This window comes from Mycolicibacter sinensis (assembly GCF_001667945.1).
GTDB lineage: Bacteria > Actinomycetota > Actinomycetes > Mycobacteriales > Mycobacteriaceae > Mycobacterium > Mycobacterium sinense_B.
Map to the genome: position 1 here is coordinate 1 of NZ_LZJK01000063.1, position 57,349 is coordinate 57,349.

Annotated in this window: 54 protein-coding genes and 1 pseudogene (1 of these 55 cut by a window edge); 22 read left to right on the plus strand and 33 right to left on the minus strand. The window is 69.3% G+C overall.

Annotated elements, in window-relative coordinates:
- The first annotated feature begins 147 nt into the window (after positions 1-147).
- The 3 genes from A5694_RS08305 to A5694_RS08315 are packed head-to-tail and all read left to right on the plus strand — an operon-like array spanning position 148 to position 1,734.
- A complete protein-coding gene (locus A5694_RS08305; RefSeq protein WP_064921364.1) occupies positions 148-855 on the plus strand; it encodes a DUF1326 domain-containing protein in 708 nt (235 codons plus the stop codon).
- Between the two features lie 39 nt (positions 856-894).
- Positions 895-1,227 carry a hypothetical protein gene (locus tag A5694_RS23630; RefSeq protein ID WP_131809549.1) on the plus strand — a complete coding sequence of 111 codons (333 nt, stop codon included), beginning with the start codon at positions 895-897 and terminating at the stop codon, positions 1,225-1,227.
- 24 nt (positions 1,228-1,251) lie between these two features.
- Positions 1,252-1,734: a hypothetical protein gene (locus A5694_RS08315; RefSeq protein WP_064921366.1), complete on the plus strand. Its 483-nt coding sequence runs from the start codon at positions 1,252-1,254 to the stop codon at positions 1,732-1,734.
- Between the two features lie 9 nt (positions 1,735-1,743).
- On the opposite strand, the gene A5694_RS08320 is transcribed toward A5694_RS08315, so the two are convergent.
- Together A5694_RS08320 and A5694_RS08325 are read right to left on the minus strand one after the other, a co-directional pair.
- Positions 1,744-2,391: a nitroreductase family protein gene (locus A5694_RS08320; protein WP_064921367.1), complete on the minus strand. Its 648-nt coding sequence runs from the start codon at positions 2,389-2,391 to the stop codon at positions 1,744-1,746.
- 21 nt (positions 2,392-2,412) lie between these two features.
- The gene (locus tag A5694_RS08325) at positions 2,413-5,712 is read right to left on the minus strand and encodes an error-prone DNA polymerase (RefSeq protein ID WP_064921412.1); all 3,300 of its coding nucleotides are present in this window, start codon (positions 5,710-5,712) and stop codon (positions 2,413-2,415) included.
- Positions 5,713-5,825: 113 nt separating this feature from the next.
- Between A5694_RS08325 and A5694_RS08330 the strand changes: the two genes are divergently transcribed.
- Both A5694_RS08330 and A5694_RS08335 read left to right on the plus strand, forming a co-directional pair.
- The gene (locus A5694_RS08330; RefSeq protein WP_064921368.1) at positions 5,826-6,257 is read left to right on the plus strand and encodes an MmpS family transport accessory protein; all 432 of its coding nucleotides are present in this window, start codon (positions 5,826-5,828) and stop codon (positions 6,255-6,257) included.
- Positions 6,254-9,160, plus strand: coding sequence for an RND family transporter (locus A5694_RS08335; RefSeq protein ID WP_064921369.1), 2,907 nt, complete (start codon positions 6,254-6,256; stop codon positions 9,158-9,160). The genes A5694_RS08330 and A5694_RS08335 overlap by 4 nt, the downstream gene beginning before the upstream one ends.
- Positions 9,161-9,169: 9 nt before the next feature.
- On the opposite strand, the gene A5694_RS08340 is transcribed toward A5694_RS08335, so the two are convergent.
- The gene (locus tag A5694_RS08340; protein ID WP_064921370.1) at positions 9,170-10,030 is read right to left on the minus strand and encodes a universal stress protein; all 861 of its coding nucleotides are present in this window, start codon (positions 10,028-10,030) and stop codon (positions 9,170-9,172) included.
- Positions 10,031-10,106: 76 nt separating this feature from the next.
- Between A5694_RS08340 and otsB the strand changes: the two genes are divergently transcribed.
- A complete protein-coding gene (otsB, locus tag A5694_RS08345; RefSeq protein WP_165604340.1) occupies positions 10,107-11,186 on the plus strand; it encodes a trehalose-phosphatase in 1,080 nt (359 codons plus the stop codon).
- A 70-nt stretch (positions 11,187-11,256) separates the two neighbouring features.
- Here otsB and A5694_RS08350 read toward each other — a convergent pair whose 3' ends face one another.
- Positions 11,257-12,126 (minus strand): MaoC/PaaZ C-terminal domain-containing protein, encoded by an 870-nt coding sequence (locus A5694_RS08350; protein WP_064921372.1) that lies wholly within the window; start codon positions 12,124-12,126, stop codon positions 11,257-11,259.
- Positions 12,127-12,218: 92 nt separating this feature from the next.
- On the opposite strand from A5694_RS08350, the gene A5694_RS08355 reads away from it, so the two are divergent.
- From A5694_RS08355 to A5694_RS08365, 3 genes are read left to right on the plus strand one after another with little or no spacing between them, the layout of a single operon-like run.
- Positions 12,219-12,935, plus strand: coding sequence for a histidine phosphatase family protein (locus A5694_RS08355; protein WP_428844266.1), 717 nt, complete (start codon positions 12,219-12,221; stop codon positions 12,933-12,935).
- 54 nt (positions 12,936-12,989) lie between these two features.
- Positions 12,990-15,017 (plus strand): SDR family oxidoreductase, encoded by a 2,028-nt coding sequence (locus tag A5694_RS08360; RefSeq protein ID WP_064921413.1) that lies wholly within the window; start codon positions 12,990-12,992, stop codon positions 15,015-15,017.
- Positions 15,018-15,027: 10 nt separating this feature from the next.
- Positions 15,028-15,999, plus strand: coding sequence for a nucleoside hydrolase (locus tag A5694_RS08365; RefSeq protein WP_064921374.1), 972 nt, complete (start codon positions 15,028-15,030; stop codon positions 15,997-15,999).
- Here the strand turns inward: A5694_RS08365 and A5694_RS08370 are convergent.
- From A5694_RS08370 to guaA, 4 genes are all read right to left on the minus strand, one after another.
- Positions 15,990-17,588: a DNA polymerase Y family protein gene (locus A5694_RS08370; protein WP_109535639.1), complete on the minus strand. Its 1,599-nt coding sequence runs from the start codon at positions 17,586-17,588 to the stop codon at positions 15,990-15,992. The genes A5694_RS08365 and A5694_RS08370 overlap by 10 nt on opposite strands.
- Complete coding sequence (locus A5694_RS08375; protein ID WP_064921414.1) at positions 17,588-18,295, minus strand: hypothetical protein; 708 nt, start codon at positions 18,293-18,295, stop codon at positions 17,588-17,590. Before A5694_RS08375 ends, A5694_RS08370 begins: the two co-directional genes overlap by 1 nt.
- 176 nt (positions 18,296-18,471) lie before the next feature.
- The gene (locus A5694_RS08380; RefSeq protein WP_064921376.1) at positions 18,472-19,389 is read right to left on the minus strand and encodes an NAD-dependent epimerase/dehydratase family protein; all 918 of its coding nucleotides are present in this window, start codon (positions 19,387-19,389) and stop codon (positions 18,472-18,474) included.
- Positions 19,390-19,542: 153 nt separating this feature from the next.
- Positions 19,543-21,096 (minus strand): glutamine-hydrolyzing GMP synthase, encoded by a 1,554-nt coding sequence (guaA, locus tag A5694_RS08385; protein WP_064921377.1) that lies wholly within the window; start codon positions 21,094-21,096, stop codon positions 19,543-19,545.
- Between the two features lie 91 nt (positions 21,097-21,187).
- On the opposite strand from guaA, the gene A5694_RS08390 reads away from it, so the two are divergent.
- Together A5694_RS08390 and A5694_RS08395 are read left to right on the plus strand one after the other, a co-directional pair.
- Entirely contained in the window at positions 21,188-21,925 is a 738-nt protein-coding gene (locus tag A5694_RS08390) for a beta-phosphoglucomutase family hydrolase (RefSeq protein WP_109535640.1), read from the plus strand.
- 10 nt (positions 21,926-21,935) lie between these two features.
- A complete protein-coding gene (locus A5694_RS08395; RefSeq protein WP_064921378.1) occupies positions 21,936-24,296 on the plus strand; it encodes a glycoside hydrolase family 65 protein in 2,361 nt (786 codons plus the stop codon).
- A 4-nt stretch (positions 24,297-24,300) separates the two neighbouring features.
- Here the strand turns inward: A5694_RS08395 and A5694_RS08400 are convergent, their stop codons facing one another.
- The 3 genes from A5694_RS08400 to guaB all read right to left on the minus strand — a co-directional run bounded on the left by A5694_RS08400 (position 24,301) and on the right by guaB (position 28,875).
- Complete coding sequence (locus A5694_RS08400; RefSeq protein ID WP_064921379.1) at positions 24,301-26,034, minus strand: GMC oxidoreductase; 1,734 nt, start codon at positions 26,032-26,034, stop codon at positions 24,301-24,303.
- 59 nt (positions 26,035-26,093) lie between these two features.
- On the minus strand, positions 26,094-27,224 hold the full coding sequence (locus A5694_RS08405; protein WP_185746648.1) for a GuaB3 family IMP dehydrogenase-related protein: 1,131 nt from the start codon (positions 27,222-27,224) through the stop codon (positions 26,094-26,096).
- 67 nt (positions 27,225-27,291) lie between these two features.
- Positions 27,292-28,875 (minus strand): IMP dehydrogenase, encoded by a 1,584-nt coding sequence (gene guaB, locus A5694_RS08410; RefSeq protein WP_109535641.1) that lies wholly within the window; start codon positions 28,873-28,875, stop codon positions 27,292-27,294.
- A gap of 148 nt (positions 28,876-29,023) precedes the next feature.
- Between guaB and A5694_RS08415 the strand changes: the two genes are divergently transcribed.
- Complete coding sequence (locus A5694_RS08415) at positions 29,024-29,428, plus strand: DUF5319 domain-containing protein (protein ID WP_064921417.1); 405 nt, start codon at positions 29,024-29,026, stop codon at positions 29,426-29,428.
- Here the strand turns inward: A5694_RS08415 and A5694_RS08420 are convergent, their stop codons facing one another.
- Positions 29,429-30,241, minus strand: a complete 813-nt coding sequence (locus tag A5694_RS08420) for a hypothetical protein (protein WP_064921381.1) — start codon at positions 30,239-30,241, stop codon at positions 29,429-29,431.
- A 241-nt stretch (positions 30,242-30,482) separates the two neighbouring features.
- Here A5694_RS08420 and A5694_RS08425 point away from each other — a divergent pair, with 241 nt between their 5' ends.
- The 4 genes from A5694_RS08425 (at position 30,483) to A5694_RS08440 (ending at position 32,630) form a co-directional block, all read left to right on the plus strand.
- Positions 30,483-30,773, plus strand: coding sequence for a WhiB family transcriptional regulator (locus A5694_RS08425; RefSeq protein WP_064921382.1), 291 nt, complete (start codon positions 30,483-30,485; stop codon positions 30,771-30,773).
- 119 nt (positions 30,774-30,892) lie between these two features.
- On the plus strand, positions 30,893-31,138 hold the full coding sequence (locus tag A5694_RS08430) for a hypothetical protein (RefSeq protein WP_064921383.1): 246 nt from the start codon (positions 30,893-30,895) through the stop codon (positions 31,136-31,138).
- A gap of 81 nt (positions 31,139-31,219) precedes the next feature.
- Positions 31,220-31,531 (plus strand): DUF732 domain-containing protein, encoded by a 312-nt coding sequence (locus A5694_RS08435; RefSeq protein WP_064921418.1) that lies wholly within the window; start codon positions 31,220-31,222, stop codon positions 31,529-31,531.
- 199 nt (positions 31,532-31,730) lie between these two features.
- Positions 31,731-32,630 carry a PE-PPE domain-containing protein gene (locus tag A5694_RS08440; RefSeq protein WP_234786457.1) on the plus strand — a complete coding sequence of 300 codons (900 nt, stop codon included), beginning with the start codon at positions 31,731-31,733 and terminating at the stop codon, positions 32,628-32,630.
- Here the strand turns inward: A5694_RS08440 and A5694_RS08445 are convergent.
- Together A5694_RS08445 and A5694_RS08450 are read right to left on the minus strand one after the other, a co-directional pair.
- Entirely contained in the window at positions 32,614-33,501 is an 888-nt protein-coding gene (locus A5694_RS08445; protein WP_064921385.1) for an NAD(P)-dependent oxidoreductase, read from the minus strand. The two genes, A5694_RS08440 and A5694_RS08445, sit on opposite strands and share 17 nt — an antisense overlap.
- On the minus strand, positions 33,498-33,872 hold the full coding sequence (locus A5694_RS08450) for a carboxymuconolactone decarboxylase family protein (RefSeq protein WP_064921386.1): 375 nt from the start codon (positions 33,870-33,872) through the stop codon (positions 33,498-33,500). The genes A5694_RS08445 and A5694_RS08450 overlap by 4 nt, the downstream gene beginning before the upstream one ends.
- A gap of 115 nt (positions 33,873-33,987) precedes the next feature.
- On the opposite strand from A5694_RS08450, the gene A5694_RS08455 reads away from it, so the two are divergent.
- The gene (locus tag A5694_RS08455) at positions 33,988-34,986 is read left to right on the plus strand and encodes a PE-PPE domain-containing protein (protein WP_234786456.1); all 999 of its coding nucleotides are present in this window, start codon (positions 33,988-33,990) and stop codon (positions 34,984-34,986) included.
- 48 nt (positions 34,987-35,034) lie between these two features.
- On the opposite strand, the gene A5694_RS08460 is transcribed toward A5694_RS08455, so the two are convergent.
- The 15 genes and pseudogenes from A5694_RS08460 to A5694_RS08525 form a co-directional block, all read right to left on the minus strand.
- A complete protein-coding gene (locus tag A5694_RS08460) occupies positions 35,035-35,316 on the minus strand; it encodes a hypothetical protein (protein ID WP_064921420.1) in 282 nt (93 codons plus the stop codon).
- Between the two features lie 8 nt (positions 35,317-35,324).
- On the minus strand, positions 35,325-35,624 hold the full coding sequence (locus tag A5694_RS08465; protein WP_064921387.1) for a GlsB/YeaQ/YmgE family stress response membrane protein: 300 nt from the start codon (positions 35,622-35,624) through the stop codon (positions 35,325-35,327).
- Between the two features lie 188 nt (positions 35,625-35,812).
- Positions 35,813-37,432 carry a chaperonin GroEL gene (groL, locus tag A5694_RS08470; protein WP_064921388.1) on the minus strand — a complete coding sequence of 540 codons (1,620 nt, stop codon included), beginning with the start codon at positions 37,430-37,432 and terminating at the stop codon, positions 35,813-35,815.
- A gap of 101 nt (positions 37,433-37,533) precedes the next feature.
- Entirely contained in the window at positions 37,534-37,836 is a 303-nt protein-coding gene (groES, locus tag A5694_RS08475; RefSeq protein ID WP_019736720.1) for a co-chaperone GroES, read from the minus strand.
- Positions 37,837-38,038: 202 nt separating this feature from the next.
- The gene (gene tsaD, locus A5694_RS08480; RefSeq protein WP_064921389.1) at positions 38,039-39,070 is read right to left on the minus strand and encodes a tRNA (adenosine(37)-N6)-threonylcarbamoyltransferase complex transferase subunit TsaD; all 1,032 of its coding nucleotides are present in this window, start codon (positions 39,068-39,070) and stop codon (positions 38,039-38,041) included.
- Entirely contained in the window at positions 39,067-39,498 is a 432-nt protein-coding gene (gene rimI, locus A5694_RS24520) for a ribosomal protein S18-alanine N-acetyltransferase (RefSeq protein WP_234786551.1), read from the minus strand. Before rimI ends, tsaD begins: the two co-directional genes overlap by 4 nt.
- 21 nt (positions 39,499-39,519) lie before the next feature.
- Positions 39,520-40,143, minus strand: a pseudogene (gene tsaB / locus A5694_RS24525) (tRNA (adenosine(37)-N6)-threonylcarbamoyltransferase complex dimerization subunit type 1 TsaB); the annotation flags it as partial.
- On the minus strand, positions 40,140-40,595 hold the full coding sequence (gene tsaE / locus A5694_RS08490; RefSeq protein WP_064921390.1) for a tRNA (adenosine(37)-N6)-threonylcarbamoyltransferase complex ATPase subunit type 1 TsaE: 456 nt from the start codon (positions 40,593-40,595) through the stop codon (positions 40,140-40,142). The gene tsaE and the pseudogene tsaB, both read right to left, overlap by 4 nt.
- Positions 40,588-41,694 (minus strand): alpha/beta fold hydrolase, encoded by a 1,107-nt coding sequence (locus A5694_RS08495; protein WP_064921391.1) that lies wholly within the window; start codon positions 41,692-41,694, stop codon positions 40,588-40,590. The genes tsaE and A5694_RS08495 overlap by 8 nt, the downstream gene beginning before the upstream one ends.
- Entirely contained in the window at positions 41,684-42,838 is a 1,155-nt protein-coding gene (alr, locus tag A5694_RS08500) for an alanine racemase (RefSeq protein ID WP_064921392.1), read from the minus strand. The genes A5694_RS08495 and alr overlap by 11 nt, the downstream gene beginning before the upstream one ends.
- Positions 42,839-42,929: 91 nt before the next feature.
- Positions 42,930-44,315, minus strand: coding sequence for a glutamate decarboxylase (locus A5694_RS08505; protein ID WP_064921393.1), 1,386 nt, complete (start codon positions 44,313-44,315; stop codon positions 42,930-42,932).
- Between the two features lie 8 nt (positions 44,316-44,323).
- On the minus strand, positions 44,324-45,796 hold the full coding sequence (locus A5694_RS08510; RefSeq protein ID WP_064921394.1) for a bifunctional ADP-dependent NAD(P)H-hydrate dehydratase/NAD(P)H-hydrate epimerase: 1,473 nt from the start codon (positions 45,794-45,796) through the stop codon (positions 44,324-44,326).
- 6 nt (positions 45,797-45,802) lie between these two features.
- Positions 45,803-46,198 (minus strand): type II toxin-antitoxin system VapC family toxin, encoded by a 396-nt coding sequence (locus A5694_RS08515; RefSeq protein WP_064921395.1) that lies wholly within the window; start codon positions 46,196-46,198, stop codon positions 45,803-45,805.
- Positions 46,195-46,548: a type II toxin-antitoxin system Phd/YefM family antitoxin gene (locus A5694_RS08520; RefSeq protein ID WP_064921396.1), complete on the minus strand. Its 354-nt coding sequence runs from the start codon at positions 46,546-46,548 to the stop codon at positions 46,195-46,197. The genes A5694_RS08515 and A5694_RS08520 overlap by 4 nt, the downstream gene beginning before the upstream one ends.
- Positions 46,549-46,591: 43 nt before the next feature.
- Positions 46,592-47,197 carry a rhomboid-like protein gene (locus A5694_RS08525; protein ID WP_234786387.1) on the minus strand — a complete coding sequence of 202 codons (606 nt, stop codon included), beginning with the start codon at positions 47,195-47,197 and terminating at the stop codon, positions 46,592-46,594.
- 113 nt (positions 47,198-47,310) lie between these two features.
- Between A5694_RS08525 and A5694_RS08530 the strand changes: the two genes are divergently transcribed.
- The 4 genes from A5694_RS08530 (at position 47,311) to A5694_RS08545 (ending at position 51,964) form a co-directional block, all read left to right on the plus strand.
- The gene (locus A5694_RS08530; protein ID WP_234786386.1) at positions 47,311-48,198 is read left to right on the plus strand and encodes a sensor domain-containing protein; all 888 of its coding nucleotides are present in this window, start codon (positions 47,311-47,313) and stop codon (positions 48,196-48,198) included.
- A 310-nt stretch (positions 48,199-48,508) separates the two neighbouring features.
- A complete protein-coding gene (locus A5694_RS08535) occupies positions 48,509-49,207 on the plus strand; it encodes a sensor domain-containing protein (RefSeq protein ID WP_234786385.1) in 699 nt (232 codons plus the stop codon).
- Between the two features lie 97 nt (positions 49,208-49,304).
- Entirely contained in the window at positions 49,305-51,230 is a 1,926-nt protein-coding gene (locus A5694_RS08540) for a flavin-containing monooxygenase (RefSeq protein ID WP_064921422.1), read from the plus strand.
- Positions 51,227-51,964 (plus strand): SDR family NAD(P)-dependent oxidoreductase, encoded by a 738-nt coding sequence (locus tag A5694_RS08545; protein WP_064921400.1) that lies wholly within the window; start codon positions 51,227-51,229, stop codon positions 51,962-51,964. Before A5694_RS08540 ends, A5694_RS08545 begins: the two co-directional genes overlap by 4 nt.
- Here the strand turns inward: A5694_RS08545 and A5694_RS08550 are convergent.
- From A5694_RS08550 to glmS, 3 genes are all read right to left on the minus strand, one after another.
- Positions 51,945-52,787 carry a DUF4436 domain-containing protein gene (locus A5694_RS08550; protein ID WP_043335614.1) on the minus strand — a complete coding sequence of 281 codons (843 nt, stop codon included), beginning with the start codon at positions 52,785-52,787 and terminating at the stop codon, positions 51,945-51,947. The two genes, A5694_RS08545 and A5694_RS08550, sit on opposite strands and share 20 nt — an antisense overlap.
- A 207-nt stretch (positions 52,788-52,994) precedes the next feature.
- Positions 52,995-53,555 carry a hypothetical protein gene (locus A5694_RS08555; RefSeq protein WP_234786384.1) on the minus strand — a complete coding sequence of 187 codons (561 nt, stop codon included), beginning with the start codon at positions 53,553-53,555 and terminating at the stop codon, positions 52,995-52,997.
- A gap of 11 nt (positions 53,556-53,566) precedes the next feature.
- Positions 53,567-55,435, minus strand: coding sequence for a glutamine--fructose-6-phosphate transaminase (isomerizing) (glmS, locus tag A5694_RS08560; RefSeq protein WP_064921401.1), 1,869 nt, complete (start codon positions 55,433-55,435; stop codon positions 53,567-53,569).
- Positions 55,436-55,576: 141 nt separating this feature from the next.
- On the opposite strand from glmS, the gene A5694_RS08565 reads away from it, so the two are divergent.
- Positions 55,577-56,416, plus strand: coding sequence for a dienelactone hydrolase family protein (locus A5694_RS08565; RefSeq protein WP_064921402.1), 840 nt, complete (start codon positions 55,577-55,579; stop codon positions 56,414-56,416).
- Positions 56,417-56,486: 70 nt separating this feature from the next.
- Here the strand turns inward: A5694_RS08565 and A5694_RS24015 are convergent, their stop codons facing one another.
- On the minus strand, positions 56,487-57,349 hold the final stretch of the coding sequence (locus A5694_RS24015) for a PGRS repeat-containing protein (RefSeq protein ID WP_064921403.1). Its footprint extends 2,341 nt past the window's final position; 863 of the gene's 3,204 nt are visible here — the last part of the coding sequence; the start codon falls outside the window, past its right edge; its stop codon occupies positions 56,487-56,489.

Here is a 57,349-nt window from a genome sequence, read left to right on the forward strand (position 1 = left end):
GACCGGCCGCGTTGCTCGACACCTCCCTGACTCTCGGTGCCGCGCAGGGCAATCGGCGGGCTAGGCCGCTTGCCGTCACCCGAGGCAACCGTGTACCGTCCGTATATACCCCTACCCCGTATGGGTAGAAAAGAAGGAGAGGCTCTGATGGCTACATCGACGGCAGCGGACTGGCACCTGCGAGGCGAGTGGTTCGACGTGTGCAGCTGCAAGCTGCCCTGCCCGTGCACGTTCGCCCAGCAACCCACCCACGGTGACTGCTTGTTCACCCTGGTTTGGCAGATCCACGACGGGCACTACGGCGACACCGGCCTTGCCGGTCTGGGCGTGGTCGCGCTCGGCGAATTCGCCGGCAACATGTGGGTCGACGATCCCGACGCCACGATGAAATTGATGTTCTACGTCGACGCCAAGGCCGACACGGATCAGCGGTACGCCCTCGAGCGCATCTTCACCGGGAAAGAAGGCGGTTGGCCGGCTGCATTCGGCAGCCTCATCGGCAGGCTGGACCGGATCGAGTACGCGCCCATCACTTTCGACGCGGCCCAGGATCTGGCCTACTGGCGTGCGGAGATTCCCGGAATGGTCGACGTGCGCGTCGAGGCGCTCACCGGCCCGACGGCGGACCCGAACCGGCGAGTCACCACCGTGAACGCACCGGGCGCGGAGATCGGCCCCGGCCAGGTGGCGACGTGGGGCGTGGTCAAACGCGACCACGCCGAGGGTTTCGACTTCTCCCACGAATACCGCGGCGGCTCGAGCAAACACTTCCCGTTCGACTGGCGGCCGGACACCGATCACCTCGAGGCCGGCCCGGACGTCGGCAGCCACTCGCAGTGCCAGTGCAACGCCTGATCTCGCTACATATCTCACCACCACCGAAAGGAATGTCTGATGGAAATCTCCCGCAAGCGCAGGGTCGCCGGCACCTTGGCCTTCACCGGTATCGCGGTGGCGATCTTCTTCGCCGGCGCCTGGGCGGGATCGTCCGGGATGCTCCCCCTCGGGCCGACTCCGGCCTTGGCGTCCCACGGTACGAACATGCCGCCGGACCATGCGCCGGGCTCGGATGACTCGTGCTGCGACATGCCGATGCCGGCCGGCGAGATGGGCCCGGGCATGCACAAGCACGGTGGGATGGGCGCCGGCAAGATGCGACCGGGCAGGCCCATGGAACCGCACAAGCCCATGCCGAAGTCGGATAAAACGTGCTGCGACAAGTCATGATCTGCGACCCGGAGCAGAATCCTCATGCTTGAGACCATCAATGGCCTGCCGGCGCATCCCCTGCTGGCGCACCTGGTCGCGGTCCTGGTGCCGGTGACCGCGCTGCTGGCGGTACTTGTCGTGCTCTGGCCGGCCGCACGTCGACGCATCGGTGGCGCCACGGCGTTCGTCGCCGCGGGCACACTGCTGGCGATCCCGCTGGCCACGACCGCCGGCAGCTGGCTGCAGCACCGGGTGATGGGTAGCGCGATCCTGCGCCATCACGCCGCGTTGGGCGGCCAGCTCGTCGTGTGGTCGGCGCTGCTCACCATCGCCATGATCTGCTGGTGGGCGCTGCACACCCCGCTTTTCGCAGCAGAAGTGGGCATGCTGTCGCCCATGGTCCGTCGCATCGGTGTCGGCCTCACCGGGGCCGGCACACTGCTGTGCGCGGCCACGTCGACCTGGCTGGTGGTCCGCATCGGTCATACCGGCGCTGAGGCGATGTGGGGCGGGATGGCCTGCTGAGGGCAGGTGTCACCACGTGTCGAAGTGCGCCACCTGCTCGGCCGGCAGCCGCTTGGCCGGCTTGAAGTCGGTGCCCTTGGTGTAGGCGATCGGGAACAGCCCGCCCTGGCTGTACTCCTCGTAGGGGATGCCGAGCACCTCGGCGGTCTGCTTCTCGCCGTCTTCGAGCAGGTGCAACGTCGTCCAGCAGGAGCCCAACCCGCGGGAGCGCAACGCCAGGCAGTAGCTCCACGCGGCCGGGAACAGTGACGCCCAGAAGGACGCGCTGAGACCCAGCGGCGCCTTCTCCGGCCGCCCTTCCAGACACGGGATCATCAGCACCGGCGCGTCCTGCATGTGTTCGGCCAGGTATTTGGCCGAGGCGCTGACGAACTGCATCCGCTCACCGCGCACGTCGCCGTCGCCGTAGTCGGGCTTCATCCGGTCCAGGTAGGGCTCGGCGTTGGCGCGGTAGATGTCGGCGATCGCCTGCTTCTTGACCGGGTCGGTGACGAACATCCACTGCCAGCCCTGGGCGTTGGAACCGGTCGGCGCCTGCAGGGCGATCTCGAGGCACTCCATGAGCACCTCGCGGGGAACCGGCTTGTCGAGGTCGAGTCGCTTGCGAACCGATCGGGTGGTGGTCAGGACTTCGTCTGCGGACAAGTTGAGGTTCATGCCAGGAGGTTACCGCCGGTGCTACCGGAAGTCCCGGGAGCGCGAGCCCACCACCAGCTCGAGGGCGCCCAGCCGCTCGGCCAGCACGGTGACCGCCCCGCTGGCGTTCTGCACCCGCCCACGGATCAGCAGTGCCGTCGCGGTCTGCGCCAACCGGCGATGCCGCGTCCACACCCCCGGCGTGCACAGTACGTTGACCATCCCGGTCTCGTCCTCGAGGTTGACGAACGTCACCCCGCGGGCGGTCGACGGCCGCTGCCGGTGGGTGACCGCCCCGGCCACCAGCACCCGGGTGCCGTCGGGGACGGCGGTGAGCTGCCCGGCCGGAATGACCCCGGCCGCATCGAGATCGGCGCGCAGGAACTGGGTTGGGAAGCTGTCCGGGGACACCCCGGTGGCCCACACGTCGGCGGCGGACAACTCGATCTCGCTCATCCCGGGCAGCGCCGGAGTCTGCGTCGCCACCCCCACCCCGGGCAGCCGGTCCGGCCGCTGGGTCGCCGCCGCCCCGGCCGCCCACAACGCCTCGCGGCGCGACGTGCCGAAGCACCCGAACGCCCCGGCGGTCGCCAGCGCCTCGGCCTGGGGAGCCGAAAGCTGCACCCGGGCAGTCAGATCCAGCATCGAAGTGAACGGCCCGTGCGCCTGGCGGTCGGCCACCAGCCGCTCGGCGAGGTCGTCACCGATACCACGGACAGCGCCCAGCCCGAGCCGGACCTGCGTGCCGTCGCACTCCAGGGTGGCGTGCGCCAGGCTGGCGTTGACGTCCGGACCGTGCACCACGACCCCGTGCCGGCGGGCGTCGGCGACCAGCGACTGCGGCGAATAGAAGCCCATCGGTTGCGCCCGCAGCAGTGCGGCGCAGAATGCGGCCGGGTGGTGCAGCTTGAACCAGGACGAATAGAACACCAGCGAGGCGAAGCTCATCGCGTGACTCTCCGGAAACCCGTAGTTGGCGAAGGCTTCCAGCTTTTCGTAGATGCGGTCGGCCACTGCCCCGGTGATGCCGTGGCACTCGGCCATGCCGTCGTAGAACCGGTCTCGCAGCCGGCGCATCCGCTCCGGTGACCGCTTGGAGCCCATCGCGCGGCGCAATTGGTCGGCTTCGCTCGCGGTGAATCCGGCGCAGTCCACCGCAAGGGTCATCAACTGCTCCTGGAACAACGGAATTCCCAGGGTTTTTCGCAATGCCCGCTTCATGCACGGGTGCTCGTAGGTCACCGGGTCGATGCCGTTGCGGCGGCGAATGTAGGGGTGCACCGACCCGCCCTGGATCGGCCCGGGGCGGATCAGCGCCACCTGCACCACCAGGTCGTAGAACACCCGCGGGCGCAGCCGCGGCAGCGTGGCCATCTGCGCGCGCGACTCCACCTGGAACACCCCGACCGAGTCGGCGGCCGACAACATCTCATACACCGCCGGTTCGGACAGGTCGATCGCGGCCAGGTCCACCTTGATGCCCTTGTGCTCGGCCACCAGGTCGATCGCGTAGTGCAGCGCGGAGAGCATGCCCAGCCCCAGCAGGTCGAACTTCACCAGACCGATTGCCGCACAGTCGTCTTTGTCCCACTGCAATACGCTGCGGCCGGGCATCCGAGCCCATTCCACCGGGCACACGTCGGCGATCGGGCGATCACAGATCACCATGCCGCCGGAGTGGATACCCAGATGCCTTGGCAGATCCGCGATCTGGGTGGCCAAGTCGATCACCCGCTCGGGGATGCCTTCGACATCAGCGTCGTCGCGGCTCAATGCGCCCCACCGGCCCAGCTGCTTGCTCCAGGCGTCCTGTTGGCCGGGTGAGTAGCCCAGCGCGCGGGCCATGTCCCGTACCGCGCTGCGGCCCCGGTAGGTGATGACGTTGGCGACCTGGGCGGCGTGGTCGCGGCCGTATGTGTCGTAGACGTACTGGATCACCTCTTCGCGCCGGTCCGACTCGATGTCGATGTCGATGTCGGGCGGGCCGTCGCGGGCCGGGGACAAGAACCGTTCGAACAGCAGCCCGTTGGCCACCGGATCCACCGCGGTGACCCCGAGGGCGTAGCAGACCGCGGAGTTGGCCGCCGATCCCCTGCCCTGACACAGGATGTCACTGCGCCGGCAGAACTGGGTGATGTCGTGCACCACCAGGAAGTAGCCCGGAAACCCCAGCTGGGCAATGACTTCCAGTTCGCGATCGATCTGGGCATACGCTTTTCGAGCGCGCGGCGCTTTCCCGGGCGGGCCGTAGCGTTTCGCGGCGCCGGTCAGGGTCAGCTGCCGTAGCCAACTGTCCTCGGTGTGCCCGTCCGGGACGGCAAACGGCGGCAGCTGCGGGGCGATCAACGCCAGCGAAAACGCGCACTGTTCGCCGAGCTCGGCCGCCGCCGGCACCGCCGACGGGTGTGCCGCGAACAACCGGGCCATCTCCGCGCCGGAACGCAGATGCGAGCCACCCAGCGGGGCCAACCGGCCGGCGGCGGCATCCAGCGACTGCCGGGCCCGGATCGCCCCCATCGCCATCGCCAGCCGGCCCCGGTCCGGGCCGGCGAAGTGCGCGCCGGTGGTGGCCACCAGGCCGACCCCGAACCGGGGCGCCAGTGCCGCCAGGGCCGCGTTGCGCTCGTCGTCGCAGGGATCGCCGTGCCGGGTCAGCTCGATGCTGACCCGCTCGGCCCCGAACCGGTCCACCAGGCCGGCCAGTGCCGTCGCGGCCGCATCCGGGCCGCCGGTGGCCAGTGCCTGGCGGACGTGGCCCTTGCGGCATCCAGTCAGGATGTGCCAGTGTCCGCCCGCCGCGTCGGCCAGCGTGTCGAGATCGAAACGGGGCCTGTCTTTTTCGCCGGCCAGGTGCGCGGCGGCGATCTGGCGCGACAACCGCCGATAGCCCTCCGGGCCGCGGGCCAGCACCAGCAGGTGCGGGCCGGGCGGGTCCGGGTCGTCGGTGCGGGCCCGCGAAAAAGGCGGCCCCAGCGACAGTTCGGCGCCGAAGACCGTCGCTATCTCCTGCCCCTCAGCGGCCAGCTCGGCGGCCGCCTCGGCGAACCGCACCACCCCGTACAAACCGTTGTGGTCGGTCAGCGCGATCGCCCGCAGGCCCAGTCGGGCGGCCTCGACGACCAGTTCGGCCGGGGTGCTGGCCCCGTCTAAGAAGCTGTACGCCGAATGCGCGTGCAATTCGGCATAAGGAACCGTCGAGCCGGCCGGCCTGGGCCGCTCGGGTCGCGGCGCTGACCGGCCCCGATCGGCCGACACACCGGCGGCGACGCGGGTGTGACGAGGCTTACCATCGAGCACCCGCTCCATCTCCGCCCAGCTCGGCGGCCCGCTGCCCCAGCCCACACCCGACAACATATCGAACATACGTACGAAACACTTAGGCTGGGTGTGAAAAAGAACTTTGATGCACTAATCTGTGTCAGATTCCGGCACGATCCGAAGGGGCCACAGCTTTCATGTTCGGCGTTCTCAGACGCGCGTGGTTACCGTTGCTCATCGTGGCTGTGCTCTTCGTGGGGGGGTTCACGGTGCAGCGGGTCCGCGGCTATTTCGGTGCCGACGACAGCGGCAGCGGGACCGTCCCGTTCGAGGACACCAAGCCGTTTCATCCCAAGGTCGTCGTCTATGACATCTTCAGCCCGGACGGGACCTACGCCGACATCAACTATCTGGACTTAGACGCCACGCCGCAGCGGGTCGACGGCGCCAGCCTGCCGTGGTCGCTGACCCTGTCGACCACCAACCCGGCGGTGAGCCCCAACATCGTCGCCCAAGGTGACGGCAGCACCATCGGCTGCCGGGTCACCATCGACGGCGTGGTCAAAGACGAACGCATCGCCAACAGCCCCGTGAGCGCCCAGACCTTCTGCATTGTGAAATCCGCATGAGCAAACACATCAGCGACAACACCCCGACCGACTCGATGCCGGCCGTCCAATCACCGCACCGCAGCGGGATCTCCGTGTGGATCCGCCGGCTCGCGGTGCCGATCATCCTGGCGTGGGTGGCGATCACGGTCCTGGTGAACGTCATCGTGCCGCAACTCGACGAGGTCGGGAAGCTGCGCGCGGTGTCGATGAGCCCCATGGACGCCCCGTCGATGATCGCCATGAAGCGCATCGGCAAGGTCTTCGACGAGTTCAAGTCGGACAGCTCGGCGATGGTGGTGCTCGAAGGCGACCAGCCGCTCGGCGACGACGCGCACAAGTACTACGACGAACTGGTCGCCAAGATGGAGGCCGACCACGCCCACGTCGAGCACATCCAGGACTTCTGGAGCGACCCGCTGACCGCGGCGGGCTCGCAGAGCCCGGATGGCAAAGCCGCCTATGTGCAGGTCTACCTGGCCGGCAACATGGGCGAGACGCTGGCCAACGAGTCGGTCGAAGCCGTCCAGCAGATCATCGCCGACACCCCCGCCCCCGAAGGCGTGCACGCCTACGTCACCGGTGGGTCCGCGCTCAACGCCGACCAGCACATCGCCGGCGACAAGAGCCTGAAGATCATCACCGCGCTGACGTTCGTGGTGATCATCGTGATGCTGCTGTCGATCTACCGGTCGATCGGCACCGTGCTGCTGGTGCTGGGCATGGTGGTGTTCGAACTGAGCGCTGCCCGCGGCGTGGTGGCCGTGCTCGGCTACTACAACATCATCGGCCTGTCGACGTTCGCGGTGAACCTGCTGGTGACGCTGGCCATCGCCGCCTCGACGGACTACGCGATCTTCCTGCTCGGCCGCTACCAGGAGGCCCGAGCGCTTGGCGAGGACAAAGAGTCGGCCTTCCACACCATGTATCACGGCACCGCGCACGTGATCCTGGGCTCGGGTCTGACCATCGCCGGCGCGACCTTCTGTCTGCACTTCACCCGGCTGCCCTACTTCCGGTCGCTGGGTATCCCGCTGGCGATCGGCATGCTGGTGGTGGTCTTCGCGGCGCTCACGTTCGGCGCCGCGGTGGTGACGGTGGCCAGCCGCTTCGGGATGCTCGAGCCCAAGCGGGCGATGCGGATCCGCACCTGGCGGCGGATCGGCGCGATGATCGTGCGCTGGCCGGGGCCGGTGCTGGTGGCCACCACGGCGGTCTGCCTGGTCGGGCTGCTCACCTTGCCGGGGTACAAGACCAACTACAACGACCGGCAGTACCTGCCGGGCTACGTGCCGGCCAACATCGGCTACGCCGCCGCGGATCGGCACTTCTCCCAGGCCCGGATGAACCCGGAGCTGTTGATGATCGAAGCCGATCACGACATGCGCAACCCGGCGGACTTCCTGATCATCAACCGGATCGCCAAACGGGTCTTCGAGGTCCCCGGCATCGGGCGGGTGCAGACCATCACCCGGCCGCTGGGCACGCCGATCGAGCACACCACGATCCCGTTCGCGATCAGCATGCAGGGCACCACCCAGCAGCTGAACATGAAGTACCAGCTCGACAGCATGAAGAACATGCTGAAAATGGGCGAGGACATGCAGGTCTCCATCGAGAGCATGAAGCAGATGCTCCAGGTCACCCGTGAGATGTCCGCGACGACCCACAGCATGGATCTCAAGATGCACCAGATGCTCGACGACATCCAGCGGATGCGCGACGAGATCGCCGACTTCGACGACATGTGGCGCCCGATGCGTAGCTACTTCTATTGGGAGCCGCACTGTTTCGATATCCCGATCTGCTGGTCGATCCGGTCGATCTTCGACGTGATGGACGGCCTCGACCAGATGACCGAGGATTTCGAAAAGGTGCTGCCCGACATCGACAACCTCGACCGGCTGATGCCGCGGATGCTCGAGATCATGCCGCCGATGATCGAGACCATGGAGAACATGCGGGAGACCCAGCTGAAGATGCAGTCCACCATGGAGGGGCTGCAGCTGCAGATGGAGAAGATGATGGAGGGCCAGAACGCCATGGGCAAGGCGTTCGACGACTCCAAGAACGACGACTCCTTCTATCTGCCACCCGAGGCGTTCGACAACCCCGACTTCAAGCGCGGCATGAAGATGTTCCTGTCGCCCGACGGCCACGCGGTGCGGTTCATCATCAGCCACGAGGGTGATCCGATGTCGCCGGAAGGCGTCTCGCACATCCAGCCGATCAAGCACGCCGTGCACGAGGCGCTCAAGGGCACCCCGCTGGAAGGCTCCAAGGTGTACCTGGCCGGTACCGCGTCGGTGTTCAAGGACATGAAGGACGGCTCGGCCTACGACCTGATCATCGCGGGTATCGCGTCGCTGTGCCTGATCTTCATCATCATGCTGCTGATCACCCGCGCCGTGGTGGCCTCGGCGGTGATCGTCGGCACCGTGCTGTTGTCGCTGGGCACCTCGTTCGGGATCTCGGTGCTGATCTGGCAGCACATCATCGGGCTGGACCTGCACTGGATGGTGCTGGCGATGTCGGTGATCATCCTGTTGGCCGTCGGCTCGGACTACAACCTGTTGCTGGTGTCCCGGATGAAGGAAGAACTGCCCGGCGGGATCAAGACGGGCATCATCCGGGCCATGGGCGGCAGTGGCTCCGTCGTCACCTCAGCGGGCCTGGTGTTCGCGTTCACCATGATGTCGATGCTGGTCTCCGATCTGCGGGTGATCGGTCAGGTGGGCTCCACCATCGGGCTGGGTCTGTTGATTGACACCCTGGTGATCCGCTCGTTCATGACGCCGTCGATCGCCGCACTGCTGGGCCGCTGGTTCTGGTGGCCGCAGCGAGTGTGGTCACGGCCGAGTCCGGTGGCCCAACAGGTTACGCCAGCCCCGGCCACCGGCGCGGTGTCCGTCGGCCGCGTCTGAGCGCAGCCGTCACGCCTCCGGGCGCACCACCAGCACCGGCGCATGCGCCGACTGCACCACCGCCTGGCTGACCGAGCCCAGCAGCATGCCGGTAAAGCCGCCGCGGCCGTGGCTGCCCACCACCACCAGCTGGGCCTGCTGGGACTGCTCGACGAGTTGGTCGGCCGGCCGGTCGCAGACCACCACCCGGCGCACCGTGACGTCGGGGTAGCGCTCCCGCCAGCCGGCCAGCCGCTCGGCCAGGGCCAGTTCGCCGTCGGATGCCATTGCGGCCGCGTCGATCCCGGGAAAGTCGAGCACGCCGGTGTCGTGCCAGGCGTACACCGCCACCAGTTCCACCCCGCGCAGCGACGCCTCCTCGAACGCCACCGCTGTTGCCGCCTCCGACACCGGGGAGCCGTCGATGCCGACCACCACCGGTGCAGTGTCGGAGCGCTGCTGCTCTTCGTGCAGGACCACCACCGGGCAGTGCGCATGCCGGACCAGCGACGAGCTGACCGAGCCGAGCAGGCTGCGCCGCAGCAGCCCGTGCCCGCGGGAGCCGACCACCAGTCGGGCGGCCCGGCGACTGGCGTCCACCAGCATCGGAACCGTCGAGCCGACCACGATCTCGGCGTCGACCCGCAGATTCGGGCCGTGGGTCTCGGCGATCCTGACGGCTTCCCGCAGGTGGCGTTCGCCCTGTTCGTGCTGCCACTCGGTGTAGCCGGGCGGCATCGGCGTCTCGGGGAACGTCATCACCACCGGTGGGGCCAGCACGTGGACCAGCGACAACGGCAGATTGTGCAGGGCGGCGTCGCGGGCCGCCCACTCGACCGCAGCGTTCGACGACGGCGACCCGTCGACACCGACCAGGATTCCGGGGCTCACCCCTCCACGCTAAGCGGTGTGACACCGTGGTAGCTACCGTTCAACTGTAAGGAAGGCGGGCCGTAAGGTGCCGATCATGATCGACCCGCGCCGGCACGACGCGGTGCTGTTAGGCGTGGGCGACGGCACGGCGGCGCTGGCGGCGCGGCTGCAGCAGGCCGGGGTGCGGGTGCGGCCGGTGGCTTCCAGCGCCGAGCTGGTGTCCGCGGCCGCCGAGCTGGGGGTGCGCCCGGGCCGGTGTGTGGTGCTCACCGACTCCGAAGCGGACGTAATCGCCGCTCGCAGTGCGGGTTTCGCGCTGGTGATCGGGGTCGGCTTTGACGGCGCCGACGCGGCCGTGGCGGACCCGGATCAGCTCGCGGTGCGCACCGGGGATCGGCCGATGTCAGCGCTGCCCGACGCGATGACCGAGTTGCAGTTGGACGCGCTGACCCGCCCGGCGGTGTTCTTCGACTTCGACGGCACGTTGTCGGAGATCGTCGACGATCCCGACGCGGCCCGTCCGGTGGCCGGTGCGGTGGAGGCGTTGGCGGCGTTGGCCGCCCGGTGCCCGGTCGCGGTGCTGTCCGGGCGCGATCTGGCCGACGTGCGGGCGCGCGTCGGTGTGGACGGGATCTGGTACGCCGGCAGCCACGGCTTCGAGCTGACCGGCCCGGACGGTGCCCACCACCAGAACGACGCCGCCGCCGACGCGGTGCCGGTACTGGCCGCTGCGGCCGCGTCGCTGCGTGACCGGCTCGGGCCGATACCGGGAGTCATGGTGGAACACAAGCGATACGCCGTCGCGGTGCACTACCGCAACGCGGCCCGCGACCGAGTCGGCGAGGCGACGGCGGCGGTGCGCGATGCCGGGCGCCGCCGCGGGCTGCGGGTGACAACCGGCCGCGAAGTGATCGAGCTGCGCCCGGAGATCGACTGGGACAAGGGCCGCACGCTGCACTGGATTCTGGAGCAGTTGGACCCGGTGACGCCACTGTTCCTCGGCGACGACATCACCGACGAGGACGCCTTCGACGCGGTGGCCGATCTGGCCGGCGCCGGAATCGTGGTGCGGCACACCGACGACGGCGACCGCGCCACCGCCGCCCGGTTCGCCCTGGACAGCCCGGCCCGGGTGGCCGAGTTCACCGCGCGGTTGGCCGAGCGGCTGGCCTGAGCGTGCGGTTTCATCCGCCCCCTGCGGCGCGTCACGGATAAAACCGCACGCTCGGCGAAGAGAATGGGCCTCAGCCCCGGTATTCGGCCGCCCCGTCGTCGAGCACCACCCGCGCGTTACCGCCATCGGGCCCGGAGGCCTCGGTGCGGAACACCGCCTTACCCGGCTCGGTGCGCCAGATCGAGGTGGTCAGCGTCTCCCCCGGAAACACCGGGTCGGTGAAGCGCGCCGCGATCGCGCTGACCCGGTGGGCGTCGCCGCCGCCGAGTTCGGCGACCAGCGCCCGTCCGGCGAAGCCGTAGGTGCACAGCCCGTGCAGGATCGGCTTGGGGAACCCGGCCAGCGTGGTGGCGAACCAGGGGTCGCTGTGCAGCGGGTTGCGGTCGCCGGAGAGCCGATACAGCAGCGCCTGGTCTTCCCGGGTCGGATAGGCGATGCGCGCATCCGGCTCGGAGTCCGGGATCTGCGGGGCGACCGGCCGCTGCCCCGGCTCCCCGCCGAAGCCGCCGGCCTTGCGGATGACCACAGTCGTCAGCGTCTCGGCGATCGGCTCGGAGGTCTTGGGGTCGGTGCCGCGGGCCCGCAGCATCACGACGGCGTTCTTGCCCTCCCCCTTGTCCTGGATGTCGGCGACCTCGGCGACCACCTGCAGACTTCCGGCGGCGGGCAGCGGCGCGAACAGCCGCACCTCCTGGGAGCCGTGCAGCAGCATCGCCGGGTTGAAGGTGCCGATCTTGCCGGCGGCCGCGAAGCCCAAGCAGCAGATGACGGCGTAGGTGGGCAGCACCTGCTGGGTGATGTCGTGACTGTTCTCGGTGGTGAACGCCAGATCGGCCGTCCCGGCGCCGACCCCGAGCGCATAGAGCATGGTGTCGCGATCGGTCCATTCGACCAGCACCGGATCGGTGGTTACGCCGATGGCTGTCGGGTCCAGTGCCATGGGTTCTCCTCAGGCGGTCGTCGAAGGGGATTCGCCTCACCATTTCAGCAGAACCGGCCCCGTCGGTGCCGCCGACACGGCAGGCTGTCGCCATGGGGACGCGCATGGGGAACCGCAGCAGAAAGTTGATCGCACTGGTGTCGGCCGCGTTCGCCGTGGCGCTGGTGCTGGGCGGTTGTTCATCCACACCGCATCCGCGCACCATCACCTTGACCTTGGTCCGGCACGCGGAATCCGAAGCCAATGCCGCCGGGATCGTCGACACCTCGGTGCCAGGTCCGGGGCTGACCGAGAAGGGCCGCGCCGAGGCTCAGGAGATCGCGGATCAGCTCTCGCGCAACCACTATGACGGTGTCTACGCCTCCTCGATGGCACGCACCCAGCAGACCGCCGCCCCGCTGGCGCGCGAGCTCGGCCGTCAGGTGCAGATCCTGCCCGGACTGCGTGAGATCAGCGCCGGCTGGTTCGGCGACAAGCCCGGGTCGGTGGTCAACGCAGCGTATCTGCTCGCCCCGCAGGCTTGGATTCACGGTTACCGGACCACCGCCATCCCCGGCTCGATCGACGGCAACCAGTTCAACGACGAGTTCGGCGCCGCGGTTCAGCGGATCTACGACAGCGGCGACACCAATCCGGTGGCGTTCTCCCACGCCGCGTCGATCATGACGTGGACCCTGATGAACGTGAAGAATCCGCGCGATGAGCTGATGACCGACCACCCATTGCCCAACATCGGCCGGGTGGTGATCAAGGGCAGCCCGGGCACCGGCTGGAAGCTGGTGGAGTGGGACGGCATTCGCGCGTTCTGAAACCGCTCAGCCCGACCGGTTGACGTGGCCGCCGGGACCGGCGACCATGACCGAATGCGTTATGTCGTTACCGGCGGTACCGGATTCATTGGGCGGCGGGCGGTGTCTCGCCTGCTGGAGACCCGGCCCGACGCGCAGGTGTGGGTGCTGGTGCGCCGTTCCTCGCTGGGCCGCTTCGAACGCCTGGCGACCGAGTGGGGCGAGCGAGTAAAACCGCTGGTCGGCGACCTGACGGCGGAGAACCTGGGGCTGACCGAGGCGGTGATCGCCGAACTCGGCAGTATCGATCACGTGCTGCATTGTGCGGCGATCTACGACATCACCGCCGGCGCGGCCGAACAACAGGCGGCCAATGTCGAGGGCACCCGCGCCGTGATCGGCCTGGCGAAGCGACTCGACGCCACCTTGGCGCATGTGTCCTCGATCGCGGTGGCCGGCGACTACGCCGGTGAGTTCACCGAAGACGACTTCGACATCGGCCAGGGGTTGCCCACCCCGTATCACCAGACCAAGTTCGAGGCCGAAGCACTGGTGCGCTCGACGCCGGGGCTGCGGTACCGGGTGTACCGGCCGGCGGTGGTGGTAGGCGATTCCCGCACCGGTGAGATGGACAAGGTCGACGGGCCGTACTACTTCTTTCCGCTGCTGGCCAAGCTGGCGGCGCTGCCCCGGCTCACCCCGATGGCGGTGCCCGACACCGGGCGCACCAACGTGGTGCCGGTCGACTACGTGGTCGATGCGCTGGTCGAGCTGATGCACGCCGACGGGTATGACGGGCGTACCTTCCACCTGACCGCGCCGAAATCCATCGGGCTGCCCGAGATCTATCGGGCAGTCGCACGGGAGGCCGGACTGCCGCGACTGCGCGCCAAGCTGCCCGGCGCCGTGGCCGCCCCGGTGCTCAACGTCGGTGGGCGCGCCCGGGTGTGGCGCAACATGATCGCCGCCCAGCTGGGCCTGCCCGCCGAGGTGCTCGACCTGGTGAACCTGCGGCCGACATTCATCGCCGACGCCACCCGTGCGGCGCTGAACGGCGCCGTCCGGCTGCCCGAGTTCGCTGACTACGCACCGAGACTGTGGCGGTACTGGGCGGAACACCTGGATCCCGACCGGGCCCGCCGGGACGATCCGGCCGGTCCGCTGGTCGGGCGGCACGTCATCATCACCGGAGCCTCCAGCGGCATCGGCCGGGCTTCGGCGATCGCCGTCGCCGAGCGCGGCGGTGTCGTCTTCGCGCTGGCCCGCAGCGGGGAGGCGCTCGACGATCTGGTGGCCGAGATCCGCGCCGCCGGCGGGCAGGCGCACGCCTTCACCTGCGACGTCACCGACTCGGCGTCGGTGGAGCACACCATCAAGGACATCCTGGGCCGGTTCGACCATGTCGACTACCTGGTGAACAACGCCGGCCGGTCGATCCGCCGCTCAGTGGTCAACTCCACCGACCGCCTGCACGACTACGAGCGCACCATGGCGGTCAACTACTTCGGTGCGGTGCGGATGGTGCTGGCATTGCTGCCGCACTGGCGGGAACGACGGTTCGGCCACGTCGTCAACGTCTCCAGCGAAGGGGTGCTGGCGCACAGCCCGCGCTACAGCGCGTATGTGCCCACCAAGGCGGCGCTGGACGCGTTCGCCGATGTGATCTCGACCGAAACCCTGTCGGACCACATCACGTTCACCACCATCCACATGCCGCTGGTGGCCACTCCGATGATCGCGCCATCGCGCAAGCTGCTGCCGGTGGGGGCGATCAGCGCCGAACACGCGGCGGCCATGGTGGTACGCGGCCTGATCGAGAAGCCGGACCGGATCGACACCCCATTGGGCACCCTGGCCGAGACCGGCAACTACCTCACCCCCGGGCTGGCACGCCGGCTGCTGCACCAGCTCTACCTGGGCTACCCGGACTCCCCCGCCGCGCGCGGGGTGGCGACGGCCGAACCCGTTGCGGCACACTCCCCTCGGCGCCGCCCGAAGCGTCCGGTCCGGGCGATCACCCGGGTGCGGGTGCCTCGGCAGGTCAAGCGGGTGCCCCGCCCAGTCAAGCGGGCGGTACGGCTGGTGCCGGGCGTCTACTGGTGACCGGGCCGTCGTGACACTGCCCGTCTTCGCCGACTTCGATACCGGCGTCGACGACGCGGTGGCGCTGGTGTATCTGCTGGCCAGCCCGGATGCCGAACTTGTCGGTATCGCCTGCACCGGTGGAAACGTTGCGGTACACCAGGTTTGCTGCAATAACCTGGCCGTGCTGCAACTATGCGGGGCACCCGGCATTCCGGTGTCCAAGGGCGCCGACGCACCGCTGGACGGACCGGCCCACACCGCCGAGACCATCCACGGGCCGCAGGGGCTGGGCTATGCCGAGTTGCCGCCCGGTACCGGCCGACTCACCGGATACGACGCCGCCGCGGCGTGGGTCGCCGCCGCGCGGGCGCACCCGGGGCAGCTGGTCGGGCTGGCCACCGGCCCGCTGACCAACCTGGCCCTGGCGCTGCGGGCCGAACCCGCACTGCCCACGCTGCTGCGCCGGCTGGTGATCATGGGCGGCGCGTTCTCCGGCGAGCGGTCCGGCTGGGCCGAGTTCAACATCGGGTTCGATCCGGTGGCCGCCGCGGAGGTATTCGCGGCCTGGGGAACCGCTGCACCGCAACGACTCCCGATCGTGTGCGGACTGGATCTGACCCGTCACATCGCAATCACCCCGGCGATCCTGGGGCTGCTGCCGGAACCGGCGGACCATCCGGTGGTCCGGTTGCTCGACGACGCGCTGCGGTTCTATTTCGAGGCGCACATTGCCCGGGGCCACGGCTACCTGGCGTATCTGCACGATCCGCTGGCCGCGGCGATCGCGCTGGAACCCGACCTGGTGAGCACCCGCCCGGCCGCAGTACATATCGAGCTCGCGCCCACGGCGGCGCGCGGGCGCACGATTCCCGACTGGGACGCGCGCCGGCCCAATGCGCTGATCGGTGCCGGTGTCGACCCGGCGGCGTTCTTCGACCGGTTCGTGCAGCGAGTCGGCGCGTTGGCCGACCGGCTGGGCGGAGTGCCTCCTCACTCATAGCTGCCCTCCAGGTACCAGCGCCGCGACCGGTAGCACAGCAGCAGGGCCGCACCGGGCGCGCCGCTATCCGCCGAGCCTTCCAGCAGCGCCTGGACCCGGGCGGTGCGCCCCGATCCCGGGCCTTCCCGCTGCGGGTCCCACCACCGCTCGTCGACCGGCCAGGGCCCGGCCCACCAGCGCAGCCGGTCGTCACGGCCCCGGGCGACCAGCCATACCGGGTCGGCGGAGAACAGCCCCCGGCCGGTCACCCGGATCGGATTACGTTCGGCGTCAAGCAGTTCCACCGGATCGTCGAGCAGCACCGCCGGGGACGGCTCGGGCAGCCGGCCGGGCCACGGCTGGCGCGGGTCGGCCAGCGGCACCGGCTCATCGCCCAGCGGGGTCAAGGTGATGCGCTCCGCCGGGCCGCGGCCGCCGGAGAGCACCGGCACCCGCACCGCCTCCGGGCCGAGCAGGCCCTGCACCCGCACCAGCGCCCGGCGGGCACGCAACCGATCCTCCTCGCCGAGCCCTCCCCACAGCGGCAGCTGCAGCGCCTCGGTCGCCGAGAGCACCTCCACCGGCTGCAGCCGCAGCAGCGTGATCGGACCGGTGGGCCGATCCCTGCTGACCCGGCTGTTCAACCAGCCGTCCAGCTGCCAGCGCACCCGGTCGGCGGTGGCGTCCTCGGTCAACGGCTCGGCGCAGCGCCACACCCGGGTCAGCTCTTCCCCGCCTGTGGTGACGGCGTGAATGCCCAGCCGGGTGCAGCCGACGCCGGCGGCCATCAGCGTCCGGTGCAGCACCCCGGCCAGCGAGCGGCCGGCGAACGCCGCGGCGTCGACCCGCTCGATCGGCGGGTCGCAGTGCAGCACCGCATCGAGATCCGGGGGCGGCTCCCGCCCGGACGGCCCGCGTTCCGGCTCGCCGCGGGCGAACCGGTGCGCGATGAGCGCATCGGGCCCGAACCGCGAGGTCACGTCCGGGCGGGGTAGCGCGGCGAACTGTCCGATGGTACGAATCCCTAACCGCCACAACAGATCGACGAGGCCGTCGCGCCCGGGACCGGACAGGCTGGGCTCGGCGGCCAGTTGCCGGATCGACAGCGCCGACAGGAATCGGGCGTCGGCTCCGGGCGGCACCACGACGCCGGCGCGCGCGGCGAGCACCGCGGCGGAGAGCCCATCGGCGATCCCGACCTGGCATTCGACATCGGCTGCGGCCACCGCGTCGACGAGGCGTTCGGCGGCGTGTTCCTCGGAACCGAACGCCCGGGCCGCGCCGCGTACCGAGACCACCAGCAGGCCGGGCCGCAGCACCTCGGCGGCCGGCACCAGTTCGTCGACCGCGGCGAGGACCGGCTCGAACAGCCGGGCGTCGCGGTCGGTGTCGGCGGTCACCACGTGCAGGGGCGGGCAGCGGGCCGCCGCTTCGCGGCGCCGCAGCCCGCGCCGCACGCCGGCCGCGCGGGCACCCGCCGAGCAGGCGATCACCCGATTGGCCAGGGTGACCGCGATCGGTGCGGTGGCCGGCAGGCCCGCCGCGACCGCCGCAGCAACCGCGGGCCAGTCCATGCACCACAGCGCCAATACCCGGGATGCGGCCATCACTACCCGGCCCTGGTTCGCCCGGCCGCGCCCCCGCGGGCCTGCACCTCCAGTCGCACCGCGCCGATCCGCCCGAAGCCGGGGCGCGCCGCACAGCCCGCCGTCTCGCCGCTTGTCGCCTCGCCGCTTGTCACCTCGTAGCCGCTCACCCGGGCGTCCAGCCGCAGCGCCGCGCCCTGCCAGTCACCGCCGGAGATCAGCAGCGCGCACCCCCGGTGGCGAGCCCGGGCCAGCACCACCCGGGTGCGCGCCGGCGGCACGCAGCGGCCGCCCAGGCCGAGCACCACCAGATCCATGCCGTCCATCAGCACCGTGGCCACCTCCACCGGATCGTTGCCGGGGTCGGGGATCACCGCGAGCCGGCTCAGGTCGGCGCCCATCTCCGCTGCGGCCAGCAGCCCGGTGTCCGGCTGGCCGACGATGGCCGCGTGACCGCCGGCCGCCGTCACCGAGGCCACCATGCTCAGCGCCAGCGAGCGGGCCCCCGACAGCACCGCCACCGTGCCCCGCGGCAACCCCGCGGGCAGCACCCCGGCCAGCAGCGGCGGCACCGGCAGCACCGACTCAGAGACCGGGGCGACGCCGAGCCCCCGCCGCCCGGCGCCCACTTTCCCGGCCACCGCCGCCATTTGCCGGCGCAGCTGTTGCAGCTGTTCAGCACGATTTTCAGGGGCGCTAGGACGTTGCCCCAAGTCCACCGCCGCCGTCATGATCGCCTCCGGGAAACCTCGCATCGGTTCGAAACTATGTTCGATATGCCCGAGTGAACACTTCCCCACCGACAACCGTCAAGCCGGGCCGCCTCAGGGGGTATCACCGGCCCCGGGAGTCACATCCGCACCGCGTCAGGAGGTATGAGATCTTTCCGAAATGGCTAGCGCATGCGCTATCGCGAAGGGGTACCGGCCGCCATCGCCCGATACCCTTCCCGCACGCTCGGGTACCGCGGTGCCCAGCCCGCGATCGCGCGGAAACGGGCGTTGCTGACACGCAGTGATCGGGTCATCGATGTGGCCCGATCACCGAGCAGGAGGGCCAGCCGGCCCGGCCCGGTGATCCACGGGGCGGCGCCGACGGCCGCGGCCAGCGCTTGGGTGTGCTGCTTTTTGGTGACGGGTTCGTCGTCGACGACGTTGTAGGTGCCGGCGGGGCATGCCAGAGCGGCGATCACGGCGCTGGCCGCGTCGGAGAGGTATATCGACGACAGGTAGGACTCGCGGCGGCCGGGCTGGAAAGCGACGTGATGTCGGGCCATGCCCATGATCTGTTCGCTGTGGGCCGCGCCCGGCCCGTAGAACAGGCCGAAGCGCAAAATCACTGAGCCGCCGCCGGTTTCGGCGAATCGCCGGGCGCTGGATTCTGCGGCGTGGTTCCCCGCGGCGATCGGGTAGTGGTCCACGGCCGCATCCTCATCGAGCCAGCGGTCGCCGCCGTCGCGGTAAACCATCGCCACCGACTCCTGCACCACTCGCGGGACCGCCGCGGCCAGCGCGGCGTCGACGACTGCCGCCGACCCCTCGGTACGTATCCGCTGGCATGCGGCCCAGGCGGCTTTGAAAACGAACCGCTGCGGAGAAGGAAGCGCGGACGCCAAATTCACCACCACGTCGTGGCCACGGAAAGCTTCGGCAAGTGCGTCCCGGTCGAACAACGACACCCGAATTGGCTTGGCGCCCTGGCTGATCAGAACCGACGCTTTCGCGTCACTTCGGGCCATCGCCGTGACCTCATGCCTGGCGGCGATCAACGCGGGCACCGTGTGGCTACCGATCGCGCCGGTGCCACCCGTGACGAACACGCGCACTTCGTCATAGTACGCGGCGAGGCGGCATGCGCCCCCTCACAGAAGAGGGTGATATCGCCGGCGCAATCCGATTCGAACTCACCACACCCCCGCTCCGCGGGTACGCAAGTGACGGCTGTTACTCGCGGGTTTGGGGCCAGCGCGGCCTGGAAATCACTCCCACTCGATGGTTCCGGGCGGTTTGCTGGTGATATCCAACACCACCCGGTTGACCTCGGCCACCTCGTTGGTGATCCGGGTGGAGATGCGCTCCAGCACCTCATAAGGCACCCGGGTCCAGTCGGCGGTCATGGCGTCCTCACTGGACACCGGCCGCAGCACGATCGGATGCCCGTAGGTGCGGCCGTCGCCCTGCACCCCGACCGAGCGGATGTCGGCCAACAGCACCACCGGGCACTGCCAGATCTGGTGGTCCAGGCCGGCGGTGGTCAACTCCTCGCGAGCGATCGCGTCGGCCGCCCGCAGCGTCGCCAACCGCTCGGAAGTGACCTCGCCGACGATCCGGATCCCCAATCCCGGCCCCGGGAACGGTTGGCGCTCAACGATCTCCTCGGGCAGCCCCAATTCCCGCCCGACCGCACGCACTTCGTCCTTGAACAGCAATCGCAGCGGCTCGACGAGGGTGAACTTCAAATCTTCCGGCAGCCCGCCCACATTGTGGTGGCTCTTGATGTTTGCGGTGCCGGCTCCGCCGCCGGATTCCACCACGTCCGGATACAGCGTGCCCTGCACCAGGAAGTCGATCGGCTCCGCAGCGGCCAGATCACGCACCGCGCCTTCGAAGGCGCGAATGAACTGCCGGCCGATGATCTTTCGCTTGCCCTCGGGGTCAGAGACCCCCGCCAGCGCGTCGAGGAAGACCTCAGCGGCGTCCACCGTGACCAGCCGTGCCCCGGTAGCGGCCACGAAGTCTTCCTGCACCTGCTCGCGCTCCCCGGAGCGCAACAGCCCGTGATCGACGAATACACACGTCAGCCGGTCCCCGATGGCGCGCTGCACCAGCGCCGCGGCGACCGCGGAATCCACCCCGCCGGACAGCCCACAAATGGCGTGACCGTCACCGATCTGAGCCCGCACCTGCTCGATCAGCGCCTCGGCGATGTTGGCGGGCGTCCACACCGCGTCGATACCGGCGAACTCGTGCAGGAACCGGCTGAGCACCCGCTGCCCGTAGGGGGTGTGGATGACCTCCGGGTGGTACTGCACCCCGGCCAGCCGACGCGCCCGGTTCTCGAACGCGGCCACCGGGGCGCCGGCGGTGGCGGCCACCACCGCGAACCCGTCCGGTGCGTCGGTCACCGCATCGCCGTGGCTCATCCACACCGGCTGGGTGCCCGGAAGACCCGAATGCAGTTCGCCGCCGGTCACTTTCAGCTCGGTACGGCCGTACTCACTGGTTCCGGTACGCTCGACGGTGCCGCCGAGCGCGGCCGCCATGGCCTGGAAGCCGTAGCAGATGCCGAACACCGGCACATCGAGGTCGAACAGCGCCGGATCCAGCTGCGGGGCACCCTCGGCGTAGACACTGGCCGGCCCGCCGGACAGCACGATCGCCCGCGGGTTGCGCGCGGCGATCTCCTCGACGGTCGCGGTGTGCGGGACGACCTCGGAGAACACCCGCGCCTCGCGGACCCGGCGGGCGATCAGTTGGGCATACTGCGCACCGAAGTCGATGACCAACACGGGGCGCGACGATGGGGACGACACCGCAGAGAGTGTAGTGGCCGCAAACTGTCCCCGATCCGACGGCGGGCATGGTGGAGTGGACATCAGCCCGAGAGCCGGAAGGGGGTCATCCATGGTGCTGGGCCTGCCCGAAACGGTGCGCGCCTGCCTGTTCGATCTCGACGGCGTGCTCACCGACACCGCCAGCGTGCACACCCGGGCGTGGAAGGCCATGTTCGACGGGTATCTGTCGGCGCGCGCCGAGCGCACCGGTACGCCGTTCGTGCCGTTCGACCCGGTGGACGACTACCTGCGATTCGTCGACGGCCGCAAACGCGACGACGGGGTGCGCACCTTTCTGGCCAGCCGCGACATCGTGCTGCCCGACGGCGGCAACGACGACCCGCCTGAGGCCGAAACGGTGCACGGCCTGGGCAACCGCAAGAACGCGGCGTTCCTCACCGCGCTGCAGACCGACGGGGTGGACGTGTTCGAGGGCTCGCGGCGCTACCTGGCCGCGGTCACCGCGGCGGGCCTGGCCACCGCGGTGGTGTCGGCCAGCGCCAACGCCGGCGAAGTGCTGGCGATCACCGGCCTGGACAAGTTCATCGCGCAGCGCGTCGACGGCGTGACGCTGCGCACCGAACACATCGCGGGCAAGCCGGCCCCGGACTCGTTCCTGCGGGCGGCGCAGCTGCTCGGTGTCGCTCCCGCCGGGGCCGCGGTGTTCGAGGATGCGCTCTCGGGGGTGGCGGCCGGACGGGCCGGCGGGTTCGGTTTCGTGGTGGGCGTCGATCGGGTAGGTCAGGCCCAAGACCTGCTGAGCCATGGCGCCGACGTCGTCGTCACCGATTTGGAGGAACTTCTGTGAAGGCAGGCCGATGATCCCTGAGGACTACTTTCCGATCGACCCCTGGCAGATCCGCGAAACCCGGCTCGACCTGGATCTGCTCGGGCAGACCGAATCCCTGTTCACGCTGTCCAACGGGCACGTCGGATTGCGCGGCAACCTCGACGAGGGCGAGCCCTACGGCCTGCCCGGCACCTACCTGAACTCGTTCTACGAGGTGCGGCCGCTGCCCTACGCCGAGGCCGGGTTCGGCTATCCGCAGGCCGGGCAGACCGTCGTCGACGTGACCAACGGCAAGATCATCCGGCTGATGGTCGACGACGAACCGTTCGACGTCCGCTACGGCGAGCTGATCGACCACGAGCGCACCCTCGACCTGCGGGCCGGCACCCTGGTCCGCCGGGTGCACTGGCGCTCCCCGGCCGGCAAACAGGTCAACGTGCATTCGACCCGGCTGGTCTCACTGGCCCAGCGCAGCGTCGCGGCCATCGAGTACGTCGTCGAGGCGATCGACGAATTCGTCCGTGTGACAGTGCAATCCGAGCTGGTCGCCAACGAGGACCAACCGACGACCTCCGGCGACCCGCGGGTGGCGGCGATCCTGGACAACCCCCTGGAGGCCGTGGAGCGGGAGAACACCGACCGCGGGGCGGTGCTGGTGCACCGCACGCGGGCCAGTGGGCTGATGATGGCCGCGGCCATGCACCACGAGATCGAGGTGCCCGGCCGGGTCCAGGTCAACACCATCGCGATTCCCGATGTGGCCGCGACCACGGTGGTGTGCGGGCTGCGCCCCGGGCAGAAATTGCGGATCGTCAAGTACCTGGCCTACGGCTGGTCCAGCGAGCGGTCCCGGCCCGCGCTGCGCGATCAGGCCGTCGCCGCGCTGACCGGTGCCCGCTACAGCGGCTGGCAGGGGCTGGTCGACGCCCAGCGGTCCTACCTCGACGAGTTCTGGGACGGCGCCGACGTCGAGGTCGACGGCGATCCGGATTGCCAGCAGGCGGTCCGCTTCGCGCTGTTTCACCTGCTGCAGGCCAGCGCGCGCGCCGAACGCCGGGCGATCCCCAGCAAGGGACTGACCGGCACCGGATATGACGGCCATACCTTTTGGGACAGTGAGAGTTTCATCATCCCGGTGCTGACCTACACCGCTCCGCACGCGGCGGCTGACGCGCTGCGCTGGCGGTCGTCGACACTGGATCTGGCCCGCGACCGGGCCACCGAACTCGGGCTGGCGGGGGCGGCTTTCCCGTGGCGGACGATCCGTGGCCAGGAGTGCTCGGGATACTGGCCAGCCGGCACGGCCGCCTGGCACATCAATGCCGACATCGCGGCGGCATTCGAGCAGTACCGGATCGTCACCGGGGACGGCTCTTTGGAGGCCGAATGCGGCCTGGCGGTGCTGGTCGAGACCGCCCGGCTGTGGCGGTCGCTGGGCCACCACGACCGGCACGGGGTGTGGCACCTGTCCGGGGTGACCGGCCCCGACGAGTACACCGCGATCGTCCGGGACAACGTGTTCACCAATCTGATGGCCGCCCACAATCTGCGCACCGCGGCCGAGGCGTGCGCCCGCCATCCCGACGCCGCCCACGAGTTGGGGGTCACCACCGAGGAGATGGCCGGCTGGCGCGATGCCGCCGACGCGGCGCACATCCCCTACGACGAGGAACTGGGCGTGCATCCGCAGTGCGAGGGCTTCACCTCCGCCGCGGAGTGGGACTTCGACGCCCGGACCACCTACCCGTTGCTGCTCAACGAACCCTATGTACGGCTCTACCCGGCTCAGGTGGTCAAGCAGGCCGATGTCCTGCTGGCCATGCACTGGCGCAGCCACGCGTTCAGCCCCGAAGAGAAGGCCCGCAACGTCGACTACTACGAGCGGCGCACGGTGCGCGACTCCTCGCTGTCGGCCTGCACCCAGGCGGTGATGTGCGCCGAGGTGGGGCATGTGGAGCTGGCCCACGACTACACCTACGAAACGGCGTTCGTCGACCTGCGCGATCTGCACGACAACACCCGCGAGGGACTGCACTTGGCGGCGCTGGCCGGAACCTGGCTCGCGCTGGTGGCCGGGTTCGGCGGCCTGCGTGACGACGAGGGTGTGCTGGCGCTGGATCCGGCGCTGCCGGATGGGATCTCACGTCTCCGATTCCGCTTGCGTTGGAGGGGTTTCCGCGTCACGGTCGCGGCCACCCACCATGAGGTCACCTATGCGCTGCGTGATGGGCCCGACGGCCGGCTGACGATCCACCATGCCGGCAAGGAACTCGAACTGACCACACAATCACCCACGACGGTGCCGGCGCGCCGGCGCGAACCGCTGCTGCCGCCACCGCACCAGCCGCCCGGGCGCGCACCCAGCCACCGGCACCACGTCGCGCGGTGAGGCCTCAGGCGATGCCGGAGGCCCAGCGCAGCGCGCCGATGGCCTGATCGGGTACCGCCGGGTTCTTCGGCGCGATCGGATCCAGCCGCCGATAGGGCTCGCCCTGGGCCGGCCGCTGGTCGGCCTCGCCCTTGTTCGGCCACAGCGACGCGGCCCGCTCGGCCTGGGCGGCGATCGACAGCGACGGGTTGACGCCGAGGTTGGCCGAGACCGCTGCGCCGTCCATCACCGCCAGCGTCGGGTAGCCGTACACCCGCTGGTAGGCATCGATGACACCGTGCTCGGGACTGTCCCCGATCGCCGCGCCGCCCAAAAAGTGCGCGGTCAGCGGGATGTTGAACAGCTCGCCCCAGGTGCCCCCGGCCACGCCGTCGATCTTGGCGGCGATGCGACGGGTGACCTCGTTGCCGACCGGGATCCAGCTCGGGTTCGGTTCGCCGTGGCCCTGCTTGCTGGTATAGCGGCGGATACCGAGCCTGCCGCGTTTGGTGAAGGTGGTGATCGAGTTGTCCAGGTGCTGCATGACCAGCGCGATCACCGTGCGCTCACTCCACTGCTTGGGGTTGAGCAGCCGCAGGATGTGCCCGGGGTCTTCGCGGGCCTGATCCAACAGCTGCCGCCAGCGCGGAACGTCGGTGCCCTGCGGGCCGGCGCCGTCGGTCATCAACGTCTGCAGCAGGCCCATCGCGTTGGAGCCCTTGCCGTAGCGGACCGGCTCGACATGGGTGTCGGCGGTGGGGTGAATAGAGGAGGTGATCGCCACGCCGTGGGTCAGGTTCAGGCCCGGCTTGACGTCCAAAGTGGCTGCGCCAACAATGGATTCGGAGTTGGTGCGGGTCAGCACCCCCAGTTTGTCGGACAGCTTGGGCAGCTTGCCCTTGTCCCGCATCTTGAACAGCAGCCGCTGGGTGTTGTAGGTGCCGGCGGCCAGAATCAGATACCGCGCGGTGAAGGTCTTGCGGTGCCGGCGCGCCCGCAGACCGGTGCGCACCGTGCGCACCTGCCACAGCCCGTCGGCACCCTGCTCGAAGGCGGTCACCGTCGTCATCGGATGCACCTGTGCGCCAGCTGATTCCGCCAGATACAGGTAGTTCTTCACCAGGGTGTTCTTGGCGCCCCAGCGACAACCCGTCATGCACTCGCCGCACTCCAGGCAGCCGGTGCGCTGCGGGCCGGCGCCGCCGAAGTACGGGTCGGGCACCGTCTTGCCCGGGGTCTTGTTTCCGCCCTCACCGAAGAACACCCCGACCGGCGTGGCCACGAACGTGTCGCCGACCCCCATGTCGTCGGCGACCTGTTTGACGATGCGGTCGGCGTCGGTGAACGTCGGGTTCTTGACCACCCCGAGCATCCGCTGCGCCTGCTCGTAGTGCGGCATGAGTTCGGCCCGCCAGTCGGTGATGTGGGCCCACTGTTTGTCGGCGAAGAACGGCTCCGGCGGCACGTAGAGCGTGTTGGCGTAGTTCAGCGAACCACCGCCCACCCCGGCGCCGGCCAGCACCATGACGTTGTTGAGCAGGTGGATGCGCTGGATGCCGTAGCAACCCAGCTTCGGCGCCCACAAGAACTCGCGCAGGTGCCAGGAATTCTTGGCGAAGTCGGCGTCGGCATACCGGCGGCCCGCTTCCAGAACGCCTACGCGATAACCCTTCTCGGTCAGCCGCAGCGCGCTGACGCTGCCCCCGAAACCCGAACCGATGATCAGGACGTCGTAGTCAGGTTGGTAATCCGGCTCCATAGCCAGCAAGTATGGCCCTACTCACTGGTAACTTGCCAGATAGGCTGCCCTTACCTGCCTCAGCTCCCGACAGTCAGTCCGACCTTCTGGAATTCCTTGAGGTCGCAGTAGCCGGCCTTGGCCATCGACCGGCGCAACCCGCCGACCAGGTTCAGCGAGCCGAACGGGTCATCCGAGGGGCCGTCGAGCACCTGCGCCAAGCCCGGGCGCTCCCCGTAGGCGACCTGCATCAGCGCACCGCGCGGCAGCGACGGGTGCGCGGCCGCCGACGGCCAGTACCAGCCGTCGCCCTGCGCCTCGGCCGCCGCCGCCAGCGGGGTGCCCAGCACCACCGCGTCGGCGCCGCAGGCGATCGCCTTGGCCAGATCCCCGGAGGTGTGGATGTCGCCGTCGGCCAGCACATGCACATACCGGCCGCCGGTCTCGTCGAGGTATTCCCGGCGGGCCGCGGCGGCGTCGGCGATCGCGGTGGCCATCGGCACACTGATGCCCAGCACCTCGTCGGAGGTCGTCACCCCCGAGGTGGAGCCGTAGCCGACGATCACCCCGGCCGCGCCGGTACGCATCAGGTGCAGTGCGGTGCGGTGGTCGATCACCCCGCCGGCCACCACCGGGATGTCGAGCTCAGAGATGAACGTCTTGAGATTGAGCGGCTCGCCATCATTGGCGACGCGCTCGGCGGAGATGATGGTGCCCTGGATGACCAGCAGGTCAACTCCGGCGGCCACCAGGGCCGGGGTCAGTGCTTGGGCGTTCTGCGGGCTCACCCGCACCGCAGTGGTCACGCCGGCCTCGCGGATGCGCGCCACCGCGGCGCCGAGCAGGTCGGGGTCCAGCGGCGCGGCGTGCAGCTGCTGCAGCAGCCGGATCGCCGCCTCCGGCTCAGCGGACGCCACCGCTGCCTTCTCAATGACCTGGGCGACCTTGGCTTCGATGTCGGCGTGCCGGCCGATCAGCCCTTCGCCGTTGAGCACTCCCAGACCGCCGAGCCGGCCCAGTTCGATCGCGAACTCCGGGGAGACCAGGGCGTCGGTGGGGTGGGCCAGCACCGGGATCTCGAACCGGTAGGCATCCAGCTGCCACGCCGTGGAGACGTCCTTGGAGGAGCGGGTGCGCCGGGACGGCACGATGTTGATGTCGTCGAGCTCGTAGGTGCGACGGGCGGTGCGGCCCATGCCGATCTCAACCATGTCACGCATGACGGGTCAGCCCTCGTTTCTGTTTCACTGCGCGCGAATGCGCTGGACGAACGCCTGCTCAGCGCACGTAGTAGTTCGGCGCTTCGACGGTCATGGTGATGTCGTGCGGGTGGCTTTCCTTCAAACCCGCCGCGGTGATCTGCACGAATTGCGCCTGCTGCAGCTGCTCGATCGTCGCGGAGCCGGTGTAGCCCATCGCCGCCCGCAGCCCCCCGGTGAGCTGGTGGATCACCGTGGTCAGCGGGCCGCGGAACGGCACCCGGCCCTCGATGCCCTCGGGCACCAGTTTGTCCTCGGAGAGCGCGTCGTCCTGGAAGTAGCGGTCCTTGGAGTAGGACTTGGCGCCGCCGCGGCCCTGCATTGCGCCGAGTGAGCCCATGCCGCGGTAGCTCTTGAACTGCTTGCCGTTGACGAAGATCAGCTCGCCGGGCGACTCGGCGGTGCCGGCCAGCAGCGAGCCGAGCATGGTCGTCGACGCGCCGGCGGCCAGCGCCTTGGCGATGTCACCGGAGTACTGCAGCCCGCCGTCGGCGATCACCGGGACTCCGGCCGGCGCGCAGACCGCGACCGCTTCCATGATGGCGGTGATCTGCGGGGCGCCCACCCCGGCGACCACCCGGGTGGTGCAGATCGAGCCGGGGCCGACCCCGACCTTCACCGCGTCGGCGCCGGCCTCGACCAGCGCGGCGGCGCCGCTGCGGGTGGCCACGTTGCCGCCGACCACCTCGACCCGCTCCCCCACTTCGGCCTTGAGCTTGCCGACCATGTCGAGCACTCCCCGGTTGTGGGCGTGCGCGGTGTCCACCACCAACACGTCGACCCCAGCATCGGCCAGCGTCATGGCCCGCACCCAGGCATCGGCGCCGACGCCGACCGCGGCACCGACCAGCAGCCGGCCGTCGCTGTCCTTGGTGGCGTGGGGATGCTGTTCGGTCTTGACGAAGTCCTTGACGGTGATCAGCCCGGTCAGCTTGCCGTGGCCGTCGACGATCGGCAGCTTTTCGATCTTGTGCCGGCGCAGCAGGCCCAGCGCGGCGTCGGCGGAGACCCCCTCCTGCGCGGTGATCAGCGGCGCCTTGGTCATCACCTCGGCGACCGGTTTGTTCTGGTCGACCTCGAAGCGCATATCCCGGTTGGTGATGATCCCGACCAGCGCGCCGCTGGAGTCGACGACCGGCAGCCCGGAGATCCGGAACCGCGCGCACAGCGCGTCCACCTCGGCCAGGGTGTTCTCCGGGGTGCAAGTGACCGGATCGGTGACCATGCCGGCCTCGGAGCGCTTCACCGTCTCGACCTGGCCGGCCTGCTCGGTGACCGGCAGGTTGCGGTGCAGCACGCCCATGCCGCCGGCGCGCGCCATCGCGATCGCCATCCGGGCCTCGGTGACGGTGTCCATGGCGGAGCTGACCAGCGGCACCTTGAGCCGGATCTTGCGGGTCAGCCAGCTGGAGGTGTCGGCGTTGGCCGGCACCACGTCAGAGGCCGCCGGAAGCAGCAGAACGTCGTCGAAGGTCAGGCCCAGCATCGCGATCTTGGCCGGGTGCCCACCAGCGGGGCCGCCGGCCGGCGCCGCATCGTCGTGCGGGCCTATGGCACCCGCGGGGTGGGAAATCGTCGGGGCGCTGGCATCACCAACGGACATGGGGAGCCTCCACTACGCAGCCGGGGTAGAAGCCCATCCTAATCGCGGCGGACAGCGGCTTTCGTTCCCCACCACCCTTGGGGTGATTATGCGGGCCGCAGAACCGGCCGCTGGCGTTCTGTCATGGGGTCTGCGTACCCTGATGGGCGTGCGTGACCACCTACCACCCGGTTTGCCGCCCGACCCGTTCGCCGACGATCCCCACGACCCGTCTGCTGCGCTGGACGCCGTCGACCCGGGCCAGCCGCTGGATCCGCAGGAGCGGACGGCGGTCGAAGCCGACCTCGCCGACCTTGCGGTCTACGAAGCATTGTTGGCGCGCAGGGGGATCCGCGGCCTGGTGGTGTGCTGTGACGACTGCAATCAGGACCACTACCACGACTGGGACATGCTGCGTGCCAACCTGCTGCAGCTGCTCATCGACGGCACCGTCCGCCCGCACGAACCGGCCTACGACCCGGAGCCGGACAGCTACGTGACCTGGGATTACTGCCGCGGTTACGCCGACGCGTCGCTCAACGGGGCGACCTCGGAGGCCGACGGCTACCGCTGATCAGCGGCCCCGCCAGCTTCCCCCGCGGTAACGCACCAGCTCAGCAGTTTCATCACGCAGGTCGCGTAGCTCCTGCGCCGTCCGCGTCGCGCTGCCGGCATCGATCAGCAGGCACGCCAACGCCCACCGCAACGGGACCAGTCCCGCCCGTCCGGCCTCGTCGAACGCGGCGTCGGCAACCGTGCGCGCCCGCTCCCGCTTCCCCGCACAGCACAGCGCCCCGGCCAGCACCACCTGGCTTTTCACCCGGTGGCGCACCATGTCTTCCCCGGCGCCCGAGACTAGCTCCACGGCCTGCTCGGCGTGCCGCACCGCGGTGGCGCCGTCGCCGGTGACCATCGCCAGCTCGGCCGTCACCCAGTTGTGGCGCACCGCCAGCCGCGCCGGACCAGGCGGTTGGGGTGCCTGCCGGGCGCGGCCCAGCAGCGCCGCCGACGCCGCGAACCGCCCCACCCCCAGGGCATCGGCGGCCAGCCCCACCAGGGCATCGGCGGCGGCCTCCGGGTCGACTTCGTGGTCGTTGAGGGCCAGGGCCAGCGCCCGGCCGTCGAGGCCCCGGGCCAGATCGTGCCCGCCGAGCTGCCGGGCGAACGACGCCCGTGTGCTGTAGGCCAGCGAGGCCAGCGGGCCCTTGGGCGCCTCGCGCAGCAGCGCCGCCAGGTCAGCGTCCGCGCTGGCGTACCGGCCCTGCCCGCCTGCGGCGACGGCACGCAGCCACCGCTGCCGAGGTGTCGTCGCGGCCGGCAATGGCCAGCGGCCGGGCTCCTCGCCGAACGCGGCAGCAGCCAGCACCGCCTCGGGGTCCTGGATCATCGCTGCGCGACGTTACGCGGCCGGTTCAGCGCCCTCGCCGTCCGCCCGGAAAAATATCCACCCTCAGGGAATGTCCACCGTCTTAGGCCAGCCTTTCTTAACCGTTACGTAGGCCTAACTTCAGACGCTTTGGCTACGGTCCCCACAGCGCCGGAAACAGCCGGCGCTGTTTTACGCGCACCACCAAACACCTGAACGGCCGCAACCGATCCGGCCGACCGGCGTTTTGAGAGGGGTTCCCATGCCACTGGTTGAGCAGCTGCCCGGCCGCAATGCGGACGTATGGGATTGGCAACTCCGAGGAGCGTGCCGGGGCGTCGATTCGTCGGTATTTTTTCCACCCGACGGCGAACGCGGCCGCGCCCGAGCGCAGCGGGAGCAGAACGCCAAGAAGTGGTGCCGCAACTGCCCGGTGATGGAGCAGTGCCGCCAGCACGCCCTTGCCGTCGGGGAGCCCTACGGCATCTGGGGCGGCATGTCGGAGTCCGAGCGGCACGCCGCGCTGCGGTGCAATCTGCGGCGCAGCGGCTAGCCCCGCCAGACCACCGGCCGACGGCGTCACATCCGCGGCCGTGGATCCGAACAGCCCCCGCTCGCGGGGGCTGTTCGCTATTGCACGCAATGTCAGACCCGTCGGGTTGAATCCCGGGCATGCGATCTGCACCGGCATTCCTGGCAGTACTTGTCGCCTCGGTCGGCATCGGCCTGGCCGCCCCGGCCAGCGCCGCACCGGCCAGCTGCTTCGACCAGCGGCTCTGCGGCGATCTGAGCGACGTCTACTACTGCCCCGACACCGGCGCGGTGGTGGGCCCGTTCGGGGCCTGCCCCGCGCTGGTGACCGGCCCCTATGCGCCCGGCGGCCTGCGGCCCAACGACGGCTTGTCCCCGCTGGGGTGATTGCCGCGTTATCCCCCATCGCCGGCCACCGCCCCGCTACGCTTCCAAACGGTCCAGGCCGTCGAAAGCGAGGGGAACAACGTGCGCAAACAGCTTCTGTTCGGAACCATCGCGGCAGGATTCACCGTCGGTTTGATCGGCGCACCGATCGCCAGCGCCGATGAGGCGGGCTTCCTCAATGAGCTGCGCGCCAACGGGTTCCCGGGTCTGTCCATCGGCGACGCCCAGATGCCCGACGGGGTGGTAGTCGCGAACGGCTGGATGGCCTGCAACCGGCTGCACTTGGGTGAGAAGCCCGAACAGACACTGGCCCAGTTGAACCCGAACGACGTCGACAAGGGCCGCATGCTGCTCAACGCCGCCCAGCACCACCTGTGCCCGGACACGCTCTGACCGGCCCGGGACAGGCGGCGAAACGCCCGCCCGCGATTTGACTGGCACGTCAGACATCCACTGAAACGCCCAACTCAATCTCAGCGTGTGATAAGCACAGTCGATGAGAACGCGGGGTGCAGCACTAAAAGCGACAGTTGCCGAGGTTGCCGTCGCAGGCGTCCTGTGTGCCGCGGCCGGCGTGGGGATCAGCCAAACCGTGAGCGCCGCGGCCGCACTGCTGGCCTCGACCGGTCCGCTGGCGGGCAGCGTGACGGCGCTCATCCTGGGCGGAACCACCGAGCCGACGCCGTCACCGGAATTCGCGCGATCCGCCGAGAACCTGTTTCTGAACCCGCTGGGCTTCGACGGCGGTGCCACCGGCTCGACGGTCTGCTACATGGACGGAACCGACCCGTGCAGCGCCCCCCTACAGGTGCTGACCACGCCCGAACTGATCCAGCAGGGCCCCAGCAGCCTCACCGCCGCCTCGGCGATCGTCCTCGCCGTGCAGAACGAATTCAACGCCAACCCAGGCGCATTCGACGCCGAGCACCCCCTGACGATCTTCGGGTATTCGCAGAGCGCCACGGCTGAGTCGATCGCCATGACCCGGCTCGCCGAACTCGGAATCCCCAGCAGCGCACTACATTTCGTGTTCATCGGCGACCCGTCCACCCCGGACGGCATCTGGCAACACATCCAAGCGGCCATGGACGCGACGCTGGGCCCCGATTTGACGAACTACCTGCTCAAATTGTTCGGCATGACCGAAGTGCTCGGCAACCTGACCCCGAATGACCTGTATCCGGCAACGATTTACGGGCTGCCTGGCGATCCGGTCTCCAACTTCACCGACGTGTACGCAGATAAGGGTCTCTTCGGTGCGCTGCTGGATGTGCTGTGGCCGCACGTGTGGTACCTGGGGCTGACACCGGAGCAGGTCGCCGACGCGACCACCACCGTCGACGGCGCCCTGACCTACGTCGACATCAACGCCGACGACATCAACGGTCTCGACGCCTGGCTCAACGCGGTCTTCGTCGGTGGAGCGGCCAACAGCGGCATCTTCGAGAGCCTGTGGGACTCTCTGCAACTGTTGTTCAACAACTTCTTCTGACCGCCCCGACGGTGACGCCGGCGGCGTTCTCCAACACTTTGACGATCGAGGTGAAATCGGACTCGGGGCCTTGTTCGCGCAGCGTCGACTCCCACATGCCGGCCACCGCGTCGGCCAGGGGCCGCGGTAGGCCGAGGGCTGCCGCTTCGTCGAGGTAGAGCCGGACGTCCTTGACCATCAGGCCGGTCGCGAACCCGTAGTCGAAGGTGCGTGGCAGCACCGCCTTGGGAAACTTGTCGCGGCTGGCGTGGGTTCCGCCGGAGCCGGCATTGAGCACGTCGAGCATCACCTGCGGGTCGAGACCGGCCTTGACGCCCATCACGATGACCTCAGCGGTGGCGGCCAGCGTGGCGGCCGCCATCAGATTGTTGACCAGCTTCATCGTCTGGGCGGCGCCGGGCTTTTCACCGACGAAGAACGGCCGGCCGAGTTCGTCCAGCAGCGGCTTGGCGGTGTCGAACGCGGCCGGGGGCCCCGACACCATGATCGCCAGGCCGCCCTGCTGCGCCCCGCTCACGCCGCCGCTGACCGGCGCATCCAGCGCGGCGATTCCCCGGGCGGCCAGCGTGTCGTGATTGCGCTGCGCCAGTTCGCTTCCGACGGTCGACAGGTCGATGAACAGCGTGGCCGTCGCACTTTCAGCGACCTCGTCGGCGACCGCCGCCGACGCCGGCAACGACGGCAGGCTGGCCAGCACGATCTGCGCCCGGTCGGCCACCTCCCGCACCGAGGACGCACCGGACGCGCCGAATCTCGTTGCGCGCTCGACCACGTCGTCGCGGGTGTCGTAGACGATCAGTTCGCGTCCCGCCCCCGCCAGCCGGTGCGCCATGGGAAAGCCCATATTGCCCAAACCGATGAAGCCGATCATTGCTGCGTCTCGTATTCGGCGAAGGCGTCGCGGGCGATCCGGAAGCTGTCCACCGCCGCGGGAACACCGGCGTAGATCGCCACCTGCATGAAGACCTCCCGGATCTCGTCGCGGGTGACGCCGTTGGTGAGCGCTCCTTTGACGTGGGTGCGAAGTTCGTTGGGCCGGTTGAGCACTGCGAGCATCGCCAGGTTGAGCATGCTGCGCGTCTTACGCGACAGCCCCTCGCGGCCCCATACCGCGCCCCAGCAGTATTCGGTGACCAAGTCCTGGAAGGGCTTTGAGAAGTCATCACCGGCGGCGGCGACATAGGCGTTGCCCAGCACCGCGGCGCGGATCTCGCGGCCCCGCTCGTAGGTGGGTCGGTCCATGGTTCTCCTTTGGCGCCGTCTGCGGGGCTGCACCCCGCCGAGAAAGACAGTGAGAACCCTAGACTCAAATATGAGAACGGGATACTCTCATGCAGCACACAGCGGGGAGGATGCGATGACTCAGGTCACGTCACGAAATGCGTACAAGGCGGTCGCTCAGCTCGCGGTCGCCGGGCTGCTAGTCGCCGCGGCCGGCGTGGGGGTCAGCCAAACGGTCAGCGCCGCGGCCACGCTGCTCGCCTCCACCGGCCCGCTGGCCGGCAGCCAGACCGCGCTCATCCTCGGCGGAACCGGCCAGCCGACGCCCTCACCCGAATTCGCGCGATCCGCCGAGAATCTCTATCTCAACCCGCTCGGTTTCAATGGCGGCTCGACCGATTCGACGGTCTGCTACATGGACGGCACCGACCCGTGCAGTGCCCCACTACAGGTGCTGACCACACCGGAACTGTTCCAGCAGGGGCCGAGCAGCCTCACCGGCGCGGGGCTCATCGTGCTCGCGGTCCAGAACGCCTTCGCCGCCAACCCGGGCGCCTACGATGCCGAACACCCGCTGACGATCTTCGGCTACTCCCAAAGCGCCACCGCCGAATCCATCGCGATGACCCGACTCGCCGAATCGGGCATCCCGCTGGACTCGCTGCACTTCGTGTTCATCGGCAATCCGTCTGCACCGGACGGCGTCTGGCAATACCTGGAAGCCGCCATGTACGCCACGCTGGGCAAGGACCTCTCGGACTACCTGCTCAAGCTGCTCGGCATGACCGAAGTCCTCGGTAACCTGACACCCAACGACCTGTACGCGGCCACCATTTACGGTCTGCCCGATGATCCGGTCGCAAACTTCGCCGACGTCTACGCCGCCGACGGCCTGTGGGCCGCGTTGGGCGGCATCTTCGGGCCGCACGTGGAGTATCTGGGGCTGACCCCGGAGCAGATCGCCAACGCCAGCGCCACGGTCGACGGCGCCCTGACCTACATCAACATCGACAACAGCGAGATCAACGCCTTCGACGCCTGGCTCAGCGCCCTACTGTTCCACGGGGTCGCCACCAGCGATCCGTTCCAGGCTCTGTTCGACTCGATGAATCTACTTTTCAGCAACTTCTTCTGAGCCGTGCACAGCCTGGAACGAATCGTGTTGGGGCCCGCAAATTCTCGATTAGCCGTGCGGGGCCTCGGATATCTTGCTGTCCGGAGTCCCCACTGTCTTGCAGTAGGTCGAGACGGACAAGCGGGTCGCAGAAATCTCCAGATTGGAGGGATCGGCGCCGCTCTTGTCTTTGAGCATCTTGCTGATCTCGTCGTCCTGCTTCTTCTCGTCCTGCTCGACGAAGTCCTTACACCGGGTGTCGCCACCGGTGTTGATCACCTTCGATGCCGAGCACCCGCCGGAAAGAAGAATCCCGAGCGCAAAGGCAATGAGCGCAACGTGTTTCATCATCCCGCTCCTCACGCGTCGCGACCGGCCAGGCGCAGCAGCCACAGCAGGATGACCGCGCCCAGGATTGCGGTGAACAAGGTGAACCACCAGCCCCCGCTCGCCGTGTCGACCACGAAGCTGAGCAGGAATCCGCCGATGAGCGCACCGACGACACCTACGACGATGTCGGTGAGCAGGCCGAACTTGGTCTTCATGATGAGGCCCGCGATCCAACCGGCAATAGCGCCGATAATTATGTAACCGATCCATCCGACACTGGTCAACGTTGTAGAGCGAGCCAGGAATTCAGTAGCCGCCACTGGGTCCATGGTGATCTCCTTTACCGCGCCTTCAATACACCGTCCTGTTCGACGACGCGATGGATCAATACCCGTTTTGCGCGGTTACAAACTCGGAATACACCACCGAGCGGACGCGAGCGCCCCCATTTCAGCTCCGAAATGGGGGCGCTCGCTAGGGGTACCGCCCGCGTGCGGGGGACCGTTCGTCGCCGGGACTAGTGCGCGTGCCCGTGGTGCCCGTGGGCGTCGGCGGCTTCCTCGGCCGGCTTGTCGACCACCGCGGTCTCGGTGGTCAGCACCATCCGCGCCACCGAGGCGGCGTTGAGCACCGCCGAACGGGTCACCTTGACCGGGTCGACGATCCCGTCGGCGGCCAGGTCACCGTAGGACAGCGTCGCGGCGTTGAAGCCCTGCCCGGACGGCAGCTCGGCCACCTTGCTGGTCACCACCGCGCCGTCGACGCCGGCGTTGGTGGCGATCCAGTACAGCGGCGCGCTCAGCGCAGCGGCGAACACCTCCACGCCCAGCTTCTCGTCGCCGGTCAGCGTGGACTGCAGCTCCGACAGCGCCGCGCGGGCCTGCACCAGGGCGGCGCCGCCGCCGGGGACGATGCCCTCCTCGACCGCGGCCTTGGCCGCCGCCACCGCGTCCTCGACCCGGTGCTTGCGCTCCTTCAAAGCGGTCTCGGTGGCTGCGCCCACCTTGATCACGGCCACGCCGCCGGCCAGCTTGGCCAGCCGCTCTTCGAGCTTCTCGCGGTCCCAGTCGGAGTCGGTCGCCTCGATCTCGGCGCGCAGCTGCTTGACCCGGGCGGCGATCGCCTCGGGGGTGCCGGCCCCGTCGACGATGACGGTGTCGTCCTTGGACACCACCACCCGGCGGGCGGAGCCGAGCACGTCGAGACCGGCCTCGCGCAGCGTCAGCCCGACGTCGGGGTTGATCACCTGGGCGCCGGTGACGACCGCGAGGTCCTCCAGGAACGCCTTACGTCGGTCGCCGAAGTAGGGCGCCTTGACCGCGACGGCCTTGAGGGTCTTGCGGATCGCGTTGACCACCAGCGTCGACAGCGGCTCGCCCTCGACGTCCTCGGCGATGATCACCAGCGGCTTGCCCGCCTCGACGACCTTCTCCAGCAGCGGCAGCAGGTCGGGCAGAGAGCTGATCTTGTCCCGGTGCAGCAGGATCAGCGCGTCCTCCAGGACGGCCTCCTGCGAGTCGAAGTCGGTGACGAAGTAGGCCGACAGGAAGCCCTTGTCGAAGCCGACGCCGTCGGTGATCTGCAGCTCGGTCGACAGGGTCGAGGACTCCTCCACGCTGACCACACCGTCGCTGCCGACCTTGGTCATCGCCTCCCCGACCAGCTCGCCGATCTCCTCGTCGCGCGAGGACACGTTGGCCACCTGCGCGATCGACTCCTTGCCGGCGACCGGGGTGGCCGCGGCCAGCAGCGCCGACGACACCGCGTCGGCGGCCTTGGCGATCCCGGCGCCCAGCGCGATCGGGTTGGCGCCGGCCGCGACATTGCGCAGGCCGCCGGAGATGATGGCCTGGGCCAGCACGGTGGCTGTCGTGGTGCCGTCGCCGGCCACGTCGTTGGTCTTGGTGGCCACCGACTTCACCAGCTGCGCGCCGAGGTTTTCGAACGGGTCCTCCAGGTCGATCTCCCGGGCCACGGCGACGCCGTCCATGGTCACCGTGGGGCCGCCGAACGCCTTGGCCAGCACCACGGTGCGGCCGCGCGGGCCCAACGTGACCCGGACCGCGTCGGCGAGCTTGTCGACGCCGGTCTCCATTGCCCGACGGGCGGACTCGTTGAACTCAATCTGCTTGCTCACGAATGTTCAACCCTTTCCTTCACGCGTGCCGCCCCGGACATCACCCGTAATACGGGGATCTCCGGGGCGGGCACGGTGGTTGCTTGTGGCTACTTGCCGACCTACTTGCCGACGATGGCCAGCACGTCGCGCGCGGACAGGATCAGGTACTCCTCACCGGCGTACTTGATCTCGGTGCCGCCGTACTTGCTGTAGATGACGACGTCGCCTTCCTTGACGTCCAGCGGGATCCGCTTGTCGCCATCCTCGTCCCAGCGGCCGGGGCCGACGGCAACGACGGTGCCTTCCTGCGGCTTCTCCTTGGCGGTGTCCGGAATGACCAGACCGGAAGCGGTCGTGGTCTCGGCCTCGTTGGCCTGAACGAGGATCTTGTCCTCGAGTGGCTTGATGTTCACGCTCGCCACGATTGGAGCCCTCCACATTGTCTGGATGTGACCCGGCGTCGGCCGGGCCCATCGGAACGTACTTACTTAAGGTGTTCGGCATTCGTGCGAGCCCTCGCATCGTCGTCGCGGGTGCCGAGCAAGGAATCGACCGACTGCCACCTAGCACTCTATACATGAGAGTGCTAGCACTCAAGGAGGGCCTGCGACAAGCTGCGGCTCGTCACCCGCTGACCCGGCCCTGGACCACCGGCAGCCCCGGATCGGTGGCCACGTCCAGCGGCGACGGCGGCGCCCCGGCTGCGATCAGGTGCGCCGCAAACGATGCGATCATCGCCCCGTTGTCGGTGCACAACCGCAGCGGCGGGATACGCAACGTCAGACCGGCTGCCGTGCACCGCTGTTCGGCCAGCTCGCGCAGCCGGGAGTTGGCGGCCACCCCGCCGGCGATCAGCAGCGTGCCGACCCCGAGGTCGGTGGCAGCCCGCACCGCTTTGGCCGTCAAAACGTCGGCGACCGATTCCTGGAAGCCGGCCGCCACATCGGCCGGGACGAAGTCGGGGTTGCGCTCCACGTACCGGGCCACCGCGGTTTTCAGCCCGGAGAAGCTGAACGCGTAGGGCGCGTCGCGCGGGCCGGTCATTCCGCGCGGGAAAGTGATCGCCTCACGGTCGCCGGTGCGGGCCAGCTCGTCGAGCACCCGCCCGCCCGGGTAGCCCAACCCGAGCAGCCGGGCCACCTTGTCGTAGGCCTCCCCGGCGGCGTCGTCAACGGTGCTGCCCAGCTCGACGATCGGCTCCGCCAGTGATCGCACGTGCAGCAGGTGGGTGTGGCCGCCGGAGACCAGCAGGCCCACGCATTCGGGCAGCGGCCCGTGGGCATAGACGTCGGCGGCCAGGTGCCCGCCCAGGTGGTTGACGGCGTAGAACGGCACGTCCCAGGCGGCGGCGTAGGCCTTGGCCGCGGCAGCGCCCACCAGCAGCGCGCCGGCCAGCCCCGGTCCGATGGTGGTCGCCACCGCGTCGGGACGCTGCACGCCGGCGGTCGCCAGCGCCCGGCGCATGGTGGGGCCCAGCGCCTCCAGGTGCGCCCGCGACGCGATCTCGGGCACCACCCCGCCGAAACGGGTGTGCTCTTCGACGCTGGAGGCCACCTCGTCGGCCAGCAGCTCCAGTGTGCCGTCGGGGTTCAGCTTGGTGATGCCGACACCTGTTTCGTCGCAGGAGGATTCGATAGCGAGCACGATGGTCGTCATGAACGGGCCTCCCGCCGCATCATGTAGGCGTCGGCGCCATTGCGGTAGTAGCGCTTGCGTACTGCGGTCTCGACGAAGCCGACGTCGCGGTAGAGCCCGATCGCCGCGGCGTTGTCGGTGCGAACCTCCAGGTGCACGACGCCGCCATCGGCGTAGGCCAGCAGGTCCGCCAGCAGCTGGCGGCCGATCCCGCGGCCCTGGTGGGCCGGGGCCACCCCGATGGTGTGCACCTCGAACTCGAACGGCGGGGTACGACCCAGCCGGGCGATGCCGCCGTAGCCGACCAGGGTGTCGCCGATGCGGGCTGCGACGTAATGGTGGTCGCGGGCACCGATCGCTCGCCGGAAGGCCGCGGCCGGCCACGGGTCGTCGCCGCCGAACAGCTGCGCCTCCAGTTCGGCGCAGCGCGCCGCGTCGGATTCGACCAACGGGCCGAGGGTGACCAGCGGCGTGGCGGACGCCGCCGGCTTGGCGTCGGGCCGGCGCAGGTACATCGGCACCAGCGGCCCCGGTTCGGCGTCCCAATCCCCCACGGCGGCAACCAGTCCCGCCGACGTCGGGAAGGGCACGTCGAGTGTCGGCAGGCCGAACAGTCCGGCGTGTGCGGGCGAGCCGGCCACCGCGACGGCGTCGCCGGGGTCGACATCGGCCGGGGCGCTCACCGCCGGGCCGGCCACCCGTATCCCGTCGCGGTAGCGGGCCCAGTAGACCTCGCGGCGCCGGGCGTCGGTGACCACCAGGGCCGCGCCGGTGGTGTGCGTCCCGATCGCGTCCAGACTGCATACGCCGTAGACCGGGATGCCCAGGGCGTGGCCGTAGGCGGCGGCACTGGCCATCCCGACCCGCAGCCCGGTGAACGGCCCCGGCCCGCAGCCCACCACCACCGCGGCCAGATCGGCCATGCCCAACCCAGCATCGGCCAGGGCGGCCAGCACATTGGGGGTGAGCCGCTCGGCGTGCGCCCGGGCGTCCACGGTGAGCCGCTCGGCCAGCACCGTGCATCGGTCTGGGGCCACCAGGCCGGCGGTGACCGCGGGCGTGGCGGTGTCGATAGCCAGGATCGCCCCCGTCATGGCGCGTACCACCGCCAGGTCGCGGTACGCGTCTCGGATTCGGCGCCCCGTTCCAGCCGGATGTCCAGGTGCCGTTCGGAGAGCCGCTCGGCCAGGCCCTCGCCCCACTCCACCACGACGACGGCGTCGTCGAGTTCGGTGTCCAGGTCCAGTGAGTCCAACTCGGCCAACAGGTCCAGGCCCGACTCGTCGAGCAGCCGGTAGAGGTCGACGTGGATCATCGCCGGGGTTCCGGGCCGGCGGGGCCGATGTTCGCGGGCCAGCACGAATGTCGGCGAGGTGACCGGCCCGTCGACGTCGAGCGCCTGGGCGATTCCCTTGGCCAGCACCGTTTTTCCGGCGCCGAGCGGCCCGGACAGCACCACCACGTCGCCGGCGCGCAGCTGGGCGCCGAGTAGCGCTCCCAACGCGATGGTGTCTTCGACTGTCGCCAGGGTCTGCGTTTCAGCCACTGCGCCCCGCCTTCCGGCGCAGCCGGCGGGTCAGGGTCACGCGGCGCGGCGTGGCCCGCTCGACCAACCGCACCAGCGCGTCGTCGATGACGTCGGGTTCCTCCAACTGCACCAGATGGCCGGCACCGGGCACGATCACCAGCTCGCAATCCCACAGCGCGGCCGCCATCGCCCGCGAATAGCCGGGCGGGGTCAGCAGATCGCGGTCACCGCAGGCGACCAGGGTCGGGATCTTGGCCAGGGTGGCAAGCGCGGCGCTCTCGTCGTGCACCTCCAGGGCGTGCAGAAAACCCACCATGGTGGCGACCGGGGTGGTGTGCATCATCTCCTCGGAGAACGCCACCACGCTCGGACTGATCTCGTCGGTGCCGTAGGAGGCCGCCCGCAGGATCGGCGCGATCACCCGGCGGGCGGCGCCCCGGCCGCGGTGCACCAGCTTCGGCGCGTAGCGCACGCTGAACTGGACCGCCTCCAACGCCGGGTTGCGCAGGATCTCCCCCAACGGGGAACGCGAAACCCCTTTGGCCGCCGAAGAGATCAGTGCCACGCCGACGATCCGGTTGCCGTAGCGCGCGGGGAACTGCCGGGCGTGCGACAGCACGGTCATGCCACCCATCGAATGCCCGACCAGCACCACCGGACCGCGCGGCGCGGCCACCTGCAGCACCGCCTCCAGGTCCTGGCCGAGCCGCGGCACGGTGTAGGTGGCGGGCGAGGCGACGGTGGAGTCGCCGTGGCCGCGCTGGTCATAGAAGACCATCCGGACCTGGTCGCCCCATTCGGCGGTCAGGCGGGCCCGCTGAAAGTGGAAAGATCCCATGCGCAAACAGAATCCGTGGGCGAACACCACGGTCAGCGGCGCGTTGCGCGGGCCCACGTCGCGGACCGCCAGTTCGACACCGTCGTCGGTGACCACCACCGAACTGTGGTCGTGCGCGAGGATGTCGAAATCCTCGGCGGCGTAAGGGTCTTCGATGGTGGTGCGACGGGTCACCGACCGCGCGACGGTGGATCCGGCGATGGTTCCGACGGCCGCCAATCCGGCCGCACCGGCCAGCCAGCCACCGGCTCGCAGGTTGGCGCGCCGCTTAGCTGACATCGCCGCCCCGATACGTCCTGGCGACCCGCCCGCGCGGACTGTTCACCACCTCGTAGTGGATGGTGCCCAGCTGGTCGGCCCAGTCCTGGGCCAGCGGCTCGCCGCCCGCGCCGGACCCGAACAAGACGACCTCATCGCCCTCGGTGACGTCGACCGGCCCGGGGCCGAGGTCGACGACGAACTGGTCCATGCACACCCGCCCGACGCTGCGCCGGCGCCGGCCGTTGATCAACACGTCGAACCGTCCGCTCAGCGGGCGGAACACCCCGTCGGCGTAGCCCATCGGGACCAGCGCGACGGTAGTGTCGGCCTCGGCGATCCAGGTGTGCCCGTAGGAGACACCCTCCCCCGCTCGGATCGAGCGCACCAGCACCACAACGGATTTCAGCGTCATCGCGGGAACGAGTCCCATGGCGCCACGCTCCGGGATGGGGCTCAGACCGTACACGGCGATTCCCGGCCGCACCATGTCGAAGGCCAGGTCGGGCCGGGTCATCACCCCGGCCGAATTCGCCAGGTGCGCCACCTCGAAGTTCAGGCCCTGATCGCGGGCCAGGCGCAACATGTCGGAGAACCGCTCAGCCTGAAGGTCGTTGACCGGATTGGCGGCTTCGTCGGCGCAGGCCAGATGCGACATCAGGCCCCGCACCCGGATCGCGTCCTCGGAAACAGCGCGGCGCAGGGCGCTCAGCAGCTCGGGGTAACCGGCCGCGCCGACACCGTTGCGGTTCATCCCGGTGTCGGCCTTGACCGTCACCGTCGCCGTGCGGCCGGTGCGGGTCACGGCGTCGAGCAGCTCGTCGAGCTGGCGCACCGAGGAGACCGCGATCTGCACGTCGGCGGCCAAGGCGGGCGCGAAGTCGGTGTCGGGGCCGTGTAGCCACGCCAGCACCGGTGCGGTGATGCCGGCTGCCCGCAACGCCAGCGCCTCATCGACGGTGGCGACCCCGAGTTCGGCGGCACCGGCGGCCAGCGCAGCCCGGGCCACCTGCGCCGCGCCGTGACCGTAGCCGTCGGCTTTGACCACCGCCATCAGCTCGGCGGCACCGGCCTGCTCGGACAGCACCTGCACGTTGTGGGCGATGGCGTCCAGGTCCACCAGCGCCTCGCCGAGCAGTCCGGCCGTTCGGGATGTGGCAGTCATGTCACTGCCATTCTTTCATCCGCGTCGAATGTCGCGTTAATGCACATCGTCGACGGTTTTGCGTAACACAACCCGACGTTCGGCGAAGGGATCAATGCGAGAAGTGCTGCTCGTCGTCGTAGTGTCCGCCGGGTTTGACCCGGTCCAGGGCGGTCACCGATTTCATGATGTCGTCGAACAGCGCCCGGGCGAGATCCGCCGACAGCCCCTCGCGGACCACCACCCGCAGCACCGCGACGTCCTCGGCACCCTCGGGCATGGTGTAGGCCGGGACCTGCCAGCCGAAGGTGCGCAGCTCATGGGAGACGTCGAACTCGGTGTAGCCGCGGTCACCGGCCAGCCGGCAGCTCACCACCGGGATCGCCGAACCGTCGCTGATCACCTCGAAGTGCTCGGACGCGGCCAGCTGGTGGCTCAGCCAGCGGGCGGTGTCAGACAGGGTCCGCATCACCTCGGTGTAGCCGCTGCGGCCCAGCCGCAGGAAGTTGTAGTACTGGCCGACGACCTGGTTGCCCGGCCGGGAGAAGTTCAGCGTGAAGGTGGGCATGTCCCCGCCCAGGTAGTTCACCCGGAACACCAGTTCCTCGGGCAGCTGCTCGGCGTTACGCCACACCACGAACCCGATGCCGGGGTAGGTCAGCCCGTATTTGTGGCCGCTGACGTTGATCGACACCACCCGTGGCAGCCGGAAGTCCCACTTGAGGTCCGGGTGCAAAAACGGCACCACGAACCCGCCGCTGGCCGCGTCCACGTGCACGGGCACGTCCACGCCGCCCCCCGCGGCCAGCTTGTCCAGGGCCGCGCAGATCGCCGCGACGGGCTCCAGCTCGCCGGTGTAGGTGGTGCCCAGGATCGCCACCACCCCGATGGTGTTCTCGTCGACGGCGTCGATAACCTGCTCCGGGGTGATCACGTAGCGGCCCTCGGCCATCGGCAGGTACCGCGGTTCGACGTCGAAGTAGCGGCAGAACTTCTCCCACACCACCTGGACGTTGGAGCCCATCACCAGATTGGGGGTGCGCCCCTGCCAATCCGCGGTCTTGGCCCGCCAGCGCCATTTCAGCGCCAGCCCGCCGAGCATCACCGCCTCGGACGACCCGACGGTGGACACCCCGATGGCGCTGGCCGGGTCGTCGTCGCGCAGGTTCTCGGCGTGGAACAAGTCGGCGACCATCGACACGCAGCGCTGCTCGATGGCCGCGGTGGCCGGGTACTCGTCCTTGTCGATCATGTTCTTGTCGAACGACTCCGCCATCAGCGTGGACGCCTCGGGGTCCATCCAGGTGGTGACGAAGGTGGCCAGGTTCAGCCGGGAGCTGCCATCCAGCATGAGTTCGTCGTGGATGAAGCGATAGGCGGCCTGCGGATCCATCGGGTCGTCGGGCATCCGCAACGCCGGCACCGGCGCGGTGAACATCCGGCCGGTGTAGGCGGGGGCGACGGTGTGCGCGGGTACGGACGGGTGCGAATGGGTCACGGAGACTCCTATAACTCGGCGACGGCGGTGCGGATGTGAGCCAGGATGTGCGACGCCGACGTCGGGGTGTCGCCGGGTCCGGGGTCGGCGGCCGCGGCCGCAGCAGCGCGGGTGTGCACGAACGCGGCAGCGGCAGCAGCTTGGGCGGCGGGCAGTCCGGACGCCAGCAGAGCGCCGATCATCCCGGACAGCACGTCGCCGGAGCCGGCGGTGGCCGCCCAGGATCCGCCCGCCGGGTTGAGATAGACCGGGCCGCGGTGTTGGTGCGGCGGTCCCAGCTTCGCCTCTCCTCCGTCGAGCCTCGCTGAACCGCCGGGGTCCGCGATGACGGTGACGTGGCCCTTAAGTAGCACGGTGGCACCGAACTTCTCGGCCAACTCCTGTGCCGCGCCGACCCGGTCGGGCCCGGGCGGGTGCCCGGCCAGCCGGGCGTATTCGCCGGCATGCGGGGTGAGCACGGTCGGGGCCTGTCGGTCGGCCACCAGTGACGGGTGGGCGGCCAGGATGGTCAACGCGTCGGCGTCGACGATCACCGGCAAGTCGGTGCCCAGGGCGAACCACAGCGCCGCGGCGCCCGCCTCGTCGGTGCCCAGTCCCGGCCCGACGACCCAGGCCTGCACTCGCCCGGCGGCCGCCGGGCTGGGCGCAGCGACCACCTCGGGCCAGTGCGAAACCACTTGGGTAGCAGCACTTCCGGCGTAGCGCACCATGCCGGAGGTGGCGGCCACCGCCGCGCCGGCGCACAAGATGGCCGCGCCCGGGTAGGTCGCCGAGCCGGCCAGGATCCCGGTGACGCCCTGGGTGTACTTGTCGTCGCGTGGGCCCGGCGCCGGCCAGCACGCCTCGACGTCGGCCGCGGTCAACGAGTGGATATCGGTGGCCGGCAGGTCCAGGCCGATATCGACCAGTTCGACGCGGCCGCAGTCCCCCAGTGCGTGCACCGGTTTGAGGCCGCCGAAAGTGACGGTGAGCGCGGCGTGCACCGCCGGGCCATCGGCCGCGCCGGTGTGCGGGTCCAGGCCGCTGGGAAGGTCGACGGCCACTACCGGGATGCCCTCGGCGCCGGCGAAGACCTCGGCGGCGTTCGGGCGCAGCGCGCCGCGCCCGGAGATCCCGACCACCCCGTCGATCACCAGATCCGTTGCGGGCGGCACGGCTTCGACGATCCGGCCGCCGGCCCGCTTGAAGGCCGCCAGCCCTTTGGCGTGGGCGCGCTCCGGGTTGAGCAGGATCGCGGTGGCCGCCGCGCCCCGCCGGCGCAGAAACGTGGCCGCCCACAGCGCGTCACCGCCGTTGTCGCCGGACCCCACCACCGCGCAAACGCTGCGGCCGGCCACCCCGCCGGTGCGGGAGGTGAGTTCCCGGGCGATCGCGGTGGCCAGGCCGAAGGCGGCCCGGCGCATCAGGGCGCCGTCAGGCAGGCTCGCCAGCAGGGGCGCCTCGGCGGCGCGGATCGCCTCGACGCTGTAGTAGTGCCGCATTACCGATCAGACTTCCATACCCGGCGAGGCGACCGGAAGGCCGAGCGAGCGGGCGACGGTTGCCACCGGCTGGTCGTACGTGACGAGGGCAATCAGATCCGGTCCGAGCGCCTGCGCTGACGCGACATGGATGGCGTCGAGGGCTCTCAGGCGGCCAGGCAGAGTCGCGGCCCGGTCGCGGATGTCGGACGTGACCTCCAGCTCGTCGTAGTCACGCAGAAGCTCGTCCATCAGGCTTGGGAAGCTGCCCATCTGATCGCAGTTGCGCACCGTCTCAATGAGACCGACGGTACTGGTGGCCCCGCGAAACTCGGCGTGAGCCGAAAGAAACTCACCGAGCTCGGCCGCATTGGGACGTTCGGTCACGAGAGTGACCAGAGCCGACGCATCCAGATAAATCACGGCTTGCTCTCGCCGGACGCCTTACCCCTGGCCTCCACTTCCTCCCGGAAGTCGCGCTCCCAGTCGCTCTCGCTGTAGCGATCTTCGAGCAAGGCGTGGAGAGGATCGGGGGCACCTTCCGGCAGCTTGATCCGGGTGAACGTATCGAGGTCCGCCAGCGTTTTCCCCGACCGATGCAGTGCCCCGGACGCCTCCAGTTCCTCGATCCGGCTGCGCTTCTTCGGCGGGGCCGGGCTCAGCGTGGCGATCACCTTGCCGTGCCGGGTGATCTCCAGCGTTTCGCCGTTCTCGGCGCGGGCGAACATCGCGCTGGGGTTGTAGGAGAACTCACGAATCGACACCGTCGCCATCAGCGCCTCCCGAGAAAGTACCTACATGTGCCTACAACGGTAACTACCGCGCCGCGTGTCGCGTTATCGGATAACAGGCCAATCCGATGAGCACCGCCGCCGCGTGACCGATCGCGGTGAAATCGGGGTTGAGCACCAGCGGCACGGTGAAGATGACCACCAGCGCGGCCAGATAGCCCCAGCGCCATGGCCGCCGGATCCGGTAGGTCAGCACCGCCATCACGCCCACCAGGAAGTAGCTGACGCCGATGTCGCGGGCGTAGGTCAGCCGTTCGGATTCCTCGTGCAGGTGGATCAGCACGTACAGGGCGCCCTCGCTGACGTAGGTGGCACCGACATGGGAGATCAGCCCGACCATCAGCCAGCGCAGGTGGCCCAGCCAATGCTCGGCGGGCGCCAGAAACAGCGTGAACAGCACCAGATACGGCGACCAGTCCTTGCCGTCGATCCACAGCAGGCTGGAGACCAGCACCTCCAGTGGGTCGGTGGCCAGGTGGTGCAGGTTGGTGGACTGCTCGACGAGCATGGTGTGCAGTCGCCGGCCGACCATGTGCTGGATGACGGTGGTGACCCCCAGCACCGCCAACCATAGGTAGGTCAGCGGGGCGTTGTGCACGAAATGCCACGCCGCCGACAGGCGGCTTTTCACGTCGGTCACGGCGTACAGCGTTACATGACCGGTTGTTGTGGGCCATCCACTGCTACCGTCTCCTGAATCAGGCCGTCCGTTTGCGACCGGCACCGACGGGATGGGGTGCACCGATGAACGAACCGCACCGGCCAATTCCTAACCCGCACGACCCGACGAAGTTTGCGCCGATGGGCGGACCCATGATGCCGGGGCCGGGCGGTCAGATGCCGCCGCCCTGGCCGCCGATGCCGCCGAGCCCGCCACCGCACGGCAACCGCCGGCTGATATGGGTCCTGCTGGGGCTGGTCTGCGTGCTGACCGTGACCGCCGTGGTACTCACCGTGACGCTCGTCGGCCGCGACCGGCACGAGCCTGCGCGATCCAGCGCGATAGCCTCATCGGCGACGTCCGGCGACAAGCCACCGCTGCCGGTGTCCGCCCTCGACGGCCTGCTCCCTGCCAAGGACGTCGTCCGCGACGCAGTGAGCGACCCGGGCATTGGCCTCGTCAACGACGGTGCGGCTATAGACACCGACGTCATGGTGGACGCCGACTGCCAAGGGATTGCCTCTGTTGCCGGGCCGGTTTATGCCGGTTCCGGCTGGACCGCTATCCGCTGGCAGCGGTGGAACAGTCCCGCCGAACCTGATCCACCCGAGTGGGTGCACGAAGTCCTGATGTCGGTAGCGACCTATCCTCAGGCCGAAGCGGCCCGCACCTTCTACACCAAGCAGAGCGCAGCGTGGCATAAGTGCTCCGGCCGCAATATCAATTTCCGCATATCCGCTGTCAAGGACGCGCCCGACCAGTTCTGGTCGGTCGGGGTCGTCACCGACGCCGATGGGGTGCTCAAAACGACCTTGACCAGGGAAGGCGGCGGTGGCTGGTCGTGCCAGCACACGCTGAACGTACGCAACAACATCGTTGTCCGCATCAGCGTGTGCGGGTTTACAGATTCAGCAGCGGCAGCGCAGACGCTCCTCGACGCGGTCAACCAAAAGATCGACGCGGCAGCGTGAGAAGGAGCGCAACCGCAACGCCGCGGCACTGTTCGCCCGAGCAGTCCCCCGAGATCGCCGCCAGTCCATCAAGTCCTGCGGTCCGGCCGGCCCCGGTAGCGCGGGCTCAGCGATGAACGAGCCGCACGGTCCGACTCCCAGCCCCTACGACCCGACGCGGTTTACGCCTTGGAACGGGCCAGTCCCACCGTGGTCGGGCGGTCACGTGCCGCCGTCCTGGCCACCGATGCCGCCGGGTCGGCCGCCCCACGGCAACCGTCGACTGCTCTGGGCGCTGCTGGGGTTGGTGTGCGTGCTGACGGCAGTAGTCGTGGCGCTCGTCGTGATCCTCCCCCGCCACGACGGGCACGAGATCGTTGCGCAATCCCCGAGCACGACATCGACGCCGGCAACGTCGCATCAGCGTGCGCCGGTCCCCGTCTCCGCCCTCGAAGGCCTGTTGCCGGACAAGGGTTTCGTCGCCTCCGCGGCGGCTGCCCCCGGCGTCGACCTCGTCGCTCACGGCGAGGGCATTGACGTCGAAGACTTGGTGGACGCCGATTGCCAAGGAGTCGTCGCCGTTTCCTCGCGGGCCTACGTGGGCTCCGGCTGGACTGCTATCCGCTGGCAACACTGGAACAACCCGCCCGAAACCGCCAATTCGGTGAAATTGATGAATCATGTTTCGCTGTCGGTAGCCGCCTATCCGCACGCCAACGCTGCCCGTACCTTTTACGTCAAGCAGAGCGATGCGTGGCGGAAATGCGCCGGAGATCTCGTCAACGGCCAACCGGCCAGCGCGACGGAATACACGGGCCAACTCTGGGTCATCACCGAAGTCACCGCCTCCGATCGTGCAATCGCTGCCACCGCGGTCAACGCCGAGCAGAACGACTGGTCGTGCCGATCCATGATGGCCGTACGCAACAACATTGTCGTCCGCGTCGCGACGTGCGCCCGCACAGGTCCAGCAGCGGCAGCGCAGACGATCCTCGACTCGATAACGGCGAAGATCGACGCGGCAGCTTAAAGGGCACCCCTACCCTTGATCGGCCACGATCCCTGGCGTATCGTCCGATTCAATTTCGCGACGCACAGTAGCGGATCGATGGAAAGGGCTTCAGTTGGTGCGCAACCGCTACGCCGGGGAACCGTTCACCACCCCGACTTCGCAGATCGCCGCCGCGCTGGAGCAGGTCAGTATCCCCACCCTGTTGCTGTCGTGCGTGCACATCACCGGCGATCCCCGCTTCATCCGGGAGTTCAAGCAGAACGGCATCTTCCTCAACGAGATCCAGGGCTTCATGTCCGAGGAGGACAAGGCACGCGCCCGCGCCGAGGCGTTGCCGGTGATCGTCGACTATCGCGACCGGGGCTGTCCGCAGCCCGCTCCGCTGCCCGCCGCGCTCATCAAAGAGATGATGGACTGGGCGGCCTGCGAAACCGTGCCGGATGCCTACCTGGGCCTACTCGCCGAAGAACTCGATCTGGAGGGGGCCGACCCGCGGCGGCCCGCACCGCTGGATCGAGACCGCGCGGCGCAGTTGCCGGTCGTGGTGATCGGCTGCGGGGAATCGGGTGTGCTGGCCGGAATCCGGCTGGCACACGCGGGTATTCCCTTCACCATCGTCGAGAAGAACGCCGGCCCGGGCGGGACGTGGTGGGAGAACACCTACCCGGGCGCCCGGGTGGATGTGGCCAACCACTTCTACTGCTTCAGTTTCGCGCCCAACAACAACTGGGGGCACTACTTCGCCGAACAGCCGGAACTGCAGGCCTATTTCAGCGACCTGATCACCAAACACGGCCTGGATGCCCACATCCGGTGGAACACCGAGGTCACCGCGGCGGCTTGGGACGACGACGCCGGCACCTGGACGCTGACCACCGCAGCGGGCGACCAGCTGCAGGCACGAGCGGTGATCACCGCGGTCGGCCAACTCAACCGGCCGCACCTGCCGGAGTTCGACGGCGCCGACAGCTTCGCCGGCCCGGCGTTTCACTCCGCGGCCTGGGATCACCGCGTCGACGTGACCGGCAAACGCGTGGCGCTGATCGGCGCGGGCGCCAGCGGCTTCCAGATCGCGCCGGCGATCGCGGGAAAAGTGGAGCACCTCACGGTGTTTCAGCGCACCGCACAGTGGATGTTCCCCAACCCGATGTATCACGACGCGGTCGGCGACGGCGTGCGCTGGGCACTGGAGCACCTGCCGTTCTACGGCCGCTGGTACCGGTTCCTGCTGCTGTGGCCCGGCGCCGACAAGGGCCTGGAGGCCGCCCGGGTGGACCCGACCTATCCCGACCAGGACTACGCGGTCAGCGAGATCAACGCCATGGCCCGGCAGATGTTCACCGGCTGGATCACCGCTCAGGTCGGCGACGACGAGGAGCTGCTGGCCAAGGTGTTGCCGGACTATCCGGCCACCGGCAAACGCACCCTGCAGGACAACGGCACCTGGCTGCAGACCCTGCAGCGCGACAACGTCGACCTGGTGCGCACCGGGATCGAGCGGATCACGCCTCAAGGTGTCCAGACCGAAGACGGTGTCCACCATGACGTGGATGTGATCGTCTACGCCACCGGGTTTCGGCACACCGACGTGCTGTGGCCGATGCGCGTCACCGGCCGCGGCGGCACCGATCTGCACACGCTGTGGGGCAGCCGGCCGTATGCTTATCTGGGTATCACCGTGCCCGGCTTCCCGAACTTCTTTCTGCTCTATGGCCCCGGCGCCCACCTGGCACACGGCGGCAGCCTGATCTTCAACTCCGAGTTGGAGATGCGTTACATCGATGCCTGCCTGGCCAAGATCGCCGGCGAGGGGCTGCACTCGATCGAGCCGACCGCCCAGGCCGCCGCCGAATGGCATCGGGCCACCCAGGAGGAGATCAAAAAGACCGTGTGGGCGCACCCGGCGGTCAAGCATTCCTACTTCAAGAACGCCGACGGCGAGATCCACACCGTCAGCCCCTGGCGGCTCGACGAATACTGGTCGGCGGTGCGCGAACCGGACTGGACGCAGTTCATCATCGCCAAAGGAGACCAGAGTTGAGCGGAGTCGTCATCACCGGTGCGGCATCGGGAATCGGCCGCGCGTGCGCGCAGGCGCTGATCGCCGAGGGGCGCCGGGTTGCGTTATGGGACATCGCACCTGGCGTCCAGGAGGTGGCCGACGGCTTGGGCATGCCCGGCGCGGTGGTCGACGTCTGCGATGACGCCGGGATGCCTGCGGCGGTCGCTGCCGCGGCCGAGGCGCTCGACGGGATCGACGGGCTGGTACACGCCGCGGGGCGGGTGGCCCCGGAACCGGTCGGCGCCTACACCGGTGACTCCTGGGATGCCGTCATGGATGTCAACCTGCGTGCCCAGGCCATGCTGGTGCAGCTGATGCTGCCGCACCTGGAGGCGGTAGCCCGGGCCGGCGGCCATCCGGCGGTGGTCGGTATCTCCAGCATCGAGGGGTTGACCGCGAATCCGTTCATCCCGGCCTATTGCGCCTCCAAGGCCGGCCTGCTGGGGTTGACCCGGTCCATGGCCGCGCAACTAGGCCCGGCCGGCATCCGGGTCAACGCGGTGTGCCCGGGCTTCATCGAAACCCCGATGCTGCAGATCGCCCTCGACGTCGAAGAGGTCGCGGCCGGGTTCGTCGCCGCCGCGCCCCTAGGACGCATCGGTCAACCGGAGGAGGTCGCCCAGGCGGTGGCGTTTTTGATGTCGCCGCGGGCGTCGTTCGTCACCGGCACCCAGATCGTCGTCGACGGTGGCGTCACTGCCCGGCATCCGTGACGACGCCCGTGGCCGGCTCGGGTTTCAGGTCACGCCACCAGCAGTAGATGAACAGCAGCATCGACATCACCAGCGCAACGATCACCCAGAGGGTGATCGTGACGTCTATCCAGGATCCGATCGGCGGCGCGTCCGGCAGGGCGTTGCGCAGCGGGATCACCGCGAAAAGCATTGCCGCATACCACGTCGTCATCGGCGGCTGGAATTTGCGCCAGCCCAGGAATGTCAGGTTTGCAACGACGACAGCCACCGCGGCCAGGGCGATCAAGACGCCTACGAGCACGGCACCGAAAGCCATGGTGCTCGGTGACCGGTGCAGCGTCACCCGGTAGGGGCCGCTGCCGCCGTCACGGTCGCTGACGATCTCGTTCTTCCAGCCGGCGATATGGTCGACAAACGTCACCGACATCCGTTCCGGCGTCGTGGCATCGCCGCGGAGAACGTCGACGGTGATCGGCCCGGTCTGGTAGTGATCGAACGGCCAATTCGCTGAGTTGCCGGAGACCGTCAACGGGACCGGGAACACCCCGGGCACCATGCCTTTCGTCCAGGTGCGCTTGGTCGGGGTGACCGCAGAGTGCACGGCGATGCTGAGGTTGTCCCGGAGCCCATGGGTGGCTGGATCGACCAGGTCAGGTCCGGGGGTGATGGTGACCTTGCCGGTCAGCGTGCCCTTGACCGTCTGCAGATCGTCGATGTCGATGGTCACCGTCGTTCCGTCGGCCGCCGCCTGGCCGTCGGTGAGTTGGCGCGGGCAGCCGCATCCCGCTCTCTCATACAGCGCGAGGGTGACGAGATAGGACGCGACGAAGAAGACCGTCATGCCGAGGATCAGAAGTAGCCTGGGCCGGTTGACGTGAACAACCGGATCGCCATTGGGCAAGGCTGCTCTCCCTCACTCTGGATGGTCGACGACAACGGCTGCATCGTCTCATCGCGGCCGTGCTTGCCGCCGAGTTTTCGAAGTACACACGACCCGAATCGAGCGGCTGCAATCGAATTCCGGCGCTGCCGCCGAATCTGTGCCGCGTTAGAAGACTTCGCTGTGCGGTGCCGCGATGACGAATCCGTGCGTTACCGCCGGGGCACCGTTCTTGGCACCGTTCTCGTGTGCGGCCTGGAGCACGCAGACCACCTCGGTGCCCAGCGGACTCCCACAGACCAGCGATTGGGTGGGCGAGAAATCCCAGAAGACGATCTTGTGGCCGGGCACCAGCATGATCGACGGAACCTTGGCCGGATCGCCGAGGAGCCCGGCGGGCGCCATCGGCAGAAACTGCGCCGGACCGTTGCCGTCCGCATAGACGGTGCCCAGGCTCACGCTGCGGGTTCCCGGCGGCGCTCCCACGAAATTCCCGGCACACGCCACGCTGTGCGTGACTTTCCCACGACTCTTCCGGCAGGCCAGGCCCGAGGGGGTGGTAAACGCCAGATCCGGGATGCCGGTGAGGTCGCTGACAGTGCCGGGCAGCGGTCCGCTGTCATCGATGAGCGGATTGAGGTCGGGAACCTCGTTTGCGGCAACGGCATTGGGTACCGGCACGAGCATCGCCACCGCGGCGCAGACCACCGCCAGCAATCGTCCCAACACCGAGAGTTCCCCTATTCGACGGTGACCGACTTGGCCAGGTTGCGCGGCTTGTCGACATCGTAACCCCGGGCCTGCGCCACCCCGGCGGCGAACACCTGTAGCGGGATGGTCGACAACAGCGGCTGGTAAAGCGTTGGCACTCCCGGGATTTCGATCAGATGATCGGCGTAGGGCCGCACCGTCTCGTCGCCCTCCTCGGCGATCACGATGGTGACTGCGCCGCGGGCCTGGATCTCGCGGATGTTGGAGAGCAGCTTGGAGTGCAGCATCGCGGCGTTCTTCGGCGAGGGCATCACGACGATCACCGGCAGGTCGTCCTCGATGAGCGCGATCGGGCCGTGTTTGAGCTCACCGGCGGCAAAGCCCTCGGCGTGCATGTAGGCCAGTTCCTTGAGTTTGAGCGCGCCTTCCAGTGCCACCGGGTAGCCGACGTGCCGGCCCAAAAAGAGCACAGCACTCGATTTCGCGAACCGCCGCGCCAGCTCGGCGACCGATTCCATCCCGTCGAGCACCCGCGCCACCAGGTCGGGCATCGCCTCCAGTTGCCGGTACTCGCGCTCGACCTCGTCGGGGTATTTGGTGCCCCGGGCCTGGGCCAGTGCCAGCCCGACCAGATAGTTCGCGGTGACCTGGGCCAGAAACGTCTTGGTCGACGCGACGCCGATCTCCGGTCCGGCCCGGGTGTAGATCACCGCGTCGCACTCGCGCGGGATCTGTGAGCCGTTGGTGTTGCAGACCGCCAGCACCTTGGCCTTCTGCTCCTTGGCATGCCGGACGGCTTCGAGGGTGTCGGCGGTCTCGCCGGACTGGCTGATCGCCACCACCAGGGTGCTGCGGTCCAGAACCGGGTCGCGGTAACGGAATTCGCTGGCCAGCTCGACTTCCACCGGCAGCCGCGTCCAGTGTTCGATCGCGTACTTGGCCAGCAGGCCGGAGTGATACGCGGTGCCGCAGGCCACCACGAACACTTTGTCGACCTCACGCAAGTCCTGATCGGAGAGCCGCTGCTCGTCGAGCACGATCCGGCCGTCCTCGAAGTGACCGAGCAGAGTCTCGGCCACCGCGGTGGGCTGCTCGGCGATCTCTTTGAGCATGAAGTACTCGTAGCCGCCTTTTTCGGCGGCCGACAGGTCCCAGTCGATATGAAACGGGCGAGCAGTGCCGGTCATGTCCTGGCCGGAGAAGTCGGTGATGCGGTAGCTCTCGGCGGTGATGACCACCGCCTGGTCCTGGCCCAGCTCGATCGCGTTGCGGGTGTAGGGGATGAACGCCGCCACGTCCGAACCGAGGAACATCTCGCCCTCGCCGATGCCGACCACCAGCGGGGTGGAGCGCCGCGCCGCCACGATGGTGCCGGGCTCGTCGGCGTGGGCGAACACCACCGTGAAGTGCCCCTCCAGCCGGCGCAGCACCGCCAGCGCCGAGGCCACGAAATCCCCGGCGGTGTCGCCGTGGCGGTACTGGCGGGCCAACAGGTGGACGGTCGCCTCGGTGTCGGTCTCGCTGGTGAACTCCACGCCCTCGCGCTCCAGCTCGTCGCGCAGCGCGGAGAAATTCTCGATGATGCCGTTGTGCACCACGGCGAATTTCGAGGCCGCGTCGCGGTGCGGGTGTGCGTTGCGGTCGGTGGGGCGGCCGTGAGTGGCCCAGCGGGTGTGGCCCAGCCCGGTGCCGCCGGTCAACAGGACCGGATCGGTAGCGGCCAGTTCGGCTTCGAGGTTGGCCAGCCGGCCCGCGCGGCGGCGGATAGTGAGCTGTCCGACACCGTCGACGACCGCGATTCCGGCGGAGTCGTAGCCGCGGTATTCCATGCGCCGCAGTGCCTCGACGACGACCTCGCGGGCGGGCCGTTGCCCGACGTAGCCGACGATTCCGCACATAGCTGTTCAGGGTAGTGCAGGGCTGGGGTATCTCTATATTCCTCGCTGCCCGGCCGTGACGGCGACGGGGAGTTCCACGACTTTCGCCAGGCCATGACCGTCGAGCCGCTCCGCGATACGTTCTTGCGTTAACGTCATCGAGTGGCGAGCATCAAGCGTCTGTACAGCGCATTGAACCGTCCGGGCCCGCACCGCGTCTTGCGCGGCGATCTGGCCTATGCGGGGCTGGCCGGTGTGGTTTACACCCCGGCGTCCGGGTACCGGCTTCCCGCGGTGGCGTTCGGCCATGACTGGCTGACCCGCGCCGACCGCTACGCCGGCCTGCTGGAGCACTTGGCGTCGTGGGGCATTGTGGCTGCGGCCCCGGACACCGGGCGCGGCCTGGCGCCGTCGGTGCTGGAATCGGCCGCCGACTTGGGCCGTGCGCTGGATATCGCCACCGATATCCGGTTGGGGCCGGGCCGGATCAGCATCGACCGCGGCCGGCTCGCGGTGGCCGGCCATGGTTTCGGCGGTTCAGCGGCGGTATTCGCCGCCGCCGGGTTATCGCTGAAACCCCAAGCGGTGGTGTCGATTTTCCCGACGGTCACCAGCCCCGCTGCCGAGCAGGCCGCGGCGGCGCTGGAGGTGCCCGGTGTGGTGTTCAGCGGCCCGGGCGACTCGACGGCACTGCGCTCCAACGCGGTCGAGCTGGCGCATGCCTGGCGGTCGGCGACGCTGCGGGTGATCACCAAGGCGTCGCCGGCCGGGCTGCCGCAGGGTGGTCGGCTGAGCGGGTTCTTCGGGCTGCCGACCTCGGATCGGCGCACCCAGCGGCGGGTGCGCGCCCTGTTGACCGGATATCTGCTGGCCCAGCTGGCCGGCGACAAGACCTACCGACCGTTCGCCGATCCGGACGTGCGGCTGCCGCATACCGAGCCGCTCGACGCACTGCCGGAACCGGCGAGCCACGAGGAGAAGATCGCCGCGCTGCTCAAGTAGGGCAGCTGCAAACGGCCACGGCCGCCGGGTCCTGTTCAGACCCGACGGCCGTGTCGTTGTTTGCCGGCGACTACCCGGCCGCGCCGACGCTGCCGTCGGCTCCGGCCGTGCCCGAGGTGCCATTCGGCGTGCCGGTGCCGGCCGCACCCCCGGCACCGCCCTTGCCGAGCGCCCCGCCGGCCGCCCCGGCACCGCCGGACCCACCGTCGCCACCATGACCGCCGTCACCGCCGTCACCGCCCGCGGCGCCGTCGGTACCGGTCCCGCCGGCACCGCCGGCCCCACCGGCCGCCCCGGCACCGCCCTTGCCGGAGGTACCGCCGCCGGTGCTGGCACCACCGGTGCCGCCGGTGCCCCCGGTACCGCCAGTGCCACCGTCACCCGCGGTGTTGCCCGCGCCGGTCGCGGCGCCACCGGCGCCGCCCTTACCGCCGGCGCCAGCGGCCCCGCCGGTGCCGCCGTTACCGGTGCCCGAGGTGCCGCCGGTACCGCCATTGCCACCCGCGCCGCCGGCGCCACCGTTGGTACCGTCGCCGGCACCCGCCGAGGTGCTGCCGGCGGTCCCGGCCGCGCCCGCCCCGCCGGCGCCACCCCGGCCACCGGTGCCGCCGTTGCCGTCGACGGCGCTGGCTCCGGTCTGACCGGCCGTGCCGCTGGTGCTGGCGCCGCCTTGGCCCGCGGTGCCCGCGGCACCGCCGGCTCCGCCGTCACCGCCATTGCCGCCGGCCAGGCCGTTGCCGGCGCTGTCCACACCGCCGGCACCGCCGGCCCCACCGGTGCCGCCGCTGCCGCCCTTACCCGCGGCGCCGCCGTTGCCGCCGTTGCCGGTATTCGACGCGCCGCCGTTACCGCCGGCGCCGCCGGTGCCGCCGGCCCCACCGTTGGCGCCGTTGCCGCCCGCGGTCCCGGCGACGGTGTCCGTGGCGGTCTTGC

Excerpts from the sequence above, each read along its gene's own strand:
- A5694_RS08305 (WP_064921364.1), top strand. The coding sequence starts at position 148 with ATGGCTACATCGACGGCAGCGGACTGGCACCTGCGAGGCGAGTGGTTC.
- A5694_RS23630 (WP_131809549.1), top strand. The coding sequence starts at position 895 with ATGGAAATCTCCCGCAAGCGCAGGGTCGCCGGCACCTTGGCCTTCACC.
- A5694_RS08315 (WP_064921366.1), top strand. The coding sequence starts at position 1,252 with ATGCTTGAGACCATCAATGGCCTGCCGGCGCATCCCCTGCTGGCGCAC.
- A5694_RS08320 (WP_064921367.1), bottom strand. The coding sequence starts at position 2,391 with ATGAACCTCAACTTGTCCGCAGACGAAGTCCTGACCACCACCCGATCG.
- A5694_RS08330 (WP_064921368.1), top strand. The coding sequence starts at position 5,826 with ATGTTCGGCGTTCTCAGACGCGCGTGGTTACCGTTGCTCATCGTGGCT.
- A5694_RS08335 (WP_064921369.1), top strand. The coding sequence starts at position 6,254 with ATGAGCAAACACATCAGCGACAACACCCCGACCGACTCGATGCCGGCC.
- otsB (WP_165604340.1), top strand. The coding sequence starts at position 10,107 with ATGATCGACCCGCGCCGGCACGACGCGGTGCTGTTAGGCGTGGGCGAC.
- A5694_RS08350 (WP_064921372.1), bottom strand. The coding sequence starts at position 12,126 with ATGGCACTGGACCCGACAGCCATCGGCGTAACCACCGATCCGGTGCTG.
- A5694_RS08355 (WP_428844266.1), top strand. The coding sequence starts at position 12,219 with ATGGGGACGCGCATGGGGAACCGCAGCAGAAAGTTGATCGCACTGGTG.
- A5694_RS08360 (WP_064921413.1), top strand. The coding sequence starts at position 12,990 with ATGCGTTATGTCGTTACCGGCGGTACCGGATTCATTGGGCGGCGGGCG.
- A5694_RS08375 (WP_064921414.1), bottom strand. The coding sequence starts at position 18,295 with ATGACGGCGGCGGTGGACTTGGGGCAACGTCCTAGCGCCCCTGAAAAT.
- A5694_RS08390 (WP_109535640.1), top strand. The coding sequence starts at position 21,188 with ATGGTGCTGGGCCTGCCCGAAACGGTGCGCGCCTGCCTGTTCGATCTC.
- A5694_RS08395 (WP_064921378.1), top strand. The coding sequence starts at position 21,936 with ATGATCCCTGAGGACTACTTTCCGATCGACCCCTGGCAGATCCGCGAA.
- A5694_RS08400 (WP_064921379.1), bottom strand. The coding sequence starts at position 26,034 with ATGGAGCCGGATTACCAACCTGACTACGACGTCCTGATCATCGGTTCG.
- A5694_RS08405 (WP_185746648.1), bottom strand. The coding sequence starts at position 27,224 with ATGGTTGAGATCGGCATGGGCCGCACCGCCCGTCGCACCTACGAGCTC.
- guaB (WP_109535641.1), bottom strand. The coding sequence starts at position 28,875 with ATGTCCGTTGGTGATGCCAGCGCCCCGACGATTTCCCACCCCGCGGGT.
- A5694_RS08420 (WP_064921381.1), bottom strand. The coding sequence starts at position 30,241 with ATGATCCAGGACCCCGAGGCGGTGCTGGCTGCTGCCGCGTTCGGCGAG.
- A5694_RS08425 (WP_064921382.1), top strand. The coding sequence starts at position 30,483 with ATGCCACTGGTTGAGCAGCTGCCCGGCCGCAATGCGGACGTATGGGAT.
- A5694_RS08430 (WP_064921383.1), top strand. The coding sequence starts at position 30,893 with ATGCGATCTGCACCGGCATTCCTGGCAGTACTTGTCGCCTCGGTCGGC.
- A5694_RS08445 (WP_064921385.1), bottom strand. The coding sequence starts at position 33,501 with ATGATCGGCTTCATCGGTTTGGGCAATATGGGCTTTCCCATGGCGCAC.
- A5694_RS08450 (WP_064921386.1), bottom strand. The coding sequence starts at position 33,872 with ATGGACCGACCCACCTACGAGCGGGGCCGCGAGATCCGCGCCGCGGTG.
- A5694_RS08455 (WP_234786456.1), top strand. The coding sequence starts at position 33,988 with ATGACTCAGGTCACGTCACGAAATGCGTACAAGGCGGTCGCTCAGCTC.
- A5694_RS08460 (WP_064921420.1), bottom strand. The coding sequence starts at position 35,316 with ATGATGAAACACGTTGCGCTCATTGCCTTTGCGCTCGGGATTCTTCTT.
- A5694_RS08465 (WP_064921387.1), bottom strand. The coding sequence starts at position 35,624 with ATGGACCCAGTGGCGGCTACTGAATTCCTGGCTCGCTCTACAACGTTG.
- tsaD (WP_064921389.1), bottom strand. The coding sequence starts at position 39,070 with ATGACGACCATCGTGCTCGCTATCGAATCCTCCTGCGACGAAACAGGT.
- A5694_RS08495 (WP_064921391.1), bottom strand. The coding sequence starts at position 41,694 with ATGTCAGCTAAGCGGCGCGCCAACCTGCGAGCCGGTGGCTGGCTGGCC.
- alr (WP_064921392.1), bottom strand. The coding sequence starts at position 42,838 with ATGACTGCCACATCCCGAACGGCCGGACTGCTCGGCGAGGCGCTGGTG.
- A5694_RS08510 (WP_064921394.1), bottom strand. The coding sequence starts at position 45,796 with ATGCGGCACTACTACAGCGTCGAGGCGATCCGCGCCGCCGAGGCGCCC.
- A5694_RS08520 (WP_064921396.1), bottom strand. The coding sequence starts at position 46,548 with ATGGCGACGGTGTCGATTCGTGAGTTCTCCTACAACCCCAGCGCGATG.
- A5694_RS08530 (WP_234786386.1), top strand. The coding sequence starts at position 47,311 with ATGAACGAACCGCACCGGCCAATTCCTAACCCGCACGACCCGACGAAG.
- A5694_RS08550 (WP_043335614.1), bottom strand. The coding sequence starts at position 52,787 with ATGACGGTCTTCTTCGTCGCGTCCTATCTCGTCACCCTCGCGCTGTAT.
- glmS (WP_064921401.1), bottom strand. The coding sequence starts at position 55,435 with ATGTGCGGAATCGTCGGCTACGTCGGGCAACGGCCCGCCCGCGAGGTC.